Here is a 54,960-nt window from a genome sequence, read left to right as displayed (position 1 = left end):
CGAGCTACCTGATCAAGCAGATCCCCAACAAGATGGCCGGCAAGGCGCTGCCGCCCTTCAAGTACCGGGATTTCGGCTCGCTCGTGTCCCTCGGCGAGTACTCGACGGTCGGCAACCTGATGGGCTTCATCCAGGGGAAGAACATGTTCATCGCCGGGCTGTTTGCCCGGATGATGTACCGCTCGCTCTACAAGATGCACGAGCAGGCGCTGCACGGGACCTGGAAGACCGCCCTCGACGCGCTGGCCCGCGCCCTGACCCGGCGCACCGAGCCGCGGGTGAAGCTGCACTGAGCGCGCTCCTCCCCCCGTTCGTCCCGCCCTATCTGTCGTGAGGGCGCCGGCGCGGACCGGCGCGACCACGAGGAAACGACCATGATCCTGATCAGCGTCCTGTACCCGGGCGGCGCCGGCACGAAGTTCGACATGGACTATTATCTCGGCCACCACATGCTGCTGGTGCGCGAGCGCTGGCGCCCGCTGGGCCTGCACGAGGCGAAGGTGGTGCGCGGCACCGGCACGCCGGACGGCGGCCCCGCCCCCTATCAGGTGATGGCGCTCCTCACCTTCGACTCGGCGGACGCCTTCAAGGCCGCCGTCGACCGGCACGGGGACGAGATCTTCGGCGACATCCCGAAATTCACCGACGTGCAGGCGGTGGTGCAGCTCAACGACTTCCCGGAATAGACGCGGGCATGATCGACATCATCAAGCAGATCCAGGAGCGCAATCCCGCGCTCGGCTCGACCATCATCGTGCTGCGCCCCGATTCCCGGGCGCTCGCCGAGCCGGAGCGGCTGACTCCGGAGGCGGCGGCCTGGATCGCGGAGCGGGCGCCCGGCGCCCGCCTCTCGCGGGAGACGGTCCTGCTCGCGCCCTATCCCGGCGGCGTTCCGGCCGAGCGCACCGTCACGGTGCTCGCCTTCGCGGATTCGACGCATCTCGCCGCCTTCGCGACGGCCTGGACGGCCGACCCGGAGCCGGAGGAGGCGGACGAGGCCGCCCCGGCCTGAGGGACGGACCGCGGCGCCCCGTCAGGCCGCCGCCTGCAATTCCCGGATCGCGGCGAGCGTCGCCGTCCGCAGGGTCTCCAGGCGGCGCAAGGGCACGACGAGATCGGCCCCCGAACCGGCCGCCGTCTCGATCTCCCGGCAGAGGACGGAGAGGCCCGTGAAGCCGAGGACGCCGGCCGCCGAGACCATGGCGTGGGCGTCGTGGGCGATCTGCGCGCGGTCGGTCTCGCCGGGGCGGAAGCGCTCGCCGAGCTCGCCCGCGAGCAGGGACAGCAACCCCTGGAGGCGCACCGGCCCGATATTCTCCTCCAGGGTGGCGAGCGCGGTCCGATCGATCGCCGCCGCCGCCGCCCCGTCGTCGCCGCGCCCGGGGCCGGACCAGCGCGCGATCGTCGCGAACAGGTCGGCGCGCCGGAACGGCTTGCCGACATGATCGTCCATGCCGGCCTCGCGCAGGGCGGCGATCTGCTGGGGCAGGACGTTGGCCGTCATCGCCACGATCGGCACGCCGCGGGCCGGCGAGGCCAGCGACCGGATCCGCCGCGTCGCGGCGAGGCCGTCCATGCCCGGCATCTGCACGTCCATCAGGACGAGATCGTAGCCCGTCCCCGCCTCGGCCTCCCGCTCGACCGCGGCGACCGCCTCCGCGCCGTCGCCGGCCACGTCGACACGGAAGCCCTGCGCCTCGAGCACGGAGCGGGCGAGTTCCTGGTTGATGAGCACGTCCTCCACGAGGAGGATGCGCAGGGGCACCCCCTCGCGCGCCGGCGCGACCGGCCCGGACAGGGACGGCGCCTCCGCGGGTCGCGCCTCGCCGCGGGGCAGGCTGAGGGTGAACCAGAAGGTGGAGCCCGCGCCCTCGCGGCTCTCGACGCCGATCTCCCCGCCCATCAGGGTCAGGAGGTGGCGGCAGATGGCGAGGCCGAGGCCGGTGCCGCCGAAGCGCCGGCTGATCGAGCCGTCGACCTGGCTGAAACGCTTGAAGAGGCGCTTCTGGTGCTCGGGCGCGATGCCGATGCCCGTATCCGTCACCTCGAAGCGCATGCGCTCGCCCGCCGGCCCGATGCCGCAATGGCGGACGTTGAGGGCGACGGAGCCGGACGGCGTGAACTTCACGGCGTTGTTGAGGAGGTTGAGCAGGACCTGCCGGAGGCGCTGCGCATCGCCGACGACGTAGTGCGGCAGGGCGGCATCGAAATGGGCCTCGATCCGGAGCCCGCTCTTGAGGGCGCTCCCGCGCACGATCGCGACCGTGCTGTCGATGAGCGGCAGCAGCGCGAAGGGCACGGGGTCGAGGCTGAGCTGGCCGGCCTCGATCTTCGAGAAGTCGAGGATGTCGTTGACGATGGTGAGGAGCGCGGTGCCCGAATCTTGCACGAGCTCCAGGCGGCGACGGCCCTCGGGGCCGAGATTCGGCTCGTCGAGGAGGAGGTCGGCGTAGCCGATGATGCCGTTCAGCGGCGTGCGGATCTCGTGGCTCATCGCGGCAAGGAACTCGCTCTTGGCCGCGCTCGCCCGCTCCGCCTCCTCGGTCGCGGCGCGCAGGGCGGCCTCCGCGCTCTTGCGCTCGGTGATGTCGAGATGGAGCCCGACCATCCGGTAGGGCTGGTCGTCGGCGCCGAACAGGGTGCGGCCCCGTGCGTAGATCCAGCGCTCGCCGACGCGGAACTCGGTGGCGTAGGTCGTGCGGGTGTCGATCGCGCGGCGCACCGCCTCCCAGGCCCCCGGCGCGTCCTCCGGGTGCAGCAGCGCCGTCCATTCCGCCGTGGTGATGCCGCGCGTCTCCCAAGCCTCGGGCAGGCCGTACATGCGCAGGCTCTCCGGTGACAGGAGGCTGAGACCGCTGCGCATGTCGAAGTCCCAGGTGCCGGCATCGGCCGCCTCGAGGCCGATGTGGAGGAGGTCGCGCGCCTCCTCCTCGGCGATCCGGGCGGTGACGATGTCGTCGATGTCCAGCGCCGTGCCGAGCCACTCGACCGCGCCCCCCTCCTCGCCCGGGTGGTGCACGGGCGTCATCGCGAGCTTGTGCCAGCGATAGGCGCCGTCGTGCCGGCGCAGGCGCCACTGCCCCGAGAACCCCTCCCCCGTCGTGACGGCGCGGCGCCAGGACGCCTCCATGGCGGACGCGTCCTCCGGATGGTTGCGGGCGATGCGCGCCGCCCGGGCCGTGCCGAGCGGGCCGTAATAGGCCTCGAAGCAGGGATTCGCGTAGGTCGCCTCCCCGTCCGCCGAGCGCATGGTCCAGACGAGGAGCGGCAGCGTGTCGGCGAGGCTGCGGTAGCGGATGTCGCTGCGGCGCAGCTCGGCCTCCGCCCGGCGGCGCTCCGTCACGTCGATCAGGATGCCGAACAGGCTCTCGGGCTGCCCCCGCCCGTCGCGGCGGCAGGTGCCGCGGACGATCACGTTGCGGTAGGTCCCGTCGGTCCGCAGGATCCGCGCCTCGAACTCGAAATCGGCGCCCCCCGCGATGGCGTCGCCGACGAGGGCGACGAGACCGGCGCGCTCGTCGGGGTGATAGAGTTCCGAGAAGACCGAGAGATGGGGTGGTGCGCTGCCCGGGTCGCGGCCCGTGATGCGGTAGAGCCCCTCCGACCAGACGGGCTGCCCGTCGGCGAGGTCGACCCGCCAATGGCCGACATGGGCGAGCTGCTCGGCCATCGTCAGCAGCCGGTTCGCGTTGGCCTGCACCCCCTCGCGCCGCGCGATCTCGGCGGCCTGCTCGGTGATGGTGGCCTCGTGGGCGATGCGGGCCTCGACCTCGGTGCGGTGCCGGACGTTGGCCCGGTGCAGGCGCAGATGCGCGACCACGATGCAGGCGAGGTCGGCGAGCGCTGCCGCGTCGGCCTCCGAGAAGGCGCGGGGCTCCACGTCGATGAGGCAGAGGGCTCCGACCCGGATGCCGTCCGCGAGGATCAGCGGCGCGCCGGCGTAGAAGCCGAGGGTGCCCTCGCGGATCAGCGCCATGTCCCGGAAGCGCGGATCGCGGCGCAGGTCCGGCGCGACGAGGACCGCGTCGGTCTGGATCGTGTGGTGGCAGAGGGTCGCCTCGCGGGGCAGTTCCGACGGGACCAGGGCGCAGCCGGTCTTCAGCCACAGCCGGTCGGCATCGATCAGCGAGACGTAGGCCGCGCGGACCCCGAACAGGCGCTCGGCGGTGCGGCAGACGGCGTCGAAATGCTCCTCGTGGGGCGTGTCGAGGATCTGCAGATCGTGCAGGGCCGCGAGACGCTCCGCCTCGCCATGCAGCCTCGTCTCCACCGCTCCGCCCCGAATCAACGACATTCCCACTGAGCAACCTGTGCCGTGGACCACGGCGGAAATCAGCACACACTCCTGCGAGAAGTGCGGTCTGCCTGCCAGCGCAGGCGTGCCGTCTCCAGCGCCCATACCATCCCGAGCATCATGTAGACGTGGCGCCACTTCTCGATGTCGATCTGCACCGCCTGCACGAAGAACATCAGCAGGGCCGGCCAGACGATCTGCGCGTGCGCCCGGTGGGGCGTGTCCCGGGCCATCAGCCGGAAGCCCACGAAGCCCGTCGCGAGGACGAGGCCGAGGAAGGCGGCACCGCCGAGCCAGCCGCCATTGGCGAAGCTGCCGATGTAGGAATTGTGCGGCTCGAGGCCGAAGGTCAGGCGCCAGTGCATCGGCCCCATCCCCATCGGCATCCCGACGAGCAGGCCGATGCCGCGCAGCTGGTTGCCGAACCGGCCGGTCTCGCCCTCGTCGTAGGACTGGGTCATCGCGGCCCGCGTCTCGAACATCTGCGCCACGTGCTCGACCGAGAGGAGCGCCAGGATCGCCACGATGCCGAGGACGGCGGTGAGCAGCGTCAGCCCGACGATGCGGCGGCGCAGGCGCGGCGCGCCCGCGTAGACGGAGGCGACCATGACGCCGACCGCGACGGCGCTGCCGCCCCAGGACCCGCGGGAGAAGGAGAGGAAGATGCCCGCCAGGATGACGAGGAGGGCCGCGAGCGCCAGGACCGGGCGCCGCATGCTGCCCGTGAGCAGCCCGTGCATGAGGTAGAGCGCCCCGAGGGTGAGGAAGGAGCCGAACACGTTCGGATCCTGGAAGGTGCCCGAGGCCCGGCCGTATTTGTAGAACAGGTCCTCGATGCCGATGAGATCGAGGTAGCCGACGATGCCGAGCGACGCCGAGAACACGCAACTCGCCGTGTAGGCCTTGAGCGCCAGCTCCATGCGCGCGCCCGTCTCGTCCGAGAACAGCACCGCGAAGAACAGGCAGGTGGCGACGAGATAGGCGAGCTGGATCGTCCAGGTCAGGGGCACCGGCTCGTTCAGGTAGGGGATCAGCGCCGCGACGATGGCCGCGAGGTAGAGGAGGAGGAGGGCGGCGAGCGGCAGCACGCCGCGGTGCAGGCGCAGTCCGAGGCAGGCCCAGAGCAGCATGGTCGGGATCGCCACCACGTCGTAGGGCGAGGTCTCCGAGAAGGCGAAACAGGCGAAGAAGATGAAGGCGGCGAGCAGGGCGCTCGCGAGCCCGCGCAGGGCGGCGAGGACGGGCACGCCGGCCCAGGCGCCCGCGTCGGAGGACGCGCCGGCATGCGACGGGGCGAGGGTGGACGCCATGGGGCACGCGACTCCGCGGGCCCGATACGCCGGCCCGGCTCAGGGGAGCTTGGCCCGAAAGGGTTGATTTTCGGCTGACGGCGGGCGTCGTTCCCCCCTTGCGGGCCATCCCCCTCACGCATCCCCGGCGTCGCGGCTCGCGTGGGGCGCCTCCGGCTCACGCCCGGCAGGCGAGAAACCCGTCTCGGATGCCTGCGGCGTCGAGGTTGCGGCCGATGAAGACGACGCGGGAGACGCGCTTCTCGTCGGCGCCCCAATCGCCCTGCAGGTCGCCGTCGAGGATCATGTGAACGCCCTGGAAGACGAAGCGCTTCGGCTCGTCGGGGAAGGCGACGATGCCCTTGCAGCGCAGGATGTCCGGCCCCTGCTCCTGGGTCAGGTTCGAGATCCAGGGCATGAACTTCTCCGGATCGACGGCGCCGTCGAGGCTCGCCGAGACCGATTGGATCTCAGAATCGTGGTGATGGTGGTGGCCCTCCTCCAGGAACTCGGGCTCCACGTCGAGGATGCGGCCGAGGTCGAAGGCGTTGCGCTCCAGCACGGCGTCGAGGGGCACGGCGCAGTTCTGCGTGCGGTGGAGCTGGGCGTAGGGGTTGATGGCGCGGATCTCGCCCTCGACCCGGTCGAGGTCGGCTCCCGAGACGAGGTCGGACTTGTTGAGCAGGATCACGTCCGCGAAGGCGATCTGGTTCTTGGCCTCCGGCGCGTCCCTCAGGCGGTCGGAGAGCCACTTCGCGTCGGCCACGGTCACCACGGCGTCGAGGCGGGCGGCATCGCCGACATCCTGGTCGACGAAGAAGGTCTGGGCGACGGGGGCGGGGTCGGCGAGGCCCGTGGTCTCGACGATGATCGCGTCGAACTTGCCGCGCCGCTTCACGAGCCCGTCCATGATGCGGATCAGGTCGCCGCGCACGGTGCAGCAGACGCAGCCGTTGTTCATTTCGAACACTTCCTCGTCGGCGCCCACGACGAGGTCGTTGTCGATGCCGACCTCGCCGAACTCGTTGACGATGACGGCGTAGCGCTTGCCGTGGTTCTCGGTGAGGATCCGGTTGAGGAGCGTCGTCTTGCCCGCGCCGAGATAGCCGGTGAGCACGGTCACGGGGATCTTGGGCGCGGAATCGGTCGAGACGTCGGACATGGCAGCTCTTCGGTGCGGGCTCGGCCCGTGCGTCGGGCGGGGACGGGGTTGTTATATTGTGTCAGCGGCCGCGGATGGAAGGCGCCGGGCGCGGGCTCCGGGCCGGCGCGCGCCTTCCCCGACCGCTCGCCCGGGCATCGCCCTATCCTCATGCCTGGGCTGCATGGAATCCGCCATCCGGGGCATTTGACGGCATGGACCGGGGATGGTTGTCAGGGACCGTGCGAGCCCGGCACAGGCGGGGCGCCGCGGTGACTGCCCTCCGAAAGGCCCGAGGCCGATGCTCTCCGCCCTGCTCCCCCTCGCCCTCGCGGCTCTCGCCGGCGCCAGCATCGTCGTGCAGCAGGTGCTGAACGCCAACCTCCGGACGGCCCTGAACTCGGCCGCGTGGTCGGGCTTCACGAGCTACCTCGTCGGCGTGGCCTGCATGGCGCTGCTGGCGCTGGCGCTGCGCGACCCCCTCCCCTCGGCGAGCGTGGCGGCGCGGATCCCGTGGTGGGCCTGGAGCGGCGGCCTGTTCGGCGCGATCTTCATCGGCCTCGCCATCCTGCTCGTGCCGCAGCTCGGGGCCGCGACGTTCATCGCGCTCCTCGTCACCGGGCAGATGCTCGCCTCGGTCACCGCCGATCATTTCGGGTGGCTCGGCCTCGCCCAGCGCGCGCTCGATCCGCCGCGGCTCCTCGGCGTCGCGCTGCTGATCGGCGGCGTGCTCCTGATCCGCCGCTGAAGGCGGCTGTGGATCGGCCCGCCCCGGCGCGCTCGCCGGAAGCGCGCGGGCGCGTATTCGGCTATGCATCCTGCAAACAGCGAGGCCGCCCCGGTTCGGCCGACGCAACAGAGGGAGCGGGATGAGCGCCATTCTGGAGTTCGAGCGGCAGCAGCGCGACGCCAAGCTGGAGGAGGTGCGGCGCCTCGCCGAGGATCGTCCGGACGGGGCCGCCCGACGGGCGCACGAGGCGCTCACGCATGTCGTGCGCCTGCGCGCCTTCATCGCGGAAGGCCGGGTCCGGGCGCTCGAAGCCGGCTCCCACCCGCACAAGCCCTGCGGCGAGCCGCGCTATCCGGGCAGCAACTGAGGCGCTCAGGCCCGGCGAGCGGCCGGGGCGCGTTCCCCTCGATCCGGAAGGCCGCCTTCATACCAACCCTTCGAGCGGTTCACGATCCAGACCACCGTCAACATCACGGGAACCTCGATCAGCACGCCGACCACCGTGGCGAGCGCCGCGCCCGAGTGGAAGCCGAACAGGCTGATCGCCGCGGCGACCGCGAGCTCGAAGAAATTGGATGCGCCGATCAGCGCCGACGGGCCGGCCACGCAGTGCTGCTCCCCGGCCACCCGGTTGAGCAGGTAGGCGAGCCCGGCGTTCAGGTAGACCTGGATGAGGATGGGCACCGCCAGGAGCCCGATCACCGCCGGCTGCGCCAGGATCTGCTCGCCCTGGAAGCCGAAGAGCAGGACCAGCGTGGCGAGCAGCGCCGCCAGGGAGACCGGGCCGAGCGTCCCGAGCAGCCGGTCGAGGGCCGGCTGTCCGCCCGAGGCCATCAGGCTGCGGCGCACGACCTGTGCGATGCCGACGGGAATGACGATGTAGAGCATCACGGACAGCACCAGCGTGCCCCACGGCACGGTGATGGCCGAGAGCCCGAGCAGCAGGCCGACGATCGGCGCGAAGGCGACCACCATGATGGCGTCATTGAGCGCCACTTGGCTCAGCGTGAAGTGCGGCTCCCCCCGCGTCAGGTTCGACCAGACGAACACCATCGCCGTGCAGGGCGCCGCCGCCAGGATGATGAGGCCGGCGATGTAGCTGTCGATCTGCTCGGCCGGCAGGAAGGGCCGGAACAGGGAGCCGATGAAGAGCCAGCCCAGAGCCGCCATCGAGAACGGCTTCACCGCCCAGTTGACGAACAGCGTCACGCCGATGCCGCGCCAATGCCGGCCGACATGGCGCAGCGCGGCGAAGTCGATCCGGAGCAGCATGGGGATGACCATGAGCCAGATGAGGGCCGCGACGGGCAGGTTGACCTTCGCGATCTCGGCATCGGCGATCGCCTGGAAAACGCCCGGGAACCCATGGCCGAGCGCGACGCCCGCCACGATGCAGAGCCCGACCCAGACGGTCAGGTAGCGTTCGAAGGTGGACATGAGCCGTCTCTCAGGCGGTGGCGACGCGGTGGCCGTGCTCGTCGATGACGCGCTCGCCGTCCTCCTTGACGAACTCGCCCTGCTGCGCCGGCAGGAGGTCGAGCACGGCCTCGGACGGCCTGCACAGGCGCACGCCCCTGGGGCTCACCACGAGCGGGCGGTTGATCAGGATCGGGTGGGCCTCGATCGCGTCGAGGAGCTGGTCGTCGCTCAGCGACGGATCGGCGAGCCCCAAATCGGCGTAGGGGGTCCCCTTCTGGCGCAGGAGATCGCGCATGGAGATCCCGGCCCGGCCGACCAGCTGGCGCAGGAGTGCCCGCGTCGGCGGGGTCTTCAGGTATTCGACGATGTGCGGCTCGATGCCGGCATTGCGGATCATCGCGAGCGCGTTCCGCGACGTGCCGCAGGCCGGGTTGTGATAGATGATCACGTCCGTCACGCGGTCGCCCCCTGGGGTTGGCAGCACGGTCCGAGGGCGGCGACGGCGGGCGCACAGACCTCGGGATGGCCCTGGCAGCAATCCTTCATCAGGAACGCGACGAGGCTGGACAGCGCCGGGTAGGCGGCGCCGTAGATGATCGAGCGGCCTTCACGCCGGGAATGGACCAGCCCGGCATGCTCCAGTTCCTTGAGGTGGAAGGAGAGGTTCGACGTCGACACACCGACCGCGCTCGCCAGCACGCCCGCCGGGAGCCCCTCCGGCCCGGCCTTGACCAGCACACGCACCGCGCGGAGGCGGTTCTCCTGCGCGAGGGCCGCGAAGGCAGCCAGGGCTTGCGGTTCATCCATCATCGGTTCAATATTTCATTGCTTATTGAAATTTAGATGACGGCGAGCCCGTGGACAAGCCGAAGCCGCTCTTCACCGATGGGATCCCGAACCTCGCGGAGCCGGTCTTCGCGGTGCCGAGGCCCGAGCACCTGAAGCCCCGCGAGACGGCCACCCATGCCCCGCGCTTCCTGATCCTCTACGGCTCGCTGCGCGAGCGCTCGTTCAGCCGCTTCCTGGCCCACGAGGCGGCCCGCCTGCTGGAGCGGATGGGCGGCGAGGTCCGGATCTACGACGCCCACGGGCTCCCGCTGCCGGACGACGCAACGGCCGACCACCCCAAGGTGCAGGAGTTGCGCAACCTCTCGATCTGGTCGGAAGGCCAGGTGTGGGTCAGCCCCGAGCGCCACGGCAACCTGACCGGCGTCATGAAGAGCCAGATCGACTGGCTGCCGCTGAGCGAGGGAAGCGTGAGGCCGACGCAGGGGCGGACGCTCGCGGTGATGCAGGTCTCGGGCGGCTCGCAGAGCTTCAACGCGGTGAACGCCCTCCGGGTGCTCGGGCGCTGGATGCGGATGATCACCATCCCGAACCAGTCCTCGGTGCCGATGGCGTTTCAGGAATTCGACGAAGCGGGGCGGATGAAGCCGGGCCCCCTCTACGACCGCGTGGTGGACGTGTGCGAGGAGCTGATGAAGTTCACGCTGCTCACCCGCGAGCGGGCCGACTACCTCGTGGACCGCTACAGCGAGCGCAAGGAGCGCGCCCCGAAAGATTGGGACAGGATCGGCGCCGATCTCGGTCTCTCGACCTCGGGCCGCTGACGCTCCCCGAAGCCGCGCCGCTCCCCGAGAACCGGGCGCCCGGTCACGACCCGATCACGACCCGACCACATGGAGGGCGATCTCGCGCCGGTGCGGCCGGTCGCGGTGCTCGATCAGGTAGATCCCCTGCCAGGTGCCGAGCGCGAGGCGCCCGGCCCGGACGGGGATCGTCAGCGCCGCGTCCGTCACCATCGTGCGGATATGGGCGGGCATGTCGTCCGGCCCCTCTATGTCGCGGACACGATTTGATTCCTGCCGATCCCCGGCTCATGGCTCCACCCAGCCTTGATGGCTTTAGTGACCTCTTCAACGAAGACACGCGTCTTCGTCGGCACGAGATGGCCGGGCGGCAGGATCGCGTAGACGCCGCCATCCTCCTTCCCGCCCCAGCCCGGCAGCACCTCGACTAGCTTGCCGGCGCGGATTGCCGGACCGGCCAGCCAATGGGCTGTGAGCGTGATGCCAGCGCCGTCGATTGCCGCCATCAGCGGCACCTCGGAATGGTCGGCAATGAGCGAGCAGGCGGGACGTATCGTCCTGCGTGTCCCATCCTTCACCAGCGGCCAGTCCGGCCACGCAGCGTGGCCCGAGAAACCGAGGCACGCGTGATTCGGGAGGTCGGCCGGGGTCTGCGGCGTACCGTGGGCCGCGAGGTAGCTCGGCGCGGCAACGAGCAGGTTCCGGTAAGCGGCCAGCCTGCGTGCGGTGAGCGCACTATCCCGGAGACCTCGGGCACCCACCCGGATCGCGACATCGAACCCTTCCGCAACGACATCAACGAAGCGGTCGGTGAATCGTGCATCGATGCGAATCTGGGGGTGTCGAGCGAGGAAGGACGGCAGCAGCGGCGCGATCCACTGCCGCCCGAAGGTCAGAGGCAGCGATACCCTCACCAAGCCCTGCGGGCTTGCCGCGAAGTCGCTGGCTTCCTGGCTGGCGCTCGCCAGTTCATCGAGGAGTGCCTGAACTCGGCGGCAGTAGATCGCGCCGACCTCCGTCAGGGCGACGCGCCGTGTCGTGCGCGATAGCAGACGGACACCCAAGCGCTGCTCAAGCTGGCTCACGCGGCGCGACACCACCGATGCGTCCCGACCGAGCTTTTTGGCAGCCTCTGTGAAACTCCCGGTATCGGCCACGGCCACAAGAGCGGCCAGTTCCTCCAACCCGCCCGGCTCCAGTAATTCCTGCATCGTTCACACGAGTGAAATGCGGATGCACCGGATTAATCCAGCATCTCGCAGGGCGTACATGAAAGCCATCGAAACGTCGAGGAGATGAACGATGAAGACCTTCCTCAGCATCGGCGCTGGTCCCGGCATGGGCCTGGAGACGGCCGAGCGGTTCGCCCGTGAGGGATTCCGGCTGGTCCTGAGCGCCCGGAATGGAGCCAAGACGCAGGACCTGGCCGACCACCTGAAGGCGAAGGGCCACACCGTTGAGGTACGCACCGTGGACGCTGGCGACGCGTCGAGCGTGAACAGCTTGGTCCAGGGTGTTGAGAGCGACTTCGGCGGCATCGACGTGCTGCACTACAACGCCGCGACCATGCGGCAGGCGAGCCTCGCCGATCAACCGCGCGACACATTCAACAGCGACCTCGCCGTCAATATCGGGGGCGCGATGGCCGCCGCGCAGTCCGTCGCGCCGAAGATGGCTGAGCGCCGCTCCGGCTCGATCCTCCTGACGGGCGGCGGCTTCGGCGTGCAGCCACATCCCGACTATCTCTCGCTCAGCATCGGCAAGGCCGGCATTCGCGCCCTGGCCCAGGGCCTGTTCGAGAGCTTCAGGGAGAAGGGGATCCACGTCGCGACCGTGACGGTCGCCGGCTTCGTGAACGCGGGCTCTGAGGACGCCAAGGCGGTCGGCGAGCAGTTTTGGCAGTTCCACAGCCAGCCTGCCGGCTCGTGGGAGGTCGAGGTCGTCTATACTCCCAAGGGCTGACTGGCTCGCAGGCGGCCCCAGAGGTGCATCCCATCGCTCCTCGCCACGCAAACGGCCTCGCTGACACGGGGCCGTTCTCCGTCAGATTCGAGCCAGTCAAACCGATGCCATGCCGGACCGCTATTATGTCCCCATCACGCGCAGCACGATCTCGCGTCGATGCGGCCTGTCCCGGTGCTCGATCAGGTAAATTCCCTGCCACGTGCCTAAAGCCAGTCGCCCGCCGATCACCGGAATCGACAGGCTTGAATCCGTAAGCATCGTGCGGATGTGGGCGGGCATATCGTCGGGGCCTTCGGCCGTGTGGATGTAGCGTGACCGGCTTTGTAATGCGTCCGGCCCCTCGGCGCCGTGAACGTAGCCGGAATGGCGCGGGGCGAGCCCGTCGAGGGCGGTCATCAGGTCCGCCTGGACGTCGGGATCGGCGTTCTCCTGGATCGTCAGGGAGGCCGAGGTGTGCCGGCAGAACACGGTGACGAGCCCCTCCGCGACGCCGCTGCGGGCGAGGAACTCGGCGACCGCGCCGGTGACATCCGTGAAGCCCTGGCCCGGCGTCGCGATGGTGAGCCGGGCGCCCGCCTGACGCCAGACCTCGCCGGCGGAAAAATCCGCGATGCCCCCGATCCGGCCCGGCCTCATGTGTCCTCCCCGATGAGCGTGGCGCCCGGCGCGATCTCGCGCTCGCCCCGGGCCAGGATGCGCTCCAGAAGCTCGATCCGGTCGGCCTCGGCGGCCGGCTTGTCCCAGCGGATGCGGCTGACCCGGGGGAACCGCATGGCGACCCCGGATTTGTGCCGCGTCGAGCGCTGCACCCCCTCGAAGGCGATCTCGAGGACGAGGCCCCGGTCCGGGCCGTACTCCACCTCGCGCACGGGGCCGAAGCGCTTCGTCGTGTGATTGCGGACGTAGCGGTCGAGCTTGGCGAGCTCGGCGTCGGTGAAGCCGTGATAGGCCTTGCCCACCGGGACCAGCTCCGGCCCGCCCTCCGGCCCCTCCCGCCAGACGCCGAACGTGTAGTCGGAGTAGAAGGACGAGCGCTTCCCGTGGCCGCGCTGGGCGTACATCATCACGGCGTCGACGAGGTGGGGCTCACGCTTCCACTTCCACCAGGGCCCCTTCGGCCGGCCGGGCAGGTAGGCGCTGTTGAGGCGCTTCAGCATCACGCCCTCGATGGCGTCGGCATCCTCGCCCGCCCCCACCGAGGCCGGGTCGGCGCGGGCGGCGGCGAGATCCTCCCAGGTCGCGAAGGGGACGAGGGGCGAGATGTCGATGCGGGCGTGGTCGAGCCGCGCCACGAAGGCTTCGAGCCGGGCGCGGCGCTCGGCGAAGGGCAGCGGGCGCAGATCCTCCCCCTCGGCCGTGAGGAGGTCGTAGGCCCGCACATGGGCCGGGAACTCGTCGAGGAGCTTGCCCGTCACCGCCTTGCGGTTGAGGCGCTGCTGCAGGACGTTGAAGCTCTGCACCCGGCCCTCGCGCAGGATCAGCAACTCGCCGTCGAGGGCGCCCGTGAAGGTGACGGCCTCGGCGAGATCGGGGAAGGCGCCCGAGATGTCCTCGCCGGTGCGGGAATAGATGCGGGCGACCTGGGCTCCCGCCCGGTCGCGGCCGCCGACGAGCTGGACGCGGATGCCGTCCCACTTCCACTCGCCCGAGAAGGCCTCGGGCTCCAGCTTGTCGAAATCGCTCTCCTCCTCGATCGGGTGCGAGAGCATGGGCGGCCGGAACGGGGCCGGGTTCAGGGTCTCGGGCCGCTCGCCCCGCCCTTCGACCCAGGCGAACAGGGTGGCGTAGGGGGGCTCCAGCCCGTGCCAGACCTCCTCGACCGCGTCGGCCTCGTGGCCGCCGAGCGCCCCGACCGCCGTCTTGGCGAGCCGCGCCGAGACGCCGACGCGCAGGTTGCCGGTGACGAGCTTCAGGAGCGCCCAGCGCCCCGTCTCGTCGAGGGCGTCGAGCCAGGTGGCGAGGTGGCGCGGCAGGTCGGCCTTGCGGGTCTCGGCCAGGGTCTCGACCACCTCGGCGAGGGTGGGCACGTGCGGCGGCGGGTTGTTGTGGCCGGGGCCGGGCTCACTGGGGCCCCCCTCTCCCGTCGGGGAGAGGTGAGCCGCGCCCGGTCCCGCCGGATCCTCCGGCCCCGGCCAGATCAGCGAGGCCGTCTCGGCGAGATCCCCGACGTAATTGTGCGAGAGGCGGAACAGGGTCGGGTCGACCCGCTCCTCCACGAGTCCCCGGATGAGGGCGGGCTTCGCCTCGCGGAAGGTCAGCCCCCCGGTCATGGCGGCGAGCGCGTAGCCGCGCTCCGGGTCCGGCGTGCGGGCGAAGTAATCCTGCAGGAGGCGCAGCTTCGCGTTGCGACGCGGCTCGTAGGCGAGGCGGTCGAGGAGATGGGCGAAGTCGTTCACGCGGCCGTCTCCGCGGGCTCGGGCGGGGCCTCGGTGTCGTCGTCGCCGTAGCCGATGAGGTGCAGGGGCTTCGCCCGGATTCCCTGCAGCCCGCACCAGTGGACGAGGGCGTCCTCCTGCCCGTGCGTGACCCAGACCTCCTCGGCGCCGGTCTCGCGGATCGTGCGGCAGAGGTCCGGCCAGTCCGAATGGTCCGAGATGACGAGGGGCAGCTCGACGCCCTTCTGGCGGGCGCGGGCGCGCACCCGCATCCAGCCCGAGGCGAAGGACGTGACCGGATCGGGGAACTTGCGCGACCAGAGATCCTGGATCGCGGAAGGCGGGCAGAGCACGATGGCGCCGTGGAGCTGGCCCCGCTCGGCCGCCACCACCTTCGGCGTCTCGCCGAGAGCGAGCCCCTCGCGCTTGTAGAGCTCGGTCAGCTTCTCCATCGCGCCGTGCAGGTAGATCGGCCGGTCGTAGCCCGCCTCCCGCAGGAGGGCCATGACGCGCTGCGCCTTGCCCAGCGCGTAGGCGCCGACGATGTGGGCGCGCTCCGGGAACAGGGCCACGGATGCGAGGAGCTTGGCGACCTCCTCGCCCGTATCCGGCATCCGGAAGACGGGGAGACCGAAGGTCGCCTCGGTGATGAAGACGTCGCAGGGCACGGGCTCGAAGGGCAGGCAGGTCGGGTCGCGGGCCCGCTTGTAGTCGCCCGAGACCACGACCCGCACGCCCTCGGCTTCGATCGCGATCTGCGCGGAGCCGAGGACGTGGCCGGCCGGGGCGAAGCGTACGGTCACGTCGCCGACCCGGATCGCCTCGCCGAGGCGCGCCTCCTGCCGCGTGGTGCAGAAATCCTCGCCGTAGCGCACGGACATGATGCGCAGGGTCTCCGGCGTCGCCAGCACGCTGCCGTGGCCGGAGCGGGCATGGTCGGCATGGCCGTGGGTGATCAGCGCGCGCGGCACCGGCCAGGTCGGATCGACGTGGAAGCGGCCGAGCGGGCAGTAGAGCCCTTCGCGGGTGAGGGTGAGGAGATCGCTGGCGCGTAACGGCATGGGGCCGGCTATATAGGGCGCCGGACCCGCCACGCTCACCACGCATGACGCATCAGACCTCCTCCGGCGACCTCCTCGCCGACCGCCGCTACGCCTATGCCGAGGCCTGCCTCGCGGAGGGCGACGCCGCGGGCGCGGCCGAGATGGCCGAGCAGGCCCTCGACCTCGCGCCGCGCTACGCGCCGGCCTGGCTGCTGCTCGGCCGGGCGCGGGAGGCGCTGCACCGCGAGGGCGGCGGGGAAGCCGCTCTGCAGGGGGCGCTGCGCGCCTACGCGGCCGCGCTCGACCTCGATCCGGAGGATCGGCTCGGCAGCCGCCTGCGCCTCGCGCAGCTCGGCATCGGCGACCGGCTCGCCGCGATCTCGCCGGCCTATGTGCGGGCGCTGTTCGACGGCTACGCCGCGCGCTTCGAGCGCCATCTCGTGGGCGAGCTCGGCTATCGCGGGCCCGAGATGCTGCGCGAGGCCCTCGCACGGACCGCGGGGCCGGAGCGGCGTTTCGCGCGCGTGCTCGACCTCGGCTGCGGGACGGGCCTGATGGGCGCGGCGCTGGCCGGCCGCTTCGAGCACCTCGTCGGCGTCGACCTCTCGCCGGAGATGCTGGCCCGGGCCGAGCGGCGCAGCCTCTACCACCGCCTGATCGCGGGCGACCTGACCGGTTGCCTCGCCGAGGCGGAGGCGGGATCCGTCGACCTCGTCGTCGCCGCCGACGTCTTCATCTACCTGGGCGACCTCCGGCCGGTGCTCGGCGCGATCGCGCGCGTCCTCGCCCCGTCCGGGCTCTGCGCGTTCACGGTGCAGTCCCACGGGGGCGCGGGCGTCGCGATCGGCGCGGACGGGCGCTACGCCCACGCGGATGCCGAGGTGCTGGAGGCGGCCGGCGCGGCGGGGCTGACGACGCGCCTCGTCGAGGACGCGGCGATCCGCCGCCAGAACGGGCGGGACGTTCCGGGCCGCCTCGTCGTGCTGCAGTGCGGGGACACGGTTGCGTGAGAACGGCCGGATTTCGCTGCATTGCCGCAACCTCGCGCGCCCTCGCCGGTTTAGCGGCCTAGCTGTCCGGGGCGCAGGCTCCGGGCAGGCGGCAGCGCGAGGGACTCGATGGCAGAGAAGACCGTGGACAAGTCGTTTCCCGCGAGCGCCAAGACCCGGGTTCCCCTGGCCCTCGCGCTGGCCGGCCTCGCGGGCTGCGCGGACTCGATCGGCTTCCTCGAATACTCGCAGCTGTTCATGTCGTTCATGTCGGGCAACACGACCCGCTTCGGCGTCTCGGTCTCGACCTTCGACTGGGAGAACACGGCCCGCGTCTGCACCACGATCCTGGTCTTCTGCTTCGGCGCCTTCGTCGGCACGCTGATCGCGGCCGGGGTCGGGCCCTGGCGCCTGCCGGTGCTGCTCACGATCGAGGCGGCCCTCCTCGCGATCGGGCTCGTGAGCCCCTGGGGCACCTTCTCCTACCCGATCCACGCCTACCCGATCGTGATGGCGCTGGGGCTCCAGAACGCGACCCTGCAGGACGCCAATGGCAACAGCATCGCGCTGACCTACGTCACGGGCGCCGTGGTCCGCTTCGGCACGGGGCTGGCGAACCTGATCCTGCACAAGCCGAACCCGTCCTTCTGGATCCAGGCCCCGCTCTGGGGGGCGCTGAGCACGGGCGCCGTGATCGGGGGCGCCCTGCAGATCCGCTACGGCGAGAGCGCCTTCCTGTTCCCGGCCGCGCTCGCCGCCGTGCTCGCCGTGATCGCGATCGTCGTGGCGCTGGCCAAGCCCGGCAGCCACCTCATCGCCGGCAATTCCCCCGCGCCCGACGCGGCGCCGAGCGCCGAGCCGCTCCACGTGATCACGCGGGCCTGAGGCTCCTCCCCGGACCGGTCGGCGACGGGGGGATCAATCCTCCGGGCCGCTGCGCCGCAGGCTCTTCACGGCGCCGCGGCGCGCCTTCGATTCGAGGCGCCGCTTCTTCGAGGCCAGCGTCGGCCGCGTCGCCCGGCGCGGCGTCGGCGGCACCGCGGCCTCCGCCACCATCGCGGCGAGGCGCTCGCGGGCATCGGCCCGGTTGCGCTCCTGCGTGCGGAAGCGCTGCGCCGTGATGACGAGGACGCCCTCGGACGTAAGGCGGCGCCCGGCGAGCCGCATCAGGCGCACGGCGACCGCGTCGGGCAGCGCGGCCGAGCGGCGCACGTCGAAGCGCAGTTGCACCGCGGTCGAGAGCTTGTTGACGTTCTGCCCGCCGGGGCCGGAGGCGCGCACGAAGCTCTCCTCCAGATCCGCCTCGTCGATGGCGATGTGGGGGGTGCATTGCAGGGCCACAATCACCATCTCTCGATCATGAGATTCGCGTCCGGCTAGGCCGCTTCGCCGGGCGTGCGCGCCCGCACCGCGAGCGCGTGCAGACCGCGCTTGAATGCGCCCTCCAGCAATCCGTTGACGAGCCGGTGGCGCTCCACCCGGCTCTTCCCCTCGAACGCCGCCGAGACCACGTCGAGGCGGAAATGGGTCTCGCCCGATTCGCGCCAGCCCGCGTGGCCGGCATGGAGGTGGGACTCGTCGGTCACGTCGAGATGCGTCGGCGCGAGCGCAGCGTCGAGCGTCTGCGCGATCCAATCCTTCAGCGTGCCGCCCTCAGGCATCCGTCTCTCCCGCTCCGGAGGTGACTCGGTTTCCCGGGCGGCGCGTCAACCCCCGATGATCGCATGCGTCATCAGGCCCGCCACCCTTGTGTCTCCGGTCCGCCCCCTCATAATCGCACCGTCATGGATCTCAACTCGCGCCTGTTCGACAGCATCCGCATCAAGCCGTCCTGCGACGAGCCGAAGACGGCCGAGCCTGCCTGCGAGACCCCGGGCTGCACCCATCCGGGCCTCTACCGGGCGCCCAAGGGCCGCAAGGCCGAGGGACAGTACTGGCGCTTCTGCATGGATCACGTGCGCGCCTACAACGCCGCCTACAATTACTTCGACGGGATGAACGACGCCGCCGTCCAGGCCTACCAGAAGGACGCGATCATCGGGCACCGGCCGACCTGGGCCATGGGCGCGAACGGCGCGGCCGAGGGCACCAAGCGCAAGGGCGAGCCGCCGCGGGACTGGGCCTATGTCGATCCGCTGGGCATCCTGAGGGCTGAGGGCGTCGGCGAGACCGCGCGGCGCGCGAAGGAGCCGCAGCGCCCGCGCCATTCGGGCGCCGTGCGCAAGGCCCTCGACGTGCTGGGCCTCGACGAGGCCGCGGACGCGGCCGCCATCAAGGCACAGTACAAGGTGCTCGTGAAGCGCTTCCACCCGGACGCCAATGGCGGCGACCGCTCCTTCGAGGAGCGCCTGCGCGACATCATCCGGGCCCACGACACGCTCCGCGCGGCCGGGCTCTGCTGAGGCGTCCGGCACGAAGGATGCACGCGCCGGACCCGCCCTCGGCCCTGCCCTGCGTGCGGGGGAGGCGCCAAACGGCCCGCGGGACCCTATATGCGGGGCTCGCAAGCCCAGTGGCGCCGCGCGGCGCCGATGATTAAGGAAGGCCGGAGGCCCGTCTGCCGCGAGTGAGTCCGGCGGGCCCGAGCCGTGAGACATCCGCGAGGTTCCGCGCTTCCCCGCCGGCGCCCGCCCCGACGAGGTCCCGTATGCTTTCTGACGACACGCCCGCCTCGCTGCCCGACCGGACCGTTTCCGTGCGCGAGGTCTTCGGCATCGACCTCGACCTCAAGGTGCCGGCCTTCTCCGAGACCGACGAGCACGTGCCCGATCTCGACCCGGACTACATCTTCGACCGGGAGACGACGCTGGCGATCCTGGCGGGGTTCGCCCGCAACCGCCGCGTGATGATCACGGGCTATCACGGCACCGGCAAGTCGACCCATATCGAGCAGGTCGCGGCCCGACTGAACTGGCCCTGCGTCCGGATCAACCTCGACAGCCACGTCTCGCGCATCGACCTCGTCGGCAAGGACGCGATTGTCCTGCAGGACGGCAAGCAGGTCACCGCCTTCCAGGACGGCATCCTGCCCTGGGCGCTGCAGAACAACGTCGCCCTCGTCTTCGACGAGTACGATGCCGGCCGGCCCGACGTGATGTTCGTGATCCAGCGCGTGCTGGAACTGTCGGGCCGCCTGACGCTCTTGGACCAGAAGCGGGTGATCCGCCCCCACCCCGCCTTCCGCCTGTTCGCGACGGCCAACACGGTCGGCCTCGGCGACACGTCCGGCCTCTATCACGGCACGCAGCAGATCAACCAGGGCCAGATGGACCGCTGGTCGATCGTCACGACCCTGAACTACCTTCCCCACGACCGCGAGGTGGACATCGTCCTCTCCAAGGCCGTCCACTACAAGGGCGAGCAGGGCCGGGACACGGTCAACCGCATGGTGCGCGTGGCGGACCTGACCCGCAACGCCTTCATGAACGGCGACCTCTCGACCGTGATGAGCCCGCGCACGGTGATCACCTGGGCGGAGAACGCGGACATCTTCCGCGACATCGGCTTCGCCTTCCGGGTCACGTTCCTCAACAAGTGCGACGAGCTGGAGCGGCCCCTCGTCGCCGAGTTCTACCAGCGCGCCTTCGGCAAGGAGCTGCCGGAGAGCGCCGTCAACGTCGCGCTCAGCTGAGGCGGCATGGAGGAGCCCGTGGCGCATCCGGTTCCGACCGACCTCGAGTCCGCGGGCAGCGCGCCCGCATCGGACCGCACGCGCCACGAGGACGACCTCTTTACCTGGGTGCAGGAGCAGGTCTCCCTGCTCCGCTCCGGCCGTGTGGAGGCGCTCGACCTCGACAACATCGCCGAGGAGCTGAGCGACGTGGGGAACGCGCAATACAGCCAGCTCGAGAGTGCGCTGCGCGTTCTCCTAATGCAGATGCTGAAGTGGGATCAGCAGCCCGAGAAGCGCACGCCGAGCTGGATCTACTCGATCCGCGAACAGCGTCGGCGCTACGCGAAGAGCCTGCGCAAAAATCCCGGCCTCAAGCAGCACCGAGATGTCATGCGCGACGAGATCTACCCGGTGTCGCGGGATTGGGCCGCCGACGAGTGCAACCTCTCGCCCGACGAGTTCCCGCCAGAATGTCCCTATTCCTGGGACGACATCCTCGACCGCCCCTTCGACCTCGATTCGGTGAAGCAGTAGCAGCGTGTCCATCTCGAACCGCAAGCCCGGCGAGCGCCGCGAACCCGTCGCCGAACCCCTGAAGCGCTCCGTCGCCGGATGCCTGCGCGCCATCGCGCGGCGCTCCGAGGTGGAGGTGACCTATGCCACGGACAGGCCCGCGCTCACCGGCGACAAGGCGCGCCTGCCCGAGCCACCGCGCAAGCTCTCGGCCGCGGACGTGGCGGTCCTGCGCGGCAACGCGGACGCGATGGCGCTCCGCCTCGGCTGCCACGATTCCGCCGTCCACCGGCGCCTCGCGCCCGAGAACGCCCCGGCGCGCGCCGTCTACGACGCCGTAGAGCAGGCCCGCGTCGAGGCGATCGGCTCGCGCCGGATGGCGGGTGTCGCCAGCAACATCACCGCGATGCTGGAGGACCGCTATCACCGCGGCGGCAAGTACGAGCAGATCACCGACCGGGCCGACGCGCCGATGGAGGACGCCGTCGCCCTGATGGTGCGCGAGCGCCTGACGGGGCAGGCGCCCCCGCCCGCCGCCCGCAAGATCGTCGATCTCTGGCGCGAGCACATCGAGGACAAGGCCGGCCGGAACCTCGACGGCCTGCTCGGCTCGCTGGAGAACCAGCGCGCCTTCGCCCGCTCCGTGCGCGACCTCCTCTCCTCCCTCGACATGGCGGACGAGACCCCCTTCGACCCGGAGGACGAGGAGAGCGAGGACGAGAACGAGGCCCAGGACGAGGAGCAGAGCCCGCAGGAGGGCGAGGCCGAGGAGCAGAGCCAGGGCGACCGCGCCGAGATCGAATCGACGGAGGAAGCCTCCGACGACATCGAGGAGGGCGCCACCGAATCCGCCGACGCGCCGTCCGGCGAGTTGCCGGAGGAAGCGGAGGATGCCGAGTCGGAGGAGGCCTCCGAATCCTCCCGGCCGCCGAGCCAGCGGGCGAACGAGCCGCGCGGACCCGAGTACAAGGTGTTCAACCCGCGCTTCGACGAGATCATCCACGCCGAGGATCTCTGCGACGCGGACGAACTCGCCCGCCTGCGCACCTATCTCGACAAGCAGCTCGCCCATCTCCAGGGCGTCGTCGGGCGCCTCGCCAACCGCCTGCAGCGGCGGCTCCTGGCCAAGCAGAACCGCGCCTGGGACTTCGACCTGGAAGAGGGCCAGCTCGACCCGGCCCGCCTCGTGCGCGTCGTGATCGACCCGTTCCAGCCCCTCTCCTTCAAGCAGGAGAAGGACACGAATTTCCGCGACACCGTCGTCACGCTGCTGCTCGACAATTCGGGCTCGATGCGCGGGCGCCCGATCACGGTGGCCGCGACCTGCGCCGACATCCTGGCGCGGACGCTGGAGCGCTGCGGCGTGAAGGTCGAGATCCTCGGCTTCACCACCCGCGCCTGGAAGGGCGGCCAGTCGCGCGAGGCGTGGCTCGCGGCCGGCAAGCCGACCTCGCCGGGGCGCCTCAACGACCTGCGCCACATCGTCTACAAGTCGGCCGACGCCCCCTGGCGGCGGGCGCGCAAGAACCTCGGGCTGATGATGCGCGAGGGGCTGCTCAAGGAGAACATCGACGGCGAGGCGCTCGACTGGGCGCACAAGCGCCTGCTGGGCCGGCCCGAGCAGCGCAAGATCCTGATGGTGATCTCGGACGGCGCCCCGGTCGACGATTCGACGCTCTCGGTCAATGCCGGCAACTACCTCGAGCGCCACCTGCGCTGGATGATCGAGGAGATCGAGACCCGCTCGCCGGTCGAACTCCTCGCCATCGGCATCGGCCACGATGTCACGCGCTACTATCGCCGCGCCGTCACCATCATCGACGCCGAGGAACTCGGCGGCGCCATGACGGAGAAGCTCGCCGAGCTGTTCGAGGAGGACGGCGCGCCGGCCCCCGTGCGCGCGCCGATCCGGGCCGCGGGCGGGCGCCGCTAGGCGGCCAGACCGAGTCCTCCTTCGAGGCGGGCGAGCGCCCGCACGAACACGTCCGGGTCGTCCACCGCCCGGGCCAGGACGAGGGCGCCCTGGATGGCCGAGACGACGTGCTCGGCCTCCGCCGCGGCTCCCTCATCCCGGCCCGTCCGGCGCAGCGCGTCCGCCAGGGCGTCGCGCCAGCCGGCGAAGTAGGTGGCGATGCGGGCGGCGAAACGGTCGCGCACGTCGCCGAGCGCGAAGGCGCCGACGAGGCAGACCCGGCGGCCGGAGCGGAAATAGGCGTCCGTCTCGCGAAACATCCGGCGGATCGCGGCGGCCGGATCCGGATCCTCCCGCAGGGGCGCGAAGACCGCCCGCTCGAACCAGCCGTCGATCTCCGCGAGCACGGCCGCCGCCATCTCCTCCTTACCCCCAGGGAAGAAGTGGTAGAGGCTGCCCTTGCCCAGGCCCGTGCGGGCCCCGATGCGCGACAGGCTCGCGCCCTCGTAGCCGAATTCGCGGAAGATCTCGGCGAGCGCGGCGACGGCATCGGCGCGCTCGTTGACGGTGCGGGTCACGATCGACCCTCCGCGCGGCCTCAGAGGCCGAGATCGGTCAGGCCCGGATGGTCGTCCGGGCGCGGGCCGGAGCGGTCCCAGTGGAACTTGCGCTCGGCATCGCGGATCGCGAGGTCGTTGATGCTGGCGTGGCGCACCCGCATCAGCCCGTTGCCGTCGAATTCCCAGTTCTCGTTGCCGTAGGCCCGGAACCAGTCGCCGGCCGCGTCGTGGAACTCGTAGGCGAAGCGCACCGCGATGCGGTTCCCGCTATGGGCCCAGATCTCCTTGATCAACCGGTACTCGTGCTCCCGCTCCCACTTGCGGGTGAGGAACGCGACGATCGCCGGACGGCCCTGGAAGATCTCCGAGCGGTTCCGCCAGCGGCTGTCGGCCGTGTAGGCGAGCGAGACCTTCTCCGGGCTGCGCCCGTTCCAGCCGTCCTCGGCGGCGCGGACCTTCTGGATGGCGCTGTCCAGGGTGAAGGGCGGCAGCGGGGGGCGCGTCTCGGACATCGTGGCCTCGTCCAGTTTTGACCGATCGGATCAGTGTGTACCGATCGGTAAAATGGCGAGGCCGCGGCGTCAATGTTGATCCGGCGAGGGATCCGGCTCGGTGCGGGTCCCTGCGGGCGCGATGATTGATCGGACCGGGTTCCCTCTCCCGTTCGCGAGGGGGGGACAGGGTGAGGGTTCGGCGTATCCGGAAACGGCGAACCCCTCACCCGGTCGGCTCGCGCCGACTCGACCTCTTCCGGACAGGAGAGGTGGGGCCCCGAGGCGTCCGAACGGCAGAAGGCCGCCGCACGGGTTCGCGTGCGGCGGCCTTCGGAGAACTGGAGATCCTGCTGCCGGCCGGAGGCCGGCGCGGGCTCAGGCGGCGGCCTGCGTCTCGGTCTCGGCGAGCTTCTTCTCGATCTCGCGCTTCAGGAGACGGGCCGTCTGGGACAGCTCGATCTCGCGGGCTTTCACGAGGAACCCGTCGAGGCCGCCGCGGTGCTCCACCGAGCGCAGGGCGTGCGCGGTGACGCGCAGGCGGACGCGGCGGTTGAGCGCGTCGGAGGTGAGGGTGACGTTGCACAGGTTCGGCAGGAACCGGCACTTGGTCTTGCGGTTCGAGTGGCTCACGAGGTGGCCGACCTGCACGGCCTTACCCGTGAGTTCGCAGCGGCGCGACATAGCTTACAATCCCGTATCGTTCCGTGGGCGGTCAGAACTCGGACCGTGACAACCGGCGCGGCGCTCGCCGCGGGCCGCGCCCAAGCGTGATTCCAGGTCCAGCGGAGTCCTGTTGAAGGCGCGAGCCTATAGGCGATGGGGCCGCGCGCCGTCAAGGCGAAAGCCGCGCCCGGTGTGCCCTTCCCGGCATGGGCGGCGGCCCAACGCTCTGTTAACCATGCGGGAGGGATAACGCTTGCGTCGTGCCGAGGGTCAAGCCCGCGCGGCCCGAGCGTTGGGGATTCTGAGTCCGGACCATGTTCGCCACGCCCTCCATTCCGGTGACCTCGGCCCGCGCGCGCGCGGCCGCCGCCCTCTGCCTTCTCGCCGCCGCCGGGCTCGCGCCCGCCGAGGCCCGCTCCCGCGCGCCGAGATCCGCGCCCGCCACCGTGGCCGTCGATTACGGCGTCAACCTCGCCGGCATCCCGATCGGCACCGCGCATCTCTCCGGCGCCATCGAGGGGCAGCGCTACCGCATGGACGTGTCGGCGACGCTGACCGGCCTCGTCGGCGCCATCACCGGCGGCATGGGCTCGGCCCGGTCCAGCGGGCTCATCGGCCCGGGCCCGCAGCCGAACGCCTTCGCGATCTCGACCCGCACCTCGAATTCCGGCATCGCGGTGCGCATGGCTCTGGCGCGCGGCAACGTCACCCAGTCCGAGGTGACGCCGCCCCTCGTCGACATGGGCGACCGGGTGCCCGTCACCGCCGCCAACAAGCGCGGCGTGATGGACCCGGCGAGCGCCCTGCTGATGCCGGCCCGCGCGCAGGGCGACCTCACCGACCCCGAGAATTGCAACCGGACCCTGCCGGTCTTCGACGGCGCCACCCGCTTCAACGTGGTGCTGAGCTACGCCGAGACCCGCGCGGTCGAGAAGCCGGGCTATTCGGGTCCCGTCCTCGTCTGCAACGCCCGCTACCAGGCGATCGCGGGCCACCGGCCCGACCGCCCGGGCGTGCGCTTCATGGAGGAGAACCGCGACATGTCGGTCTGGCTCGCGCCCGTGGAGGGAACGCGGGTCCTGCTGCCGATGCGGATCTCGGTGCGCACCACGATCGGGACCAACATCATCGAGGCGACGCGCTGGACGCGCACCGCCACCGCCGCGGCACCGGCCGAGACGGCCGCCGTCGCGAGCCTCGACGCGCAGCCGTAAGGCGCCCGCCCATGCGTGCCGCCCTCGGCCTGCTGGCGGCGCTGCTGGCGCTGCCCGCCTCGGCCGCGCCGCTCGAGGCGGGCTCGTCCTGCGGCGGGAACGCCTATTCCACCGCGCAGGTGACCGAGGGGCGCCCGCCGCGCCGCGGCCCGCTCACCGCGACGCCGGACACGCTCTGCGCGGATCTCCAGGGCCCGCGGCCGTCCGTGAACGTCGAGATCTACGGTCTGCCGGGCCTCTCGGGAAACGGCCAGACGGGTGCCGAGGGGAGTGGCGGATCGGAGGGTGCGGCCCCATATGAGGGTCTGCCTCCGCGCGGGGCGCGCCCGCCCGCCCTCCGCCACCGGGGCCATTGAGCGGCCACTCCGCACCTTCTTCCCGACGCCCACGGCGCACCACCGGCCGACCCGCCGCAGGACCGCCCCGCCCTGATGAATCGCCGCTCCCTTCCTCCGCAGGCCCGCGCGCGCGGCGTCACGGCGGTGCTCGGGCCGACCAATACCGGCAAGACCCATTTGGCGATCGAGCGGATGCTCGCGCACCCGACCGGCATGATCGGCCTGCCGCTGCGGCTGCTCGCCCGCGAGGTCTACCTGCGGGTCGTCGCCCGGGTCGGTCCCGAGAAGGTCGCCCTCGTCACCGGCGAGGAGAAGATCAAGCCGGACCGCCCGCGCTACTGGATCTCCACCATCGAGGCGATGCCGCGCGACCTCGACGTCGCCTTCGTGGCGATCGACGAGATCCAGCTCGCCGCCGACATGGATCGCGGCCACGTCTTCACCGACCGCCTGCTCTACCAGCGGGGGCGCGAGGAGACGCTGCTGATCGGCTCCGCCACCATCCAGCCCCTGGTCGAATCCCTGATCCCGGGCGTGCGCACGACGACGCGCCCCCGCCTGTCGCAGCTCAGCTTCGCGGGCGAGAAGAAGCTCTCGCGCCTGCCCCGGCGCACCGCGATCGTCGCCTTCTCGGCCGAGGAGGTCTACGCCATCGCCGAGCTGATCCGGCGCCAGCGCGGCGGAGCGGCGGTGGTGCTGGGCGCGCTCTCGCCCCGCACGCGCAACGCGCAGGTCGAGCTCTACCAGTCGGGCGACGTCGATTATCTCGTGGCCACCGACGCGGTCGGGATGGGGCTCAACCTCGACGTCGACCACGTGGCGTTCGCCGCCAACTGGAAATACGACGGCACCCGCTTCCGCAAGCTGACCCCCGCCGAGATGGGGCAGATCGCGGGGCGCGCCGGGCGCCACCTCTCGGACGGCACCTTCGGCTCGACGGGGCGCTGCCCGGCCTTCGACGCGGAGATGATCGAGGCGATCGAGAGCCACAGCTTCGAGCCCGTTCGGATGCTGCAATGGCGCAACCCCGACCTCAGCTTCCACAGCCTCGATTCCCTGCGCGAGACCCTCGACGAGCACCCGCGCGAGAACGGGCTGACGCGCGCGCCGATGGGCGAGGACCAGCAGGCGCTCGAGATCCTGATGCGCGAGGACGACATCCGCGACATGGCGACCGGCACGAAATCCGTGCAGCGCCTCTGGGACGTCTGCGGCGTTCCCGATTACCGGAAGGTCCACCCGCAGACCCACGCCGACCTCGTGGCGCAGCTCTACCGCTTCCTGATGCGGGGCATGGCGGGGCGCATCCCGAACGACTGGTTCGCCCGCCACGTCGCCATGATCGACCGGACCGACGGGGACATCGACGCGCTGTCCCAGCGGATCGCGCAAGGGCGGACCTGGACCTTCGTGGCGAACAGACCCGACTGGCTCGTCGACCCGGAACATTGGCAGGGCGAGACGCGTCGGGTAGAGGACAGGCTGTCCGACGCCCTGCACGAGCGCCTCGCGAGCCGCTTCGTCGACAGGCGCACCAGCGTCCTGATGCGGCGCCTGAGAGAGAATACGATGTTGGAAGCCCAAATTTCTCCCGGCGGGGACGTGACCGTCGAGGGACAGCATGTCGGCCATCTCCACGGCTTCCAGTTCGTGCCGGACCCGGGGGCCGAGGGACACGAGGCCAAGACCCTGCGCAGCGCCGCCGAGAAGGCCCTCGGCGGCGAGATCGAGGCGCGGTCCGAGCGCTTCGCGGCGGCCGCCGATTCGTCCCTCGTCCTCAGCCACGAGGGCGTGATCCGCTGGACGGGCGATCCGGTCGCCAAGCTCGTGCCCGGCGACAAGCTGTTCGAGCCGCGCCTGCGCCTGATCGCGGACGAGCAGCTCACGGGCCCGGCCCGCGACAAGGTCGAGGCCCGGCTCAATGCCTGGATCAAGGCCCATGTGGTGCGCCTCCTCGGGCCGCTCATGGAGATCGAGACCGCCGCCGACCTGGTCGGCCTCGCCAAGGGCATCGGCTACCAGGTGGTCGAGGCCCTCGGCGTCCTGGAGCGCTCGAAGGTGACCCACGAGATGCGCAGCCTCGACCAGGACGGCCGCGCGACGCTCCGCCGCCACGGCGTGCGCTTCGGCGCCTACCACATCTTCCTGCCGGCCCTCCTGAAGCCCGCGCCCCGCACGCTGGCGGCGCAGCTCTGGGCCCTGCGCAACGGCGGCCTCGAGCAGCCCGGCCTCGACGAGATCGCGCATCTGGCCGGTTCCGGCCGCACCTCGATCAAGGTGAACCCCGAGATCGCCAAGGGTCTCTACCGGGCGGCGGGCTTCCGCGTCTGCGGCGAGCGCGCCGTGCGCGTCGACATCCTGGAGCGGCTCGCCGACCTGATCCGCCCCGCCATCGCCTACCGGCCGGGCACCACGCCGGGCGAGCCGCCGGCCGGCAGCGCGGACGGGGACGGCTTCGTCGGCACCGTCGGCATGACCTCCCTCGTCGGATGCTCGGGCGAGGATTTCGCCTCGATCCTGAAATCGCTCGGCTACGTCGCCGAGAGCCGGCCGGGACCCGCCATCACCGTGCCGCTCCTGCCCGCCGCCTCGACCGAGCCGGTCCGCCCGACGGTCGCGCAGCCCTCCGAGACCGCCGAGGCGACAGGCGACGCCCCGAGCGCCGAAGCGATGGCGGACGCCGCAGCGGAAGACGAGACCGTCGCGAGCCAGGATGCGGCCGAGACGACGCAGGAGGCTCCGGACGCGGTGGAGCCCGCGGAGGCTCCGGCCGTTTCCGAGGATCAGGCCGTTTCCGAGGATCAGCCGGTCCCGGCGGCTGGCGAGGAAACGCCCGCGGCGGAGGCCGAGGCCCCCGCGGAATCGGCTGCGGCCGAGCCGGAGAGCGAGGGCGAGCCCGCCGAGGGCACCGAGACGGCGCCCTCCGCCGAGACGGCCGACGCGGCGCCTTCCGAGGCTGCCTCGGCTGAGACCGAGGTGGCATCCTCCGAGACCGAGGCGGCAGCCGCCGAGCCTCCGACCGCCGAGACTCCGGGCGCCGAGACTCCGGCCGCCGAGATTTCGGCCGCCGAGGCGGCCGAGGCCGCCCCGATCGAGGTCTGGCACCTGCACCGTCATCAGCGGCCCGCCCACCAGCGCCCGAACCGGCCGCGCGGCCAGCAGGGCCGCGGGCGCGAGGGCGCTCAAGGGACCGGGCGACCGGAGGGCGAGGCCCGCCGCGAGGGCGGGCGCGGGCCGGACCGCCAGCGCGCGCAGGGAGCCGAGGGCCGCAACCGCCCGGCTCAGGGCGAGCGCGAGGGGCGCCGCGAGGGCGGCGGACGTCGCGACCGGTTCGAGGGCGGCCGCGGCCGTCCCGACCGCCGCGAGGAGAACCGGCATGCCGGGCCGCGCGAGGACCAGCGCCCGCCGCGCCGCGAGCGCGCGCCCGATCCCGATTCGCCCTTCGCCAAGCTCGCCGCCCTGAAGGCGCAGCTCGAATCCGGCGATAGCGGGAAGCGCTGATCCGAGGAGGAAGCGGGCGGCATGAAGGTGGAGCGGCAGCGCCTCGACAAGTGGCTCTGGTTCGCCCGTTTCGCCAAGACGCGCTCGCTCGCCGCCCGCCTCGTGGCGGAGGGCCATGTCCGCGTGAACGGACGCAGGGCCGAGGCCCCGGCCAAGGGCCTCGTCGTGGGCGACGTGATCACGGTGGCCGCCGCCCACGTCACTGCCCTCGTGCGGGTGGCCGATCTCGGCGAGCGCCGCGGTCCCGCGCCCGAGGCGCGGCGCCTCTACGTCGATCTCGCCGCGGACGGGCCGCCCGAACAGGCCTAGGAGTCCGGTCGGGTCGGCGAGAAATCCGGGGATGGGGCGGCGCCCCCATATTGCAGGCGCGCGACACAGGGCGGCGCTCCGGTGCGATGCGGCGCCTGCACGCTTGTCAGCACACCGCCCAAGAGCTAGAGCCGTTCGAAATCAGGGGCCGCGGCCCCGGACGAATTTCCAGGCGCGAGCATCCGCATATCGGGCGCGAAGGCTGCGGAGGGGGCACTAGGCCCCGCAACCCGCCTCGCCGGTGCGGATCGAGGACGAAAAACAGCCCATGACCTACGTCGTCACCGACAATTGCATCAAGTGCAAGTACATGGACTGCGTCGAGGTCTGTCCGGTGGATTGCTTCTACGAGGGCGAGAACATGCTCGTCATCCACCCCGACGAGTGCATCGATTGCGGCGTCTGCGAGCCCGAATGCCCGGCCGAGGCGATCAAGCCCGACACCGAGCCGAACCTCGAGAGCTGGCTCAAGGTCAACGCGGACTATTCCAAGCGCTGGCCGAACATCACGCAGAAGAAGGACGCGCCCACCGACGCGAAGGAATGGGACGGCGTGTCGGACAAGTTCGAGGCGCATTTCTCGTCGAACCCCGGCGCGGGCGACTGAGAACTTCCCACCGCTGCCGCGGGCAGCGATGACCGGCCGGGGACGACGCCCCGGCGCGGTGCGGACGCCGTCTCCCGCCCCGCTCGCCGGCCAGTTGCACCCGGCGCAAGGCAGGCATTCCGAGGGCCTCCTGCCCCGTCATCTCTCCCCGTGCACAACTCGGCACGGGGCGCGCCTGCGCGCGCGCGTCAGTCGGCAATCCTTTGATTCGGCGGCCGGATTGTGATACACAAGAGGTCTGCCGTCGCTCGTGCCTGACGTGCTCCCTCATCCGCCTGACGCGATTCCAGGGCGTTCCATGGATAACGGGGTTGCATGCGATCGACCGCTGAAGGCGCCCTGCTTTCGGTGGCCGATCTCGTCGTGGTTCGTGTGTTCGGTCGCGCCAGGGAACCGATGGTTCGCTCACCCGCTCGGGTAGCGGGTCCGCGGTCGGCGGCAAAGGCCGGGTGTCCCACCCCGGAGAAACGGATTCGGCGTGGCTCTCTCGCGCCCGCGCCATGTTTGGAGGCCCTTCTCGCATGACCACAGCCAAGAAGACGACGGCAGGCCGCCAAGGCTTCAAGACCGGCGAAGCGGTCGTGTACCCGGCTCACGGCGTCGGTCGCATCGTCGCGATCGAGGAGCAGGAGATCGCCGGCTACAAGCTGGAGCTGTTCGTCGTCTCGTTCGAGAAGGACAAGATGGTTCTCCGGGTCCCGACCGCGAAGGCCAACAGCGTCGGCATGCGCAAGCTTGCCGAGCCGGACGTCGTCAAGAAGGCCCTGGACGTGCTGACCGGCCGCGCCCGCATCAAGCGCACCATGTGGTCGCGCCGCGCGCAGGAATACGAGGCCAAGATCAATTCCGGCGACCTGCTCTCGGTGACGGAGGTGGTGCGCGACCTCTTCCGCTCCGACGCGCAGCCCGAGCAATCCTACAGCGAGCGCCAGCTCTACGAGGCGGCCCTCGACCGCGTCGTGCGCGAGATCTCCTCGGTCAACCGCATCACCGAGACCGAGGCGCTGAAGCTGATCGAGCAGAGCCTCGCCAAGTCGCCCCGCCGCGCCAAGAACGAGGCCGAGGCGGACGCGGAAACCGACGGCGACGACCTGCAGGAGGAGGCCGCCTGAGGCGGATCTTCCTCGGCGGATGCCTTTAGGCCCGGTGCGCGAGCACCGGGCCTTTTTCGTGCGCTTGCCTGCCGCGCGCGACCCGTCGTCGTCCCGTCATCCGCGCCCTAGTTCATGTTTGGGATCGATCTCGCGGCCGGCCATCCGGCTCTCGCGCACGGACTTCGGTCCCACCGAAGCCATCTTCGTCGCGAGGGACGGAACCTTCGCGCCGGTGCTTCCGTTGTCGGTTGCCTGGCGTGGGTCCCTGCCGGCGCCGTCCGGCGTCTCGGGTGTGGCTCCTGCCGTAATCAGCACTCGAACGAAGAGGCGAGGCGGGGATGGCGGAAATTGCAGGGATCCGGCGGCAGTTCATACGGACTGCCATGGAGGCGCCCTTCCTCGCGCGTGATGAGGAACGCGGCCTCGCCCTGCGCTGGAAGGACGAACGCGACGAGCGCGCCCTCCACCGCCTGATCTCGGCACATATGCGCCTCGTCATCGCGCTGGCCGGACGCTTCCGCCATTACGGGTTGCCCATGGCCGACCTCGTGCAGGAGGGCCATGTCGGCCTGATGGAGGCTGCGGCCCGCTTCGAGCCCGAGCGGGAGGTCCGCTTCTCCACCTACGCGACGTGGTGGATCCGCGCCTCGATCCAGGACTACATCCTGCGCAACTGGTCGATCGTGCGCGGCGGGACGAGCTCGGCCCAGAAGGCCCTGTTCTTCAACCTGCGCCGGCTGCGGGCCCGGCTGATGCAATCGACGGAGGAGCGCGTCGGCGACGAGATCCACCGCCGCATCGCCACCGCCATCGGCGTCTCGCGGGAGGACGTGGCGCTGATGGATGCGCGGCTTTCGGGTCCCGACATGTCCCTCAACGCGCCCGTGGGCGAGGAGAGCGAGGCGTCGTCCGAGCGCATGGACTTCCTCGTCGACGGTGCCGCCCTCCCCGACGAGACCGTCTCCGCCGCCGTCGACGGCGAGCGGCGTCTGATCTGGCTGCAGCAGGCGCTGACCGTTCTGTCGGAGCGCGAACTGCGCATCCTGCAGGAGCGCCGCCTCGCCGAGGATCAGGCGACGCTCGAAGCCCTCGGCCACCGGCTCGGAATCTCGAAGGAGCGCGTCCGCCAGATCGAGAACCGGGCGCTGGAGAAGCTGCGCCGGGCGCTCGCCGAGAAGTTTCCGCAGAGCGCGAGCACGGTCTACGCGGGCTGAGGCGTCGCCCGCCTCAGATGATCGGGGGCGGGCGCGACGCTCGGACAGCAATCGTGAGTGGCGCGCCTCACCCTGCCCAGTGGATCGCGCCGCCGGCCATCACGGCCACTCGCCACATCGGAAAGTTGTACTGTTCGGGACCGACCGAGCGAAAGTTGCGGATTTTCAACCCTGGGCGTCTACGTTCCCTCGGCGCGGCGCGCTATACTCGACCGTATCGACCTGACGAGTCCGACGTTCGGGAATGCCGCACTCCTCGATCCGGCCCCTCGCGGCCCTCTCCGTGCTAGCCCCGCTCGCCGCCGCCGCGGCCGCGGTGACGACGTTGCGCCAGGATCTGTCCTGGTACACGGGGCTCGCCCTCTTCTACGGCAGCCTCGCCGCCGCACAGCTCGGCTATCTCGCGGTCTGCGTTCTGCGGGGGTCGGGCTCTTGTCCGACGCGCCTGTCGCCGCCCTCCGCCGGCAAGAATCCGGCCTAGGGTGAGGGCCGCTGCGGCTCCCGGGCCGGGCGGAGGATGAGATGGGGGCGGCCGGCGAGCACGGCGCAGCCCGCGAGGACGAGCCCGCAGAGCCCCGCGACCAGGGAAAGCGGCAGCACCGGCGCCAGCGCGCCGGAAACGGCCCCGCCCGTGACCGAGCCCAGATTCATGGTCGCCATGTAGACCTCGAACTCCGTCGCCGCGCCGACGCGGCCGCGGCTCGCCCGCATGAGCGCCGGCACGAGGGCGACGACGAGGAGGCCCGGCAGCACGTTCGTCAGCCCGAGGATCGCGGGGCCGGCGGTGCCCGCGAGCCCCGCCGCGACGAGGCCGGCGGCGATGAGGAAGGCCGTGGCGCTGGCGCGGCAGAGATGGCGCAGGGCCGGCAGCGGGCCCGCACGGTCCGCCCACAGGCCGACCGCGAGGGCGCCTGCGGTGCCGCCGAGCAGGGCGAGCCCGGCCTGCACGCGGGAGAGGGCCGCCGCGTCCCAGCCGTATCCCTGCACCAGATCGACGCCGAAGCGCAGTTCGAACGCCGCGAGCGCCCCGTCGATCGCAAAGCACAGGCCGATCAGGCGCAGCGCCCGCGGGCGGCTCAAGCCCAGGCGGAGCCGGCGCAGGAACCGCCGGAACGGGAGCGGGCGCACCGCCGCGGCGACGAGTGGATGCCGGCCGAGCGAGAGGAGCGCGTCCCCCGGCGCCTCGCGCACGAGCAGGGCGGGCAGGGCCGCGCAGGCGCTGAGAAGGAGAAGCAGTTGCACGCTCTCCCGGAACCCGTAGGCCGCGAGGGTCCAGCCGAACAGGGCCGCGCCGAGGCTCGTGCCGACGACGAAGCCGACACGGGTGCAGGCGCTGGTGCGCCCGAGCTCCGCCTCCGGCACGTGATCCATGACGAGGCGGTCGCAGGCCGTGTCGAGCAGGGCCGCGAACACGCTGTGCAGGAGGAAGACGAGGCCGAGGGCGCCCAGCGCCTGCGGCCCCGGCAGGAGCAGGAGGCCGCCGAGGGCAGCCTGCCCGCCCAGGATCGCGACCACGCTCCAGACCCGGCGGCGCCCCATCCGCGCGCGGCTCGCCCGGTCGACGAGGGGTCCCCACAGGATCGGCTGCAACGTCCAGGGCAGGCCCGCGATGGCGAAATGCAGCCCGACCTCGGAGGCGGGCAGCCCGAGCGCGGCGAGGTGGTTGGCGAGCGCGGTGAGGGAGAAGCCCGCGACGAGACCCTGATAGAGGTAGGTCGCGAAGAAGACGCCGTAGCGGGCGCGGCGATCCTGAAGGCTCGGCAGGTCGAGGCCGGCCGAGGCCCGCTCCCCGGTGACCCCGCTCATGCCGGGCGCCGAGCCTTGCGGCGGCGGACGCCATCGACGATCCTCGCCAGCCCCCCTCCCCCGAGCTCCCGCATGCCGTCTCCCCCGCCAAGCCGGCATCACGCCCCATCCAGCCGGCATCATGCCCCGACAGGCCGGCCCCCCGCCATGAGGCACGGCGCGCGGGCGGCGCGCCCGTGAGCGGCGGAGCCTTCGCGACTGCGGAACCGGGTCCGCTCGCCGGCCCCTGCGTCTGGTCCATCGATCTCGCCCTCACGGAGACCGCCCTCGCCGGCTGCGCGGCGATCCTCTCCGCCGAGGAGCGGGCACGGGCGGCCCGGTTCCTGAGGCCCGCGGACCGGACCCGGCATGTCGCCAGCCACGCGGCCCTGCGCCTGATCCTCGGCCGGGCCTGCGGCCACGCGCCGAAGAACCTCGCCTTCACGGCCCGTCCCGGGGGCAAGCCGGCGCTCGCCGACGCGGCCGGGCTCGATTTCAACCTCTCGCATTCGGGGGAACGGGCGCTCGTCGCCCTGTCGCCCGCCGGCCGGATCGGCGTCGACGTCGAGGTGCTGCGCCCGATGCCGGATCTGGGACGGGTCGCACGGACCTATTTCGCTCCCGACGAGGCGGCGGCCCTCGCCGCCCTGCCGGACTCGGAGCGCCTCTTCGCCTTCATGGCCTGCTGGACGCGAAAGGAAGCCTTCGTGAAGGCGCTGGGGGCCGGGCTCGCGATGCCGCTGTCCCGCTTCAGCGTCTCGCTGCCGCCTGCGCCCGCCGCGCTCCTGCGGCAGGAGGGCAAGCCGGGCGCCTGGACGCTCGGCCATCTCGAGCCGGGCGCCGGCACCGTGGGTGCGGTGGCGGTCGAGGGAGCCGGGATCGCCGTCGCCCTGCGCGCCCTGCCCTCGGACTGGCCGCGAGACCTCGCCTGAGCCCGTCGCGACGATACGGCAATGATTCGCTTGCGGGCCGGGAATGCCCCGGCTATAAGCCCGCTCGCCGGCGGAGACGCCGGCCTTCGGAGTGTAGCGCAGTCTGGTAGCGCACCACGTTCGGGACGTGGGGGTCGCAGGTTCAAATCCTGCCACTCCGACCAAAATTCCCGCTTGCTCTCGCCTTGGATATCACCGGAACGGCCCTTCTCGGACGGGCGCCGGAGCGCACGGCCTTGCGCCGGCCGATGCGCGGCTCTGAGTGGCGGGACAGGCGGCTCGGCACGTCGAGGCCGGAGCCCCCGGCGCGTCACTGGATCAGGAAGACCTGCCGGACGGTGCCGCTCGTGTCGCGCACGACCATCTGCCAGCCGTCCCCCAGGGTGGCGAGCTCGCCGCTCTCGCGCATCTCCTTGATCGCCATCAGGGCCTGAACGAGCGCCCGATCGACGTCGGGTGCCAGCGTCCCCGCCCGGTCGCGCAGGGTGCGGCTGCCATCGGTCAGGTCGAAGTGGAAGCGCTGAGCCATGTTGCCTCTTCTGCGCCGAAGCACCGGCTCATTTGGTGCGCGGCAAAGGTTAACGGAAACTTAACGACCGTGCCGCGCGGCCGGTCGGCGGATGTTCCTCCCTCCTGCGGCGCAGCGCATGACGGATCGATGACAGGAGCGGGTTCGCGGCTGTGGCCGCGCCGCTACGGATCGCGGCGGCGAGGTGGGCTAGGGCAGCCGCGTTCGTTTCCCGAGACCCGCGAACCAACTCGGGCGCGCCCGCCGAGCGTGGGCGCGCCTCCTTCTCCTGCCCGAGGGCCGCCCGTCACCGCGATGATCCCGGCCGGGCGGGCGCGATGCCCCTCGCATTCGGTCAGATGAGGTAAAGGGTGGTGTCGGTCTTGAAGACGCGCGGGCATTTGCGCGCCTGGACCAGTTCCTCCGCCTCTCGCAGTGAGATGTGACGCTCCAGAGCGATCTCCGGCAACGTCATCCACTTGACCTGCTCCTGAGCCTGCATCGGTCGTCTCCACCCCACCCTTGCACGGGGAACGCGTGAGCGCGCGGCGGGTTCGGCGCCGGGGGCGTACCCGCGGACCGGGTGCGGTCCGGGAAGCGGGACCTCTCGATCCGCGGCACTCTCCAGCGCTACCCGTTCGACCGGCTTTTCCGGCACGGCGCCCGGACATCGGTCTTCCCGTTCGGCGGTGGCAATGTCCGGCAAGCCGGCACCACGGGAGCCTCGGTCCCGCCAATCAGACGCGGGCCGCCCGCTTCCGGGCGATCCCCGGTGACACCCCCTACCGGGACGGCGGCCTGCAGGCAGCGACCCCGCCCTCCCAGCGGACGAGGGGGGCGCCGCAGGCGACCATCGCGGCGCGAAGATCCTCGATGCAGCGCTCCGCCTCGGCGAGCGTCCGGAACCCGCCGCGCCGGTACAGGGCTCCGGACGACGAGAGGGCCGCGACGGCGAATAGCCCGTCCGAGTCGTCGACGATGCGGTAGGTCACGGGTCTCGGCATTCTCTCGACCGGCTGGGCTGCGGACGAGGGGCGCAACGCGAGCATCCCAGGGAACGATCCCTCCCCCTTGGCGAGTTAGATGTTCACTGTACAGTCAGGATGCCGGGCCTATTCCAAGGCCGGACGCCCTGCGAAAGGACACAGGTTGACGGACATGCTGATCGCCGGCGGGCTCGGTCTGGATCACCCGGAAGTGGCGGAGGCGCCTGCGCCGCCCCTCCTGCCCGCGGCCGTCCTGGATCATCTCGGCGCCCAGTTGCAGGCGGCCTACGGCGCGCTGGCCAGCGCCCGGCCGCCGCAGCACCTGCTCGACCTGATCGCGAAGCTCGACGGCGTGCTGGCCACCCGGAGCGGACATGCCGAGGCCGTTCGCGAGGGGCTGATCGAGGCGCTTCCCGGATTGCGGACCTTCGCGCTGTCGCTCGTCGCGGATGCCACGCGCGCCGACGACCTCGTGCAGGAGACCGTGCTGAGGGCGTGGGCGGCGCAGGACCGCTTCGTGCCGGGCACGAACCTGAAGGCTTGGCTGTGCACCATCCTGCGCAACCAGTTCTACACGGAATGCCGCAAGCGCAAGCGTGAGGTGGAGGACGCGGACGGCGCCATGGCCGCCCAGCTGACCGCACCCGCCGCGCAGGAGCACGGATCGGACCTGCGCACGATCTGGGGCCAGATCGCCAAGCTGCCCCCGCCCCAGCGCGAGGCCCTGCTGCTCGTGGGCGCGCAGGGCCTGACCTACGAGGCGGCGGCCGAGGTGATGGGCTGCCAGACCGGGACCGTGAAGAGCCGGGTCAGCCGCGCCCGCTCCTTCCTGGCCGCCTCGCTCGGCACGTCGCTGCTGGAGAGCCAGGCGGGCTGACCCCCGCGGGCCCCGCCCGCGCAGGTTTCAGCCGGCAGGGGCCGCCTCCCGGCCGAACAGGATCTCGTGGGTCAGCGGGTCGTAGAAGCGCATCAGGGTCTGGACGAAGTGCCGCGGCTCGACGCCGAGCGCGTCCGCCCAGGCGCGGTAGCGGTCGGGCGGGATGCGGCCGCGGCCCGTCTCGAGCTGAGAGATGAAGGTGTAGTATTCGGCACCGACCAGCGTCGCGAGCTGCCGCTGAGAGAGGCCGCGCGCCTCCCGCAAGTCCTTCAGGAACCGTCCGCCTTCCCGGCGCAATTCCTGGACTTCCTCGGAATCCAGGCGCTGATGATGAGCATACACGGTGAAGACGTCCCCTCGCTCGGTCCCGGCGCGCCGTCCCGCTCTGTACAGTAATATCTATATAGGCTCCTCCCCCGATCGCTGTCCAGATCAGGTCTGGTGCAGGGCATCCCGGACACGACTGCGCTTGGAATCGTTCTACCCTGCCCTATGATCCAAGGTCGACGGCCGAAACCGGACAGATCGTCGAGCGCGGGCGGTCTGTGCGGAGACCTCTCGGCGACCCGGCGGATCTGCAGGGAGCGAGCGATGGACACCCGACCCGTTTTCCGACATCCCGAACCTTGAGGTGCAACGCGCCGGGCCTTGGACGATCCTCACCCACACGCCTGATCGGTCGCCGCCATGGGCAGTCATAACACCCCATCCGTGCTGAGCCACGGCCTCCGGTCGATGCGGCCGATGCTGGCGACGGCGTTCATCTTCAGCTTCTTCATCAACATTCTTCTGTTCGTCAGCCCTCTGTACATGCTGCAGATCTACGACAGGGTCCTGTCGAGCCGGAACGAGACGACCCTGTTCGGCATCACGCTGATCGCCGCCTTCGCCCTCGCCGTCTACGCGGCGCTGGAATTGCTGCGCGCGCGCATCCTGGTCCGCGGCGGGATGATCTTCGACCGGAAGATCGCGGGGCCGGTCTTCGACGCGGTCCATCGCGGCACCCTGCGCAGGCCCGGCGCCGGCCACGAGACGGCCCTTCGCGACGTCGACACCCTGCGGGAATTCCTCACGGGCAGCGGCCTCCTGGCCTTCTGCGACGTGCCGTGGACGCCGATCTTCCTCATCGCCTGCTTCATCCTGCATCCCTGGTTCGGATGGATGGCGCTGATCGGAGGGGGCGTGATCCTCGGGCTGACGCTCGTGAACGAGATCGCGACCCGGCGGGCGCTCGAGGCGGCGAACCACGCCTCCGGCGCGGCCGGGCAGCAGGCGCGGGCCACGTTCCGGAACGGCGAGGTCCTGCACGCGATGGGGATGCTCGCCTCGCTGCGCGAGCTCTGGCGGGTCCGCCACGACGAGGTTCTGCTGCTCCAGGCGCTCGCGAGCGACCGGGCCGGCATCGTCGTCGCGGCGACGCGCTTCGTGCGCATGTTCCTGCAGACGATGGTCCTCGGGGTCGGCGCCTACCTCGCCATCCACCGGGAGATCTCGGCCGGGTCGATGATCGCCGCCTCGATCATCATCGGGCGGGCGCTGGCGCCGATCGAGCTCGTCGTCGCCAACTGGAAGGGCTTCACGGCCGCCCGCGCCGGCTACCGCCGCCTGACGGAGCTCGTCTCCGTCGCCGGCCCGGAGCCGCACCGCGTGGTCCTGCCGCGGCCGGAGGGGCGGATCCAGGCCGAGTCGGTGTCCGTCGCGGCACCCGGCTCCGGCGTGCCGATCCTGCGCGACGTCAGCTTCGCGATCGAGCCCGGCCGCGTGGTCGGGGTGATCGGCCCGAGCGCCGCGGGCAAGTCGACCCTGGTCCGGGCGCTCACGGGCGTCTGGCCGCTCCTTTCGGGCGCCGTGCGGATCGACGGGTCGGAACTCGGCCACTGGGATCCGCAGGCGCTCGGGCGCCATATCGGCTACCTGCCGCAGGACGTGGAGCTGTTCGACGGGACGGTGGCGCAGAACATCGCCCGCTTCTCCGCCGAGGACGAGGACGAGGACGCGATCATCGCGGTGGCGCGGAAGGCGGGCTGCCACGCGCTGATCCAGGGCCTGCCGGACGGCTACAACACGCGGATCGGACCCGGAGGGCACGGCCTGTCCGGAGGCCAGCGCCAGCGGATCGCCCTCGCCCGGGCGCTCTATGGGCGCCCGAGCCTCGTCGTGCTCGACGAGCCGAATGCGAGCCTCGATCAGGCGGGCGAGGCGGCGCTGATGGAGGCGGTGGCCGCGCTGCGTGAGGAGGGCACGACGGTGATCATCGTCACCCACAAGCTCAGCATCCTGACCGGCGCCGACGAGGTGCTGGTGATGAGCGGGGGCGCGGTGCAGGCCTTCGGCGCGGCGGAGCAGGTGCTCCCGCAGATCGTCGGCCCGCGGCAGGTCCCATCCCTCGTGCCGGTGGCAGGCACCGACACCCCCCGGGCAGCGGCGGGCTGACGCCATGGCGAACGGGTCGGCGCCTGCGACTGCCGTCGGATTGCCCGCTCTCCGCCCGTCGCTGCGAGCGGGCGAACCGGAGGGCGCGACGGCCGAGGCGGCAGGGCTCGACGGCCTGTCGAGCTGGCGGCGCTACGCCGTCGCGGGCTACGCGCTGATCTTCGCCACCTTCGGGGTGCTCGGCACCTGGGCGGCCGTCACCCGCCTCGACCGGGCCGTGATCAGCCCGGGCGTGATCATCGCCGAGGGCAGCCGCAAGGTCGTCCAGCATTTCGAGGGCGGCATGGTCCAGGACGTGCTGGTGAAGGACGGCCAGAGCGTGCGCGAGGGCGACGTCCTCCTGCGCATCGACCCGCTCCAGTCCCGTGCCAGCGCGGACCTGTTCCGGAGCCAGCTCGACGCCGCCCTGATCCTCGAAGCGCGGCTGCGGGCCGAGCAGGGCGAGGCCCGCGAGCTCGAGGTGCCGCCGGACCTCGCCGCCCGCCGGGCCGAGGCCCCGATCGCGCGGCTGATCCGCGACCAGGCGGAGCAGCTCGCGGAGCGGCGCCGCTCGCTCCGCTCGCAGCTCGACCTGATCGAGGCCCGCGTGACGCAGCTGAAGACCGAGATGGCGGGCCTCGCGGTCGAGAAGACCTCCGTGCAGGAGCAGGTGGGCTTCATCAATCAGGAGCTCGAGGGCCTGCGCGCCCTGCGCGACAAGAACCTCATCCCGCTCTCGCGGCTGCTCGTCATGGAGCGCGAGCGCACGCGCCTCGAAGGCGTGATCGGGCGCTCGGTGGCCGAGACCGCCAAGGCGCAGAACGCCATCGGCGAGGCCGGGATGCAGATCACGCAGTTGCGGCAGAAGCAGCAGGAATCCGTGACGGCCCAGCTCCTCGAGACCCGCCAGAAGATCGCGGAACTGCGCGAGAAGCTCCTCGTCGCCCAGGATGTCCTGCGGCGGCACGAGGTCCGCGCCTCGCATGGCGGCGTCGTCCAGGGCCTGAAGGTCTACACGATCGGACAGGTGATCCGCTCGGGCGAGCCCTTGATGGAGATCGTGCCGGTCACGGACCGGCTCGTGATCAGCGTCCAGTTCTCGCCCAACGACCTGGAGACGATCCATCCCGGCATGCGGGCCGAGGTCAAGTTCCCCACCTTCCAGACGCGCCGGACGCCGGCGATGTTCGGCACGCTCAAGACCGTCTCGCGCGACCGCCTGATCGACGACGCCACCCGCCAGCCCTACTTCTCCGGCATCGTGGAACTCGACGAGCAGCAGGTCCCGGACGAAGTCCGCCGGCGCCTGCTGGCCGGCCTCCCGGCGGAGGTGGTCGTCTCGGCCGGCGAGCGCACGGCGTTCGACTACATGGTCGCCCCCTTCTTCGACGCGATGGGACGCGCCTTCCATGAGCGCTAGACTCGGCTCGGAACGACAGGCGCCGGCGCGGACCGGGAGGCGCGGCCCCGCCGCCGCGCGGCCGCCCGGCTCCTGGGAGTGAGGTCGACATGGCTGCGGTAATCTCCTTCTTCCGGCCTGCCTCGACGACCCAGGGCGCGTGGTCCCAGCAGGAACTCGCCGAGTTCTACCGGGTCGAGGCCGCCCTGATCCGGGCCGGGATGCGGATCACCAGCGAGCAGGGCTTGAGCGACGAGGCCGATCCCTGGTTCGTCTTCTGCCGCCCCGACGGCGACGCCATCATGCATTTCGCCCGGATCGACGGCAGCTACGTGGTGGCGTCCGAGGTCCTGGACCATCCGATGCGCGGGACCGACTTCCGCGCCCTCCTCGACGAGATCGCGGTCCGGAACCCGGCGCTCCTGCCGATGCCGCATGCGGGCGCCGGCACCAAGCTCGTGGTCCATCCGGCGGCCCTGCTGGCGGCCCTCGTCGCGGCGGCGGCGCTGATCCTCTCCTCCGAGGACGCCGCCGCGAGCGAGCTCGAAACCCTCGGCCCGGACGGGTTCGCGCCCGCCCTTCCGCCGGGCACCGCCACATCGGCAGCCTCACCGGCGGACGTTCAGCCGGCGAAACCGGGCGGTCCCGGCGACACCCACCGGGGAGACGATCACCGCCGGCAGATCGAAGCGATCGTGTTCTCCGCGATGATCTTCGCCGCGCAGGCGGCGGCCGCCGACGAGATCGACCGCAGGGCCGATCCGGATCTGCTCGCGACCGATCCGGCCGGCGGCGCGAGCCAGGCTGCCGCCCCGGCCGAGGCACCTCCGGCCGGCTCGCCAGCCGGGTCCGGCCGCGGGGAGCCGGGAACGATCCGCCACGGGTCGGCCCTCGACACCGAGATCTCGGGCCAACGGGGAGACGTTGCCGCCGCGGGACCCGAGCGGCCGGGCGGGGCCCCGCAGAGCCGGGCCGAACCCGTCGTGGAGACTCCCGAACTCCCGAAGCTCGCGGCGGCGCACAGATCCGTGCCCGGCGCATCCGAAGAGGCGGGGACGCCGCGTTCCGCGGAGGGGAGCCTGCTCCTCGGCGCGGGCCGGCCGGCGGCCGCCGATCCCCGCTCCGAGGGTGGGAGCCGCGACCCCGGCGACGGGGACGGGCACGGGGCTGCGAAGGCGGGCGGCGCATCCGCCGTCTCGTCCGAGGATACCGGTTCTTCCGGCCCGCCGCAGGGCTCGGCACAATCCACCTCCCAGACCACGACGCAGACCGCGTCCCAGGCCTCCGCCCAGGGCGGTTCGGGCCAGAGCCCCTGGCTCGTCTCGGCGCTTCGCGGCGAGGACGGACGCTCGGACTCGTCCTCATCGCGCGGCAAGGCCATCGGGGACACCGGCCAGGACGCGAAGGCCGAGAAGGACAAGGGTCAGAAGGACAAGGGTCAGGCGGACGATCAGAAGGGCGGCTCGGAGCGGTCCGCCGGAGAGCGCGCGGAATCCGAAACGCCCGGCCCGTCCAAACCGGCTGAGGCCGAGACCGGCGCGGCAGCCGCAGGGAGAAAAGCGGCGGATACGAGCCATCCCGGCGCGAGTGCCGCCGCCCCCGGCCAGAACAAGGGCAAGGGCGACGGGTCCGGCGCGGAGACGAACACCGACACGCAGGCGGCACCGTCGAACGCGGGCGGCCAGGGCGCGAAGGCCGACGCCCCGGCTGCCGCGACCGCGGCGGCCGAGGCGGCGCCGCCGAGCCCTGCCCCCGGCAGTAAGGCGGCACCCGGCCAGGCCAAGCACACGGACGAGGCCGCCGCCGCACCCGAGACGGCCAAGGCCACGGGCTCGGAGAAGCACGCCACAGGGGGCCAGGGCTCCAAGGCCGAGACGCTTTCGAGCGCGGAGACGGACGGGGCGAGCGTCGCCAACCCGGCCGCGAATCCCACTGCTCCCGGTCAGGCGAAGCATCTCGACAAGGCTGCCGCCGAGCCCGAGGCGGCCAAGGTCACGGGATCGGAGAAGCACGCCGCGGAAGGCCAGGGCTCCAAGGCCGAGGTCCTGACGGTCGCGGAGACGGACGGGGCGAGTGCGGCCCACCCGGCCGCGAACCCCGCGGCGCCCGGCCAGACGAAGCACGCGGACAAGGCGGCCGGTGATCCCGAGGCGGCCAAGGCCACAGGCTCGGAGAAGCACGCTGCGGCCGAGCAGGGCTCCAAGGCCGAGACGCTTTCGAGCGCGGAGGCGAACGGGGCGAGCGCAGCCCACCCGGGCGCGGATCCCGCGGCACCCGGCCAGGCGAAGCACGCGGACAAGGCGGCCGGTGATCCCGAGGCGGCCAAGGCCACGGGCTCGGAGAAGCACGTTACGGAGGCCCACGGCTCCAAGGCCGAGGCTGCGCCGGACGCGCCGGACGGGACGGCCACGGACATCAAGGCCGCCGGCCCCGGCAAGGCTGCGGATGCCGCCGGTTCGGAGAAGGGCCTCGGCCCGGACAAGCATGCCGCTGATAGCCACGCGAAGGCAGAGGCGCCGCAGGCGGAACCCGAGGCGAGCGATGCAAACCGTCCGGCCGTCGACACCGCGGCTCCAGAACAACCGGGCAAGCATCCGGAAAAGGCCGTCGCCTCGTCCGAGCCGCCCCAGGCCAGCAGCCCGGACAAGCACGCCGTCGACGGCCACGACCCGAAGGCGGAAGCGGCTTCGTCCGGGCAGAAGGGGAGCGCGGCGCCGAACGCTGCCCCCGCGGGCGATGCCGGATCGAGCGCGGAACAGGGCCAGGCGGCCGCCCCTGCGCATCCGGCAGCCTCGGGTCAGCCCGCCCTGTCACCGGTTGCTGCAACGCCCGACAAACCGGCGCACGCGCCGAAGGTGGATGCGCGGCCGGGCAGTCCCGCTGCAACAATCGACGCGGACGGCAACCTCGTCTTCGCGCCCGTCAAAGGCTCACAGAACCATCCGGCCCCAGGCCACGCGCCGCAGGAGGTGGATCCGCACGCGGATGTGGGCCTCGTGGGCCTGTCGCAGCCGCACGCGCCCCTTCACCATCCCGAGCTTCACTGAACAGGCCGGCCGGGGCAGGAAGGGCCCGCGGCCGTTCAGGCCGGCAGGCTGCCGAGCTTCGGCCCGCCCTGCCCCATCGCTCCGGCCAGAACCTCGCGGGCGCGGCTGACGCGGCTCTTCACGGTTCCGACCTGGCATCCGATCACCGACGAGGCCTCCTCGTAGGTCATGCCCTGCGCGGCCACGAGGATGAGCGCTTCCTGCTGCGGCAGCGGAAGCCGACGGATCCGGGCCCAGAGTTCCTGCAGAGCGACCCGGTCGACCTGATCGGAGGGCGCGACGAGGCGTCCGGCCGCCGCGCCATCGACGTCCTCGACCTCGCGCTTCGAGCGTCGGCGCTCCGTGTAGAACTGGTTCCGGAGGATCGTGAAGGCCCAAGCCTTGAAGTTGCTGCCCGGACGATAGCGGTGCTGGTTCTGCCAGGCCCTGAGCAGCGTCTCCTGGACGAGATCGTCGGCCTGGCTGGCATCGCGGACGATCGACCGGGCGAAGACGCGCAGATCCGGCAGCAGCGCCAGCAACTCGTCGCGGAAACCGATCGAATCGGCCGGATCAAGCCCGTCCAGGGAAGCCCCGAGCTGCTCGATGAGCGTCAGGAACTGCGTCGGCATCGCCCGCTCGGGGCTCGCCGCGTACAGGGCTCGGAGTTGAAGCCCCAGATGATCGCGCAGGAAGGCCGGGAGCTCGACGCGCGACCCGGCGGTGGGCGCGTTCGACCGCCCGTGACGGCTCTCGCCGGGACGCGTCGGAGCGTGTGAGTGGAACGCCATCGCGTGCTTCGTGTCCCTCGCTCGGCGGCCATACAGTGAATTCATAATAGGCCGTCACTGTATGCCAATCAAGAACCGCCGCTCCGCGCGGGGCATGCGGTGCTCAGGCGTGGCGCGACCGCCTTCCGATCCGGGACGCTCGAATGTGTGGTAGGCCCCAGCGATCGGGGCCGGGACCGCATCCGACCCGGGCGGCTCGCTCACAGGATGGCCCGCGTGCAGGAATCCGGAACAGGAGAGCCGATCTTGGGAGACGATCAGGGCAGCCGAGCGCCCGATGCGCCGGAGGCGCGGGTCCTCGCGGCTCTCGAGCAGATCGCGGATCACCACGCGGGGCGCTCCCTCGGCACGGAGGCGCCGCTCGATCTCCGGGGCCTTCGCCTGGGGCGGACCGCGCTGCAACCGCAGCTTACTTCCGGGAACCGGCCCCTCTGGTGGGACGCGCAACAGGTCGGGCTGAACCTCGCCGGCGCACGGTTGCAGAACGCCACCGTCGAGGAGGCCGACCTCTCCGGCGCCAATCTCGCGCGGGCGAGCCTCACCGGCGTGCTGGGCCGGTCGGCCAGCTTCGACGAGGCTCTGATCGAAGAGGCGGATTTCGGCAATGCCGACCTGAGCGGGGCCTGCTTCACGGCCGTCGCCGGCGGCCAAGCCAACTTCGCCCAGTCGATGCTGGAGGACGCAAACTTTTCGAACGCGGCGATGCGCTTCGCCAAGCTCCCGGGCGCGCTTCTCGACGGAGCGAATTTTTCCGGCGCGGATCTCTGGGGCGCCACCTTCGTCGGGGCGGACGCGGATTACACGACCTTCCGGGGCGCACGCCTCGACGAGGTGGATCTGAGCGACACCAATCTGACCTTCGCGAATTTCGAGGAGGCCAGCCTGGCCAAGGCGCGATTGGCCGGCTCGCGCCTGCGCGGCGCGAACTTCACGGGGGCGAAGCTCGACGGAGCGGATTTGTCCGGTGCCGATCTCTCGGATACGAGCCTCGTCCGCCTGAACCTCTCCACCTGCAAGCTTCGTCATGCCCGGTTCGCGGGGGCTTGGATCAACGGGACCCGGTTCCGGATCGAGCAGCTCGGAGGGGCGGTCGGCGAGGAGATCGCGGGAGAATACGAGGCGGCGCAGGCGAGCTACCTCGCCGTCGAACAGAACCTGAAGAGCATCGGAAGCCACGACGAGGCGAGCTGGGCCTACAAGCGCGGGCGCCGCATGGGGCGCCATCAGGCCGGCCGGAACGCCCTGGCCGCATGGCGGGACCGAGACCCGAGGTCCCTGGCCCGACACGGCTACCGGTGGGCCGCCGACCGCTTCGTCGAGTGGCTGTGCGACTACGGAGAGAGCCTCTCCCGGATCGTGCGCGCCTTCGCCCTGCTGATCCTGGTGTTCGGAGCGTTCTACGGCGTCACGGGCGGCCTCATCCCGGAGGGCAGCGAGGGGCACCCAACCCGCAACCTCGTCGATCTCGTCAGCTACAGCGCTCTCAACATGATGACGGCGAACCCTCCCGAGATCGGCATCAAGCCCGTCGGCCGCGTGACGAACCTGCTCGTCGGCACGCAAGGAGCCGTGGGCATCATCCTGATGGGCCTGTTCGGCTTCGTGCTCGGGAACCGGTTGAGGCGGTAGCGCCCACGCCGCCGAGCCGTCGCGATCCCTTCCGCCTCGGCGGGAGGGGCTCCGACCTGTTTTAGCGGGCACGCGCTCCCATTCCAGGGTAGCAACCGGCTCTATGCAGCTGTAAGTTGTGTCCAAGACGATACAATAACTTGTGCGCGTTTGATTGAACGAATGCCTGCCCGATCAACCCACCGCTCCGCTCCACCCGCGCGCATCCCGGCCGGCCCCGCAATCCGAGGCGGGACCGCCTGATGGCCACCGAGCAGGCGCCGGAGGCGGGCGCGACGCGCGAGGATCGGTACCGGCTGCTGGTCGACAGCATTCTCGACTACGCCATCTACATGCTGGACCCGCAGGGGCGAGTCGCGAGCTGGAACCGGGGCGCTCAGCGCTTCAAGGGCTACACCGCCGAAGAGATCATCGGCCAGCACTTCTCCCGGTTCTACACCGAGGAGGATCGCGCCACGGATCTGCCCGGCCGCGCGCTGAAGATCGCTGAGACCGAGGGCCGTTTCGAGCAGGAGGGCTGGCGCGTCCGCAAGGACGGCTCGCTGATGTGGGCGCACGTGCTGATCGACCCGATCCGCAGCGAGGACGGCACGCTCGTCGGGTACGCCAAGGTCACGCGCGACATGAGCGAACGCAAAGCCGCTCAGGATGCGCTCAATCAGAGCGAGCAGCGCTTCCGCCTGCTCGTTCAAGGCGTCCAGGACTACGCCATCTACATGCTGGACCCGGGCGGGCGGGTCGCGAGCTGGAACCGGGGTGCCCAGCGCTTCAAGGGCTACACCGACGAGGAGATCATCGGCCAGCACTTCTCCCGGTTCTACACCGAGGAGGATCAGGCCACGGGCCTGCCCGCGCACGCCCTGCAGGTCGCCGCGCGCGAGGGACGCTTCGAGGCCGAGGGCTGGCGGGTGCGCAAGGACGGCGCCCGCTTCTGGGCCAGCGTGGTCATCGACCCGATCCGGGGCGAGCACGGCGAGCTCGTCGGCTTCGCCAAGATCACGCGGGACATCACGGAGCGGCTGGCGGCTCAGAAGGCCCTCGACGACACCCGCGCCCGGTTCATCCAGTCCCAGAAGCTCGAAGCCATCGGGCAGCTGACCGGCGGCGTGGCGCACGATTTCAACAACCTGCTCGCCGTGGTGCTTGGAAACCTGCACCTGGCCCGCAAGCGGCTGCCCCCGGACGGGAAGCTCCTGCAGCTGATCGAGAACTCGATCCAGGCGGCGGAGCGCGGGGCGACGCTGACCAAGCGCATGCTGGCCTTCGCGCGGCGGCAGGATCTGGTCGCCGGGCCCGTGGACGTGCCGGGTCTCGTGCGCGGCATGGCCGAGCTGCTGCAGCGCTCGATCGGCTCGAACATCCCGGTCAGCACGCAGTTTCCGCTGCACCTCCCGCCGGCTCACGCCGACGCGAACCAGCTGGAGCTCGCGCTCCTCAACCTGACCGTGAACGCCCGCGATGCCATGCCCGACGGCGGATCGATCACGATCGCGGCCCGCGCGGTTCTGGTCGGGGCCGACGACATCGCCGCCCTGGCACCGGGGCGCTACGTCTGCCTGTCCGTCTCCGACACCGGCGAGGGCATGGACGAAGAGACCCTCACCCGGGCGGCCGAGCCGTTCTTCACCACCAAGGGCGTCGGCAAGGGCACCGGCCTCGGCCTCTCGATGGTGCACGGCTTCGCCGAGCAGCTGGGTGGGCGCCTGATCCTCACGAGCACGAAGGGCCAGGGCACGGTCGCGGAATTGTGGCTGCCCGAGGCCGGGGCCGGCGGCCTGAGGGATGTCGTGCCGGAGGCGGATCCTTCGCTGAAGCCGCTGCAGCCGCTGACGATGCTCGTCGTCGACGACGACCCGCTGGTCCTGATGAACACCTCGGCCATGCTGGAAGATCTCGGCCACGCGGTGGTGGAGGCCGCCTCGGGCCCGCAGGCCCTGCGCGTCCTGGCCCGCTCGCGGAGCGTCGATCTCGTGATCACGGACCAGATGATGCCCGGCATGACCGGTGCGCAGCTGATCGAGGCCATCCGGGCCGAGCATCCCGCCCTGCCCGTGATCCTGGCGAGCGGCTATTCCGAATTGCCGGAGGACGGTCTTGCCGGGCACGTGCGCCTGAGCAAACCGTTCGGGCAGGCCGACCTCGCCCGGGCGCTCTCGATGAGCCTGCGTCCCGAGCGCGGCTGACCGCCTGCGCGCCACCGCGCCCGCCGAGGCGGGGGCCCCCATGTCCGACGCCCCGCCTCGGCCGCTCCTCGGCCGCTGCAGTCCTCAGGCGGTCCTGCGGCCGCCCTTGCTCGTGGCGGCGGTCTCCTCGAAGCCCTCGACGTTGATCCGCTCGGCGATCTGCGAGAGCAGCTGGTCGGTCTTCTTCTCCTCCTGCAGGGTCTCGTCGAGAAGCTTGGCGGCCTCCTCGTAGCCGAGCTGGGCCGCCCAGGTCTTGAGCGTGCCGTAGCGGGCGATCTCGTAATGCTCGACGGCCTGCGCACAGCCCGCCAGGACGGCGTCCGCCGCCGGCCCCTCGCCGAAATCCTCCAGATCCTCCTCCATCTCCGCCGTCAGGCCCTGCATGGCCTCGCAGGTCTTGGCCCGCGCCGCCTTGCCGATGATCTCGAACACCTGCTGAAGCCGCTCCACTTGATGGGCGCTCTCCTCGGCATGGGTCTCGAAGGCTTGGCGCAACTCCTCGTGCTCGGCCGCCTTGGCCGACTTCTTCAACGCGCGAACGGACTGTTTCTCAGCGTAATAAACGTCCTTCAGCGTCTCGTAGAAGGCGTCCTGCAAGTTTTTCTGTTTTCCGGCCATGTAAGTCCTGCCTCGTTCATCTTGTGCGATCGGCTGCCGGCAGCCTCACCGCAGCCAGCGCTCCGGTAAGAACGCGCCACATGGGGAGCGGGTCCGTCGTTTTTTCTGTAGAAATCTTTTGTGGATGTCGGTGAATGCCGGACCGAGTGCGGAACTTTGCGCCGCCTGCGCGTCCCGCGGATCGATGTGCCGAGGGCGGGCTTGCCCCTCCGCACCCGCACGCCGGGCATGCGGTCGATCGAGAGGGGCCGAATTCCGGGTTCCCGCCACGCACCCGGCTCCTTGAGAGGAACGGTCCCGCCGCGGTGACGGTTCTTCCTGCCATCAACAGGAGCAAGCGCATGCACAATGTCGGACGGGCGGCCCTCTTCGCAGGGATGACGTTGATCAGCGTCGGGGCCGCGGAGGCGAAGGGCTGCATCAAGGGTGCGATCATCGGCGGCCTCGCCGGCCATTATCTGGCCGAGCGCGGCGTCGTCGGTGCGGTCGCCGGTTGCATCGGCGGGCGCTACCTGGCCAACCGCCGGGCGCAGCGCGAGATCGACTACGGCTCGCGCGTCCAGCCGCGCGGCACCGGCTACGGCCCAGCCCAGGCCTATCCCCGCCGCAGCTACAGCTACTGAACCGGGGCGGGGCCGACCGCCCGTCCCCCGTCGCGCGGCGAAGTCCCGGCTCGGCCGGGGCTTCGCAGGAGCCGGTACAGCGGGGATGCCCGCCCGTCACTGCGGCCCGGCCAGGGGAAACCCGCTTCCGCACATCCTCCGACGCAGCGACACCGGTGCACACGGGGGCGGCCTTCGGCGCAGAAGGGGCTCGGTCGAGCTCCGGCCCTTGGCAACCGAGCACCTCGGCCAGAGCATAATATTCGGCGTTTTCTGAGAAGAATGGTGGGCGCACTAGGGTTCGAACCTAGGACCCGCTGATTTGCAATGATCTGCTGGGGTCAGAAATTGCCGATGTTCTTCGGGTACTTACGCAGGCCACTTGGCTAGCGCGTGGCGGCTCATGTAACGCATGCTTAACGCGAGTCGGGCTGATACCTCGCCCTCCCATTGTGACTCGACGTTCGACAAGGGTTCGCAAGCGGAAGCTGGGCCGCTGGAAAAGCTGGCCTTCAGCATTGCGCCCATTGCGGCCGTCTAGCAACCATCGGCGGAGTCTCCGAAGCAGACATCCGCCGGCTGGGGGTTATGGAAACGTCGGGCCTCAACCTTAAGGAAGGGCCGCTCGACTGAGCGGCCCTCTTTCATTCAGATGTGAAAGTCGGTGTGATGACTAAACACGTTCCCCCAGAAATCGGCCTGCCCTGCATCGACGTGGTCGGCGCAACCTCCGTAGTGGACACCCGGATCGCCCGCATCGGAGTTCGTCGCGGTGTTCGTCAGGTCGGCCGCGTCGGCGGTGTGGCTCGGAGCGGTGGTGCTGCCGGCCTGGGGCGCGTCGAACACGAAGCTGTCACCATGGCCGTGGCTCCGCGAATGGTGCCAGTGGCTATGATGCGTCGGCGCTCCCGAATTGACCTGCGTCGTGTCCGTGGTGCTGCTCGTATCGGGAGTGTCGGCCGCCGTCACCTTGATCGTATCCGTGGCGTCGGCCGCAACGGTCGGCCCGGCCGCGGTTGTCTTAGGCGTATCAGTCGTGTCGGCAGTATCGGCCGCCGTCACCTTGATCGTGTCCGTTGTGCCAGTCGTAACGGTCGGCCCGGCCGCGGTTGTCTCGGCCGTGTCCGTTGCGCCGCTCGCATCGGTGGCGCCAGCCGTGGTCTTGTTCACGTCCGTCGGGGCGCTCGTATCGGTAATAGCGGCCGCGGTCGTCTTGATCGCGTCCGTGGTGACAGTCGTTCCGGTGGTCGCGGTCCCTCCCGCCGTGGTCACGTCCGTCGTGCTGCTTGTGTTCGTAGCAGTCGGAGAATTAACGCCCTCTCCACCAGATGAATCCGGGCCAAGAACCGATGAGCTGCCATCAAATGGCGTCACATTGACTAGATGACCCGCCTCTGCGTTCACAATAATCTGAGCGGAATCGCGCGTGTTTGCGTTTTCTACCGCCAATATGCTAGAGACATTTGAGTTTGCATTGCCACCAGCCCAAAGGTCAACATGCGGTGCGTCGGTTGTACTTGCGACTGCATCAGCACAATAATCCTCCATTATGAAATATTTCTGCAAATATGGAACATAGATTTTGGTTCCCGGAGCAAAATCACGCGAATCGCTTGCGAATGTGATTGGGTCCTCGAAGGTGCCCGTCCCCCCCGCCTGTTGGTGCAGTTGAGGATATGCAATCCCGGCCCCAGGAGGGTCATTGTCAGGCCAGCCGTACATCGTCACATGCGCGCTGATCGCTTGCTCCGCCATGCAGTAATCCTTTGCAAATAACTAATGTGTGTTGCGAATGCCGTTAACATCGAGGTAAGTGTGGCAGGAATGTGTCGACCGCGGAGACTTTTCGAAAGCGAACTGTGCCTTTAAATGTACTTATTAATACACTGGTGATGCTGGGCCGTATCAACTTGTACGCTCAGGTGTCGTGATTTTGGGCGAGCTCCCTGTGCTCTTGGGTGCAGAATCCCGGTGCATTTGCAGCTGGTCTGCGGCATATATTCCTACAGCCTTTGGACCGGGGCTGGCATTCCAACGGGCGACCTCCTTCCGCTTCTGACGGCCCCGAGGCTCTTGGCGGCGGCGCCTGCGCTCCATGCCTGGAAGCTTTCGAGCAACTTCGTGCAGCAGATCAGCCGTCGGTTCACGTTCCCTCCGAAGCAGGGCCGCTAACCTGGATCTGGAGAGTTCGAAGTATCTGATCGGGGTTGTTGGCGGCGGGTGATCGTACCGACTGTCGAGTTCTGGCGGGTTACAGGCCGGGGTGATCTGGAGACCGACTCGGTTTTCCGTCATGCTGTGGCCAGAGCGGCCTACCTTTCGAGCACGATCAGGCGCTTGCGAGAGCTACATTCATGGAGGCTCGATGATCTGGGCTCCGATGTCGGCAGCATCTCTAACACGCCTCGTGCAACCTCCGGCGCGTCAAACGTATGTGGCCTGACCGACACAGTGATCGACTGCGATGCCTGTGTGTTCCTTGCGGCACAGCTTCCCGCCCCAGCGTTGAACTACGATGAGCATCAATGTTTGAGGCGATGCGGGTGCTAGGATGACGTACCTGACACAGGAACATTTTGCACAATCACTTCAAGCTGCCTGGATCTACGCTCAGGAAGAGCGGGAACGCACAGGCGCCATCATCGAATTGCGGCTCACGACGCTCGGACTGACCGCTTTCAACACCAACGCGATCTGCACGCGGATTGCGACCGTGTCGTGGGGCGAGCTGGCCCGCTCCGAGGATCTTCCCCGGCTTTTCGCAAAGATGATCCGGCAGGTATCGGATCAACAGGACGCGGCTACTTCGCCATTTGCTTCGATGGAAAAGCTGGCAGCCTGATTTCTTTCTCCTACATGGGCTGCATGGCGGTCCAGGAATTCTCGCTATCCGGTCTTCATGACCATCCCTGCTGCTGAGCTGGCCGGAGGCTACGCTATGCGGTTTGATCTCGACCCTCACGGTTCCTGGCTGGTCGATCCGCGCGATCTTGCCGCCCGACTGGGCGTCTCGGTGAGCTACCTCAAACGTCAACTGTCTCTGGGGCTTATTTCCAGCCGCCTCGATCCCGGCTGTGACGAGGATGAGGGCAGATCGCGTATCACGATCCGAGCCTCTTCCGCGGCATGGGAGGGCATCTTCGATAGAGACGGCACCTTGCTGAGCGAGCGTCGAAGCTGATCCTGCTCCATAGCGTCGGCTGAGGCCTGCCTGTGGCTGATTGTCGAGCCGCGGCACATCCTTGAACCGCAGCGCCTGCTTGCCCGTTGGCTTGAGCGCAGCACGCGCGGGGCCGAACCGGGCCGAGCGAACCACAAGGCCTGGCGGCCGAGGAGCACGCCCATGGCCACGGAAGCTGAGAGAGCCGACCTCGCCCAAATCGCACTGGATGCCTTCCTGCACGCGGAAGGCGCCAATCGCCGTTGGGCCGGCGGTATTCCTGCCTGCGATATCGTCGACCTCATGACCGATCTGCTGCTGCTCGCGAAGCAGCGCGGCTACGATCCCTGCACGGTGATCGGCAAGGTCGAGCGGCATCTGAAAGCCGAGAGCGGCGAGATTTGCTGAGGCGCCTTGTGGAGGAGTTGGCAGATGTCAGGATGGGCCCGGAAAGGCATCCTGCCATTCCACACCACAGGGTCTGATGCTGAGGCTTCGCACCCTTGAAGCTTGGGCATGCGCCTCTGGCATGCCAGCGCCAACAAATGTGTGCTGGAGCACTGAGGCGCGGTGTGGGATATGCCACGACGACAGCACGGCGATGGCGTCGCCGCACTGGCCCTTCAGTGGGCGTTTCCTCCCTAGACTGCGGGCCGCTCACATCGGGCGGCCCTTTTTCTGTCTGGGTGGCGGCCTTCTAGCCTCCACGCCATCTCCCAGCAAGCATCATCTTTCATTGCTCGTGGAGAGGTGGCGATTTTGTGCACAGTCGATCTGGTTCGGAGACGATCATGCTGAGGGTGGCGATACCCGCGGCCTCATCTCCACCAAGTCCATTAGGGCTTGCCCAGTGGACCGCTCCAGAGCCGTTCCAATGGAGTGGTTTCGGGCTTTTGGGACGTCATCGAGCCCCGTCTCGGATCCTACTGGAACGATCCAGTCTGACGAGTGAATACTAAGACTGCAGAATAGCTCTCGGTGGGCTGATCGGGCGAGCACCATAATGCAAAAATGTTGGGTCTAGGTCTAAAATTGCTCGTACCTATGCGACAAATGCAAGGCTGGCATTTGGCATCTGGTATGCCATAAGAAGGCGTTCGGTGGCATAAGCACTGCAACGCAAACAAGCGCACCGGACGCCCACCATGATCTCTCTGCTCCTGACCGCCGCCGTCGTTGCTGGTGC

55 protein-coding genes, 1 tRNA gene and 1 pseudogene (1 of these 57 only partly in view) are annotated in these 54,960 nt (G+C 70.4%); 33 read left to right on the top strand and 24 right to left on the bottom strand.

The features are described 5' to 3' along the window. From J2X36_RS11990 to J2X36_RS11980, 3 genes are all read left to right on the top strand, one after another. Positions 1–293, top strand: the 3' end of a protein-coding gene (locus tag J2X36_RS11990) for an NAD(P)/FAD-dependent oxidoreductase (RefSeq protein ID WP_132254680.1). The gene continues 1,039 nt to the left of window position 1, outside the view; the window shows 293 of its 1,332 coding nt (coding positions 1,040–1,332); its start codon lies beyond the left edge, outside the window; it ends in the stop codon at positions 291–293. Between the two features lie 81 nt (positions 294–374). Further along, positions 375–686 carry an EthD family reductase gene (locus tag J2X36_RS11985; protein ID WP_310349915.1) on the top strand — a complete coding sequence of 104 codons (312 nt, stop codon included), beginning with the start codon at positions 375–377 and terminating at the stop codon, positions 684–686. 8 nt (positions 687–694) lie between these two features. Next, complete coding sequence (locus J2X36_RS11980; protein WP_132254678.1) at positions 695–1,012, top strand: hypothetical protein; 318 nt, start codon at positions 695–697, stop codon at positions 1,010–1,012. 21 nt (positions 1,013–1,033) lie between these two features. Here J2X36_RS11980 and J2X36_RS11975 read toward each other — a convergent pair whose 3' ends face one another. From J2X36_RS11975 to J2X36_RS11965, 3 genes are all read right to left on the bottom strand, one after another. Further along, complete coding sequence (locus J2X36_RS11975; protein WP_310349912.1) at positions 1,034–4,270, bottom strand: PAS domain-containing protein; 3,237 nt, start codon at positions 4,268–4,270, stop codon at positions 1,034–1,036. Between the two features lie 62 nt (positions 4,271–4,332). Next, positions 4,333–5,604, bottom strand: a complete 1,272-nt coding sequence (locus J2X36_RS11970) for an O-antigen ligase family protein (RefSeq protein ID WP_310349910.1) — start codon at positions 5,602–5,604, stop codon at positions 4,333–4,335. A 157-nt stretch (positions 5,605–5,761) separates the two neighbouring features. Then, positions 5,762–6,745 (bottom strand): GTP-binding protein, encoded by a 984-nt coding sequence (locus tag J2X36_RS11965; RefSeq protein ID WP_310349908.1) that lies wholly within the window; start codon positions 6,743–6,745, stop codon positions 5,762–5,764. Positions 6,746–7,025: 280 nt separating this feature from the next. On the opposite strand from J2X36_RS11965, the gene J2X36_RS11960 reads away from it, so the two are divergent. Continuing rightward, the gene (locus J2X36_RS11960; RefSeq protein WP_310349906.1) at positions 7,026–7,472 is read left to right on the top strand and encodes a DMT family transporter; all 447 of its coding nucleotides are present in this window, start codon (positions 7,026–7,028) and stop codon (positions 7,470–7,472) included. 121 nt (positions 7,473–7,593) lie between these two features. Next, entirely contained in the window at positions 7,594–7,821 is a 228-nt protein-coding gene (locus J2X36_RS11955) for a hypothetical protein (protein WP_132254673.1), read from the top strand. A gap of 5 nt (positions 7,822–7,826) precedes the next feature. On the opposite strand, the gene arsB is transcribed toward J2X36_RS11955, so the two are convergent. From arsB to J2X36_RS11940, 3 genes are read right to left on the bottom strand one after another with little or no spacing between them, the layout of a single operon-like run. Beyond that, positions 7,827–8,891, bottom strand: a complete 1,065-nt coding sequence (gene arsB / locus J2X36_RS11950; protein ID WP_310349904.1) for an ACR3 family arsenite efflux transporter — start codon at positions 8,889–8,891, stop codon at positions 7,827–7,829. 10 nt (positions 8,892–8,901) lie between these two features. Further along, a complete protein-coding gene (gene arsC / locus J2X36_RS11945) occupies positions 8,902–9,330 on the bottom strand; it encodes an arsenate reductase (glutaredoxin) (protein ID WP_310349902.1) in 429 nt (142 codons plus the stop codon). Then, positions 9,327–9,683, bottom strand: coding sequence for a helix-turn-helix transcriptional regulator (locus J2X36_RS11940; RefSeq protein WP_132254670.1), 357 nt, complete (start codon positions 9,681–9,683; stop codon positions 9,327–9,329). Before J2X36_RS11940 ends, arsC begins: the two co-directional genes overlap by 4 nt. A 47-nt stretch (positions 9,684–9,730) precedes the next feature. On the opposite strand from J2X36_RS11940, the gene arsH reads away from it, so the two are divergent. Then, the gene (arsH, locus tag J2X36_RS11935; protein WP_310349900.1) at positions 9,731–10,483 is read left to right on the top strand and encodes an arsenical resistance protein ArsH; all 753 of its coding nucleotides are present in this window, start codon (positions 9,731–9,733) and stop codon (positions 10,481–10,483) included. Positions 10,484–10,537: 54 nt separating this feature from the next. On the opposite strand, the pseudogene J2X36_RS11930 reads toward arsH, so the two are convergent. Both J2X36_RS11930 and J2X36_RS11925 read right to left on the bottom strand, forming a co-directional pair. Next, positions 10,538–10,723 (bottom strand): annotated as a pseudogene (locus tag J2X36_RS11930) (YjbQ family protein); the annotation flags it as partial. Further along, positions 10,711–11,673, bottom strand: coding sequence for a LysR family transcriptional regulator (locus J2X36_RS11925; RefSeq protein ID WP_132254668.1), 963 nt, complete (start codon positions 11,671–11,673; stop codon positions 10,711–10,713). The pseudogene J2X36_RS11930 and the gene J2X36_RS11925, both read right to left, overlap by 13 nt. A 91-nt stretch (positions 11,674–11,764) precedes the next feature. On the opposite strand from J2X36_RS11925, the gene J2X36_RS11920 reads away from it, so the two are divergent. Next, entirely contained in the window at positions 11,765–12,424 is a 660-nt protein-coding gene (locus tag J2X36_RS11920) for an SDR family NAD(P)-dependent oxidoreductase (protein ID WP_310349897.1), read from the top strand. A 123-nt stretch (positions 12,425–12,547) separates the two neighbouring features. On the opposite strand, the gene J2X36_RS11915 is transcribed toward J2X36_RS11920, so the two are convergent. The 3 genes from J2X36_RS11915 to J2X36_RS11905 are packed head-to-tail and all read right to left on the bottom strand — an operon-like array spanning position 12,548 to position 15,863. Then, positions 12,548–13,063: a secondary thiamine-phosphate synthase enzyme YjbQ gene (locus J2X36_RS11915; RefSeq protein ID WP_310349895.1), complete on the bottom strand. Its 516-nt coding sequence runs from the start codon at positions 13,061–13,063 to the stop codon at positions 12,548–12,550. Then, complete coding sequence (locus J2X36_RS11910; protein ID WP_132254665.1) at positions 13,060–14,823, bottom strand: cisplatin damage response ATP-dependent DNA ligase; 1,764 nt, start codon at positions 14,821–14,823, stop codon at positions 13,060–13,062. The genes J2X36_RS11915 and J2X36_RS11910 overlap by 4 nt, the downstream gene beginning before the upstream one ends. Next, complete coding sequence (locus J2X36_RS11905) at positions 14,820–15,863, bottom strand: ligase-associated DNA damage response exonuclease (RefSeq protein ID WP_310349893.1); 1,044 nt, start codon at positions 15,861–15,863, stop codon at positions 14,820–14,822. Before J2X36_RS11905 ends, J2X36_RS11910 begins: the two co-directional genes overlap by 4 nt. A gap of 44 nt (positions 15,864–15,907) precedes the next feature. Here J2X36_RS11905 and J2X36_RS11900 point away from each other — a divergent pair, with 44 nt between their 5' ends. Both J2X36_RS11900 and J2X36_RS11895 read left to right on the top strand, forming a co-directional pair. Next, positions 15,908–16,855 (top strand): methyltransferase domain-containing protein, encoded by a 948-nt coding sequence (locus tag J2X36_RS11900; protein WP_310349891.1) that lies wholly within the window; start codon positions 15,908–15,910, stop codon positions 16,853–16,855. A gap of 108 nt (positions 16,856–16,963) precedes the next feature. Next, the gene (locus J2X36_RS11895) at positions 16,964–17,719 is read left to right on the top strand and encodes a YoaK family protein (protein WP_310349889.1); all 756 of its coding nucleotides are present in this window, start codon (positions 16,964–16,966) and stop codon (positions 17,717–17,719) included. A 33-nt stretch (positions 17,720–17,752) separates the two neighbouring features. On the opposite strand, the gene arfB is transcribed toward J2X36_RS11895, so the two are convergent. Beyond that, positions 17,753–18,175: an alternative ribosome rescue aminoacyl-tRNA hydrolase ArfB gene (arfB, locus tag J2X36_RS11890; protein ID WP_310350087.1), complete on the bottom strand. Its 423-nt coding sequence runs from the start codon at positions 18,173–18,175 to the stop codon at positions 17,753–17,755. Between the two features lie 35 nt (positions 18,176–18,210). Beyond that, positions 18,211–18,495 (bottom strand): BolA family protein, encoded by a 285-nt coding sequence (locus tag J2X36_RS11885; protein WP_310349888.1) that lies wholly within the window; start codon positions 18,493–18,495, stop codon positions 18,211–18,213. 123 nt (positions 18,496–18,618) lie between these two features. Between J2X36_RS11885 and J2X36_RS11880 the strand changes: the two genes are divergently transcribed. The 4 genes from J2X36_RS11880 to cobT all read left to right on the top strand — a co-directional run bounded on the left by J2X36_RS11880 (position 18,619) and on the right by cobT (position 22,893). Further along, complete coding sequence (locus tag J2X36_RS11880) at positions 18,619–19,236, top strand: DnaJ domain-containing protein (protein ID WP_132254659.1); 618 nt, start codon at positions 18,619–18,621, stop codon at positions 19,234–19,236. Positions 19,237–19,481: 245 nt separating this feature from the next. Beyond that, positions 19,482–20,465: a cobaltochelatase subunit CobS gene (gene cobS / locus J2X36_RS11875; protein WP_310349887.1), complete on the top strand. Its 984-nt coding sequence runs from the start codon at positions 19,482–19,484 to the stop codon at positions 20,463–20,465. Positions 20,466–20,483: 18 nt separating this feature from the next. Continuing rightward, on the top strand, positions 20,484–20,981 hold the full coding sequence (locus tag J2X36_RS11870) for a DUF29 domain-containing protein (RefSeq protein WP_310349885.1): 498 nt from the start codon (positions 20,484–20,486) through the stop codon (positions 20,979–20,981). Positions 20,982–20,985: 4 nt separating this feature from the next. Then, complete coding sequence (gene cobT / locus J2X36_RS11865) at positions 20,986–22,893, top strand: cobaltochelatase subunit CobT (RefSeq protein ID WP_132254656.1); 1,908 nt, start codon at positions 20,986–20,988, stop codon at positions 22,891–22,893. On the opposite strand, the gene J2X36_RS11860 is transcribed toward cobT, so the two are convergent. The 3 genes from J2X36_RS11860 to rpmB all read right to left on the bottom strand — a co-directional run bounded on the left by J2X36_RS11860 (position 22,890) and on the right by rpmB (position 24,607). Further along, positions 22,890–23,450 (bottom strand): TetR/AcrR family transcriptional regulator, encoded by a 561-nt coding sequence (locus tag J2X36_RS11860; protein WP_310349882.1) that lies wholly within the window; start codon positions 23,448–23,450, stop codon positions 22,890–22,892. The two genes, cobT and J2X36_RS11860, sit on opposite strands and share 4 nt — an antisense overlap. Before the next feature lie 20 nt (positions 23,451–23,470). Beyond that, positions 23,471–23,944, bottom strand: coding sequence for a nuclear transport factor 2 family protein (locus J2X36_RS11855; protein ID WP_132254654.1), 474 nt, complete (start codon positions 23,942–23,944; stop codon positions 23,471–23,473). 357 nt (positions 23,945–24,301) lie between these two features. Next, positions 24,302–24,607, bottom strand: coding sequence for a 50S ribosomal protein L28 (rpmB, locus tag J2X36_RS11850; protein WP_132254653.1), 306 nt, complete (start codon positions 24,605–24,607; stop codon positions 24,302–24,304). A gap of 296 nt (positions 24,608–24,903) precedes the next feature. Between rpmB and J2X36_RS11845 the strand changes: the two genes are divergently transcribed. From J2X36_RS11845 to J2X36_RS11810, 8 genes are all read left to right on the top strand, one after another. Next, positions 24,904–25,803, top strand: a complete 900-nt coding sequence (locus tag J2X36_RS11845; RefSeq protein ID WP_310349880.1) for a DUF3108 domain-containing protein — start codon at positions 24,904–24,906, stop codon at positions 25,801–25,803. A gap of 11 nt (positions 25,804–25,814) precedes the next feature. Next, positions 25,815–26,159 carry a hypothetical protein gene (locus tag J2X36_RS11840; protein WP_132254651.1) on the top strand — a complete coding sequence of 115 codons (345 nt, stop codon included), beginning with the start codon at positions 25,815–25,817 and terminating at the stop codon, positions 26,157–26,159. A gap of 75 nt (positions 26,160–26,234) precedes the next feature. After that, positions 26,235–29,642 carry a helicase-related protein gene (locus J2X36_RS11835; RefSeq protein ID WP_310349877.1) on the top strand — a complete coding sequence of 1,136 codons (3,408 nt, stop codon included), beginning with the start codon at positions 26,235–26,237 and terminating at the stop codon, positions 29,640–29,642. A 21-nt stretch (positions 29,643–29,663) separates the two neighbouring features. Next, positions 29,664–29,951: an RNA-binding S4 domain-containing protein gene (locus tag J2X36_RS11830; protein WP_132256100.1), complete on the top strand. Its 288-nt coding sequence runs from the start codon at positions 29,664–29,666 to the stop codon at positions 29,949–29,951. A gap of 268 nt (positions 29,952–30,219) precedes the next feature. Continuing rightward, positions 30,220–30,558 (top strand): ferredoxin FdxA, encoded by a 339-nt coding sequence (gene fdxA / locus J2X36_RS11825; RefSeq protein WP_132256101.1) that lies wholly within the window; start codon positions 30,220–30,222, stop codon positions 30,556–30,558. 521 nt (positions 30,559–31,079) lie between these two features. Further along, complete coding sequence (locus tag J2X36_RS11820; protein WP_132256102.1) at positions 31,080–31,670, top strand: CarD family transcriptional regulator; 591 nt, start codon at positions 31,080–31,082, stop codon at positions 31,668–31,670. Positions 31,671–31,990: 320 nt separating this feature from the next. Next, positions 31,991–32,866, top strand: coding sequence for an RNA polymerase factor sigma-32 (locus J2X36_RS11815; RefSeq protein WP_132256103.1), 876 nt, complete (start codon positions 31,991–31,993; stop codon positions 32,864–32,866). Between the two features lie 244 nt (positions 32,867–33,110). After that, a complete protein-coding gene (locus tag J2X36_RS11810; RefSeq protein WP_132256104.1) occupies positions 33,111–33,347 on the top strand; it encodes a hypothetical protein in 237 nt (78 codons plus the stop codon). On the opposite strand, the gene J2X36_RS11805 is transcribed toward J2X36_RS11810, so the two are convergent. After that, positions 33,344–34,672 carry an MFS transporter gene (locus J2X36_RS11805; protein WP_310349872.1) on the bottom strand — a complete coding sequence of 443 codons (1,329 nt, stop codon included), beginning with the start codon at positions 34,670–34,672 and terminating at the stop codon, positions 33,344–33,346. The two genes, J2X36_RS11810 and J2X36_RS11805, sit on opposite strands and share 4 nt — an antisense overlap. Before the next feature lie 176 nt (positions 34,673–34,848). Between J2X36_RS11805 and J2X36_RS11800 the strand changes: the two genes are divergently transcribed. Next, positions 34,849–35,583 carry a 4'-phosphopantetheinyl transferase superfamily protein gene (locus J2X36_RS11800; protein WP_310349870.1) on the top strand — a complete coding sequence of 245 codons (735 nt, stop codon included), beginning with the start codon at positions 34,849–34,851 and terminating at the stop codon, positions 35,581–35,583. A gap of 87 nt (positions 35,584–35,670) precedes the next feature. Beyond that, positions 35,671–35,747 (top strand) — tRNA-Pro (locus J2X36_RS11795). A gap of 146 nt (positions 35,748–35,893) precedes the next feature. Here J2X36_RS11795 and J2X36_RS11790 read toward each other — a convergent pair. The 3 genes from J2X36_RS11790 to J2X36_RS11780 form a co-directional block, all read right to left on the bottom strand. Then, entirely contained in the window at positions 35,894–36,112 is a 219-nt protein-coding gene (locus J2X36_RS11790) for a DUF6894 family protein (protein ID WP_132256107.1), read from the bottom strand. Between the two features lie 334 nt (positions 36,113–36,446). Continuing rightward, complete coding sequence (locus tag J2X36_RS11785) at positions 36,447–36,593, bottom strand: hypothetical protein (protein WP_310349867.1); 147 nt, start codon at positions 36,591–36,593, stop codon at positions 36,447–36,449. 280 nt (positions 36,594–36,873) lie between these two features. After that, positions 36,874–37,095, bottom strand: a complete 222-nt coding sequence (locus J2X36_RS11780; RefSeq protein ID WP_310349865.1) for a hypothetical protein — start codon at positions 37,093–37,095, stop codon at positions 36,874–36,876. Positions 37,096–37,249: 154 nt separating this feature from the next. On the opposite strand from J2X36_RS11780, the gene J2X36_RS11775 reads away from it, so the two are divergent. After that, complete coding sequence (locus tag J2X36_RS11775) at positions 37,250–37,954, top strand: sigma-70 family RNA polymerase sigma factor (RefSeq protein ID WP_310349863.1); 705 nt, start codon at positions 37,250–37,252, stop codon at positions 37,952–37,954. A gap of 27 nt (positions 37,955–37,981) precedes the next feature. On the opposite strand, the gene J2X36_RS11770 is transcribed toward J2X36_RS11775, so the two are convergent. Then, positions 37,982–38,296, bottom strand: coding sequence for a helix-turn-helix domain-containing protein (locus J2X36_RS11770; RefSeq protein ID WP_132256110.1), 315 nt, complete (start codon positions 38,294–38,296; stop codon positions 37,982–37,984). Positions 38,297–38,641: 345 nt separating this feature from the next. Between J2X36_RS11770 and J2X36_RS11765 the strand changes: the two genes are divergently transcribed. From J2X36_RS11765 to J2X36_RS11755, 3 genes are all read left to right on the top strand, one after another. Further along, positions 38,642–40,387 (top strand): type I secretion system permease/ATPase, encoded by a 1,746-nt coding sequence (locus J2X36_RS11765; protein ID WP_310349861.1) that lies wholly within the window; start codon positions 38,642–38,644, stop codon positions 40,385–40,387. A gap of 4 nt (positions 40,388–40,391) precedes the next feature. Then, positions 40,392–41,786: an HlyD family type I secretion periplasmic adaptor subunit gene (locus J2X36_RS11760; protein ID WP_405029773.1), complete on the top strand. Its 1,395-nt coding sequence runs from the start codon at positions 40,392–40,394 to the stop codon at positions 41,784–41,786. An 89-nt stretch (positions 41,787–41,875) separates the two neighbouring features. Next, positions 41,876–44,812 (top strand): hypothetical protein, encoded by a 2,937-nt coding sequence (locus J2X36_RS11755; protein ID WP_310349860.1) that lies wholly within the window; start codon positions 41,876–41,878, stop codon positions 44,810–44,812. 35 nt (positions 44,813–44,847) lie between these two features. Here J2X36_RS11755 and J2X36_RS11750 read toward each other — a convergent pair whose 3' ends face one another. Continuing rightward, a complete protein-coding gene (locus J2X36_RS11750; RefSeq protein WP_310349859.1) occupies positions 44,848–45,582 on the bottom strand; it encodes a sigma-70 family RNA polymerase sigma factor in 735 nt (244 codons plus the stop codon). 246 nt (positions 45,583–45,828) lie between these two features. Here J2X36_RS11750 and J2X36_RS11745 point away from each other — a divergent pair, with 246 nt between their 5' ends. Continuing rightward, the gene (locus J2X36_RS11745) at positions 45,829–47,211 is read left to right on the top strand and encodes a pentapeptide repeat-containing protein (RefSeq protein ID WP_310349857.1); all 1,383 of its coding nucleotides are present in this window, start codon (positions 45,829–45,831) and stop codon (positions 47,209–47,211) included. Between the two features lie 242 nt (positions 47,212–47,453). Continuing rightward, entirely contained in the window at positions 47,454–49,394 is a 1,941-nt protein-coding gene (locus J2X36_RS11740; protein WP_310349855.1) for a PAS domain S-box protein, read from the top strand. Between the two features lie 84 nt (positions 49,395–49,478). Here J2X36_RS11740 and J2X36_RS11735 read toward each other — a convergent pair whose 3' ends face one another. Continuing rightward, complete coding sequence (locus J2X36_RS11735) at positions 49,479–50,012, bottom strand: ferritin-like domain-containing protein (protein ID WP_310349853.1); 534 nt, start codon at positions 50,010–50,012, stop codon at positions 49,479–49,481. Positions 50,013–50,353: 341 nt separating this feature from the next. Here J2X36_RS11735 and J2X36_RS11730 point away from each other — a divergent pair, with 341 nt between their 5' ends. Continuing rightward, complete coding sequence (locus J2X36_RS11730; protein WP_132256889.1) at positions 50,354–50,635, top strand: hypothetical protein; 282 nt, start codon at positions 50,354–50,356, stop codon at positions 50,633–50,635. 627 nt (positions 50,636–51,262) lie between these two features. On the opposite strand, the gene J2X36_RS11725 is transcribed toward J2X36_RS11730, so the two are convergent. Continuing rightward, positions 51,263–52,369 carry a hypothetical protein gene (locus J2X36_RS11725; RefSeq protein ID WP_310349850.1) on the bottom strand — a complete coding sequence of 369 codons (1,107 nt, stop codon included), beginning with the start codon at positions 52,367–52,369 and terminating at the stop codon, positions 51,263–51,265. 796 nt (positions 52,370–53,165) lie between these two features. Between J2X36_RS11725 and J2X36_RS11720 the strand changes: the two genes are divergently transcribed. The 3 genes from J2X36_RS11720 to J2X36_RS11710 all read left to right on the top strand — a co-directional run bounded on the left by J2X36_RS11720 (position 53,166) and on the right by J2X36_RS11710 (position 54,182). After that, complete coding sequence (locus J2X36_RS11720) at positions 53,166–53,456, top strand: hypothetical protein (RefSeq protein ID WP_310349849.1); 291 nt, start codon at positions 53,166–53,168, stop codon at positions 53,454–53,456. Positions 53,457–53,552: 96 nt separating this feature from the next. Beyond that, a complete protein-coding gene (locus J2X36_RS11715) occupies positions 53,553–53,795 on the top strand; it encodes a DUF6522 family protein (RefSeq protein ID WP_310349847.1) in 243 nt (80 codons plus the stop codon). A gap of 162 nt (positions 53,796–53,957) precedes the next feature. Beyond that, a complete protein-coding gene (locus J2X36_RS11710) occupies positions 53,958–54,182 on the top strand; it encodes a hypothetical protein (protein WP_132256641.1) in 225 nt (74 codons plus the stop codon). Positions 54,183–54,960 lie beyond the last annotated feature (778 nt).

The organism is Methylobacterium sp. BE186 (assembly GCF_031457035.1).
GTDB classification, from domain to species: Bacteria; Pseudomonadota; Alphaproteobacteria; order Rhizobiales; family Beijerinckiaceae; genus Methylobacterium; species Methylobacterium segetis.
The sequence above is the reverse complement of the archived record's forward strand: the minus strand, read 5'-3'. Positions and strand labels throughout refer to the sequence as shown.

Bases quoted from the DNA above. Each gene is read 5' to 3' on its own strand.
- J2X36_RS11985 (WP_310349915.1), top strand. From the start codon at position 375: ATGATCCTGATCAGCGTCCTGTACCCGGGCGGCGCCGGCACGAAGTTC.
- J2X36_RS11980 (WP_132254678.1), top strand. From the start codon at position 695: ATGATCGACATCATCAAGCAGATCCAGGAGCGCAATCCCGCGCTCGGC.
- J2X36_RS11970 (WP_310349910.1), bottom strand. From the start codon at position 5,604: ATGGCGTCCACCCTCGCCCCGTCGCATGCCGGCGCGTCCTCCGACGCG.
- J2X36_RS11965 (WP_310349908.1), bottom strand. From the start codon at position 6,745: ATGTCCGACGTCTCGACCGATTCCGCGCCCAAGATCCCCGTGACCGTG.
- J2X36_RS11960 (WP_310349906.1), top strand. From the start codon at position 7,026: ATGCTCTCCGCCCTGCTCCCCCTCGCCCTCGCGGCTCTCGCCGGCGCC.
- J2X36_RS11955 (WP_132254673.1), top strand. From the start codon at position 7,594: ATGAGCGCCATTCTGGAGTTCGAGCGGCAGCAGCGCGACGCCAAGCTG.
- arsB (WP_310349904.1), bottom strand. From the start codon at position 8,891: ATGTCCACCTTCGAACGCTACCTGACCGTCTGGGTCGGGCTCTGCATC.
- J2X36_RS11940 (WP_132254670.1), bottom strand. From the start codon at position 9,683: ATGATGGATGAACCGCAAGCCCTGGCTGCCTTCGCGGCCCTCGCGCAG.
- J2X36_RS11925 (WP_132254668.1), bottom strand. From the start codon at position 11,673: ATGCAGGAATTACTGGAGCCGGGCGGGTTGGAGGAACTGGCCGCTCTT.
- J2X36_RS11920 (WP_310349897.1), top strand. From the start codon at position 11,765: ATGAAGACCTTCCTCAGCATCGGCGCTGGTCCCGGCATGGGCCTGGAG.
- J2X36_RS11915 (WP_310349895.1), bottom strand. From the start codon at position 13,063: ATGAGGCCGGGCCGGATCGGGGGCATCGCGGATTTTTCCGCCGGCGAG.
- J2X36_RS11905 (WP_310349893.1), bottom strand. From the start codon at position 15,863: ATGCCGTTACGCGCCAGCGATCTCCTCACCCTCACCCGCGAAGGGCTC.
- J2X36_RS11900 (WP_310349891.1), top strand. From the start codon at position 15,908: ATGACGCATCAGACCTCCTCCGGCGACCTCCTCGCCGACCGCCGCTAC.
- J2X36_RS11895 (WP_310349889.1), top strand. From the start codon at position 16,964: ATGGCAGAGAAGACCGTGGACAAGTCGTTTCCCGCGAGCGCCAAGACC.
- J2X36_RS11885 (WP_310349888.1), bottom strand. From the start codon at position 18,495: ATGCCTGAGGGCGGCACGCTGAAGGATTGGATCGCGCAGACGCTCGAC.
- J2X36_RS11880 (WP_132254659.1), top strand. From the start codon at position 18,619: ATGGATCTCAACTCGCGCCTGTTCGACAGCATCCGCATCAAGCCGTCC.
- cobS (WP_310349887.1), top strand. From the start codon at position 19,482: ATGCTTTCTGACGACACGCCCGCCTCGCTGCCCGACCGGACCGTTTCC.
- J2X36_RS11855 (WP_132254654.1), bottom strand. From the start codon at position 23,944: ATGTCCGAGACGCGCCCCCCGCTGCCGCCCTTCACCCTGGACAGCGCC.
- rpmB (WP_132254653.1), bottom strand. From the start codon at position 24,607: ATGTCGCGCCGCTGCGAACTCACGGGTAAGGCCGTGCAGGTCGGCCAC.
- J2X36_RS11845 (WP_310349880.1), top strand. From the start codon at position 24,904: ATGTTCGCCACGCCCTCCATTCCGGTGACCTCGGCCCGCGCGCGCGCG.
- J2X36_RS11840 (WP_132254651.1), top strand. From the start codon at position 25,815: ATGCGTGCCGCCCTCGGCCTGCTGGCGGCGCTGCTGGCGCTGCCCGCC.
- J2X36_RS11835 (WP_310349877.1), top strand. From the start codon at position 26,235: ATGAATCGCCGCTCCCTTCCTCCGCAGGCCCGCGCGCGCGGCGTCACG.
- J2X36_RS11830 (WP_132256100.1), top strand. From the start codon at position 29,664: ATGAAGGTGGAGCGGCAGCGCCTCGACAAGTGGCTCTGGTTCGCCCGT.
- fdxA (WP_132256101.1), top strand. From the start codon at position 30,220: ATGACCTACGTCGTCACCGACAATTGCATCAAGTGCAAGTACATGGAC.
- J2X36_RS11820 (WP_132256102.1), top strand. From the start codon at position 31,080: ATGACCACAGCCAAGAAGACGACGGCAGGCCGCCAAGGCTTCAAGACC.
- J2X36_RS11815 (WP_132256103.1), top strand. From the start codon at position 31,991: ATGGCGGAAATTGCAGGGATCCGGCGGCAGTTCATACGGACTGCCATG.
- J2X36_RS11810 (WP_132256104.1), top strand. From the start codon at position 33,111: ATGCCGCACTCCTCGATCCGGCCCCTCGCGGCCCTCTCCGTGCTAGCC.
- J2X36_RS11805 (WP_310349872.1), bottom strand. From the start codon at position 34,672: ATGAGCGGGGTCACCGGGGAGCGGGCCTCGGCCGGCCTCGACCTGCCG.
- J2X36_RS11790 (WP_132256107.1), bottom strand. From the start codon at position 36,112: ATGGCTCAGCGCTTCCACTTCGACCTGACCGATGGCAGCCGCACCCTG.
- J2X36_RS11785 (WP_310349867.1), bottom strand. From the start codon at position 36,593: ATGCAGGCTCAGGAGCAGGTCAAGTGGATGACGTTGCCGGAGATCGCT.
- J2X36_RS11780 (WP_310349865.1), bottom strand. From the start codon at position 37,095: ATGCCGAGACCCGTGACCTACCGCATCGTCGACGACTCGGACGGGCTA.
- J2X36_RS11775 (WP_310349863.1), top strand. From the start codon at position 37,250: ATGCTGATCGCCGGCGGGCTCGGTCTGGATCACCCGGAAGTGGCGGAG.
- J2X36_RS11765 (WP_310349861.1), top strand. From the start codon at position 38,642: ATGGGCAGTCATAACACCCCATCCGTGCTGAGCCACGGCCTCCGGTCG.
- J2X36_RS11760 (WP_405029773.1), top strand. From the start codon at position 40,392: ATGGCGAACGGGTCGGCGCCTGCGACTGCCGTCGGATTGCCCGCTCTC.
- J2X36_RS11755 (WP_310349860.1), top strand. From the start codon at position 41,876: ATGGCTGCGGTAATCTCCTTCTTCCGGCCTGCCTCGACGACCCAGGGC.
- J2X36_RS11750 (WP_310349859.1), bottom strand. From the start codon at position 45,582: ATGGCGTTCCACTCACACGCTCCGACGCGTCCCGGCGAGAGCCGTCAC.
- J2X36_RS11740 (WP_310349855.1), top strand. From the start codon at position 47,454: ATGGCCACCGAGCAGGCGCCGGAGGCGGGCGCGACGCGCGAGGATCGG.
- J2X36_RS11735 (WP_310349853.1), bottom strand. From the start codon at position 50,012: ATGGCCGGAAAACAGAAAAACTTGCAGGACGCCTTCTACGAGACGCTG.
- J2X36_RS11730 (WP_132256889.1), top strand. From the start codon at position 50,354: ATGCACAATGTCGGACGGGCGGCCCTCTTCGCAGGGATGACGTTGATC.
- J2X36_RS11725 (WP_310349850.1), bottom strand. From the start codon at position 52,369: ATGGCGGAGCAAGCGATCAGCGCGCATGTGACGATGTACGGCTGGCCT.
- J2X36_RS11720 (WP_310349849.1), top strand. From the start codon at position 53,166: ATGACGTACCTGACACAGGAACATTTTGCACAATCACTTCAAGCTGCC.
- J2X36_RS11715 (WP_310349847.1), top strand. From the start codon at position 53,553: ATGCGGTTTGATCTCGACCCTCACGGTTCCTGGCTGGTCGATCCGCGC.
- J2X36_RS11710 (WP_132256641.1), top strand. From the start codon at position 53,958: ATGGCCACGGAAGCTGAGAGAGCCGACCTCGCCCAAATCGCACTGGAT.